The sequence below is a fragment of the Streptomyces sp. NPDC002446 genome, assembly GCF_053595675.1.
Genome location: NZ_JBSFYC010000068.1, coordinates 1 through 41,626, shown reverse-complemented (window position 1 = coordinate 41,626; position 41,626 = coordinate 1). Strand labels below are relative to the sequence as shown.

Annotated in this window: 37 protein-coding genes; 22 read left to right on the top strand and 15 right to left on the bottom strand. The window is 70.7% G+C overall.

Going from position 1 to position 41,626, the window contains the following annotated elements; genetic code table 11:
- The 3 genes from ACWD6P_RS29610 to ACWD6P_RS29600 all read left to right on the top strand — a co-directional run.
- The coding region (locus tag ACWD6P_RS29610) for a sensor histidine kinase (protein ID WP_451447239.1) at nt 1-339 on the top strand (339 nt) is incomplete at its 5' end.
- Nucleotides 340-863: 524 nt separating this feature from the next.
- Complete coding sequence (locus tag ACWD6P_RS29605; RefSeq protein ID WP_033267328.1) at nt 864-1,163, top strand: DUF4193 domain-containing protein; 300 nt, start codon at nt 864-866, stop codon at nt 1,161-1,163.
- 14 nt (nt 1,164-1,177) lie between these two features.
- Complete coding sequence (locus ACWD6P_RS29600) at nt 1,178-1,963, top strand: hypothetical protein (RefSeq protein ID WP_451447238.1); 786 nt, start codon at nt 1,178-1,180, stop codon at nt 1,961-1,963.
- Nucleotides 1,964-1,981: 18 nt separating this feature from the next.
- Here ACWD6P_RS29600 and ACWD6P_RS29595 read toward each other — a convergent pair whose 3' ends face one another.
- Nucleotides 1,982-2,425 (bottom strand): DUF3093 domain-containing protein, encoded by a 444-nt coding sequence (locus ACWD6P_RS29595; protein WP_451447237.1) that lies wholly within the window; start codon nt 2,423-2,425, stop codon nt 1,982-1,984.
- Nucleotides 2,426-2,483: 58 nt separating this feature from the next.
- Between ACWD6P_RS29595 and ACWD6P_RS29590 the strand changes: the two genes are divergently transcribed.
- The 8 genes from ACWD6P_RS29590 (at nt 2,484) to qcrB (ending at nt 11,277) form a co-directional block, all read left to right on the top strand.
- Complete coding sequence (locus tag ACWD6P_RS29590) at nt 2,484-3,077, top strand: PaaI family thioesterase (protein ID WP_451447236.1); 594 nt, start codon at nt 2,484-2,486, stop codon at nt 3,075-3,077.
- Nucleotides 3,074-3,595 carry a dUTP diphosphatase gene (dut, locus tag ACWD6P_RS29585; RefSeq protein ID WP_451447235.1) on the top strand — a complete coding sequence of 174 codons (522 nt, stop codon included), beginning with the start codon at nt 3,074-3,076 and terminating at the stop codon, nt 3,593-3,595. Before ACWD6P_RS29590 ends, dut begins: the two co-directional genes overlap by 4 nt.
- Before the next feature lies 1 nt (nt 3,596).
- Nucleotides 3,597-4,364: a DUF3710 domain-containing protein gene (locus tag ACWD6P_RS29580; RefSeq protein ID WP_451447234.1), complete on the top strand. Its 768-nt coding sequence runs from the start codon at nt 3,597-3,599 to the stop codon at nt 4,362-4,364.
- Between the two features lie 326 nt (nt 4,365-4,690).
- Complete coding sequence (kdpF, locus tag ACWD6P_RS29575; RefSeq protein WP_016575741.1) at nt 4,691-4,780, top strand: K(+)-transporting ATPase subunit F; 90 nt, start codon at nt 4,691-4,693, stop codon at nt 4,778-4,780.
- A gap of 31 nt (nt 4,781-4,811) precedes the next feature.
- The gene (gene kdpA / locus ACWD6P_RS29570; protein ID WP_451447242.1) at nt 4,812-6,488 is read left to right on the top strand and encodes a potassium-transporting ATPase subunit KdpA; all 1,677 of its coding nucleotides are present in this window, start codon (nt 4,812-4,814) and stop codon (nt 6,486-6,488) included.
- A 32-nt stretch (nt 6,489-6,520) separates the two neighbouring features.
- Nucleotides 6,521-8,632: a potassium-transporting ATPase subunit KdpB gene (gene kdpB / locus ACWD6P_RS29565; RefSeq protein ID WP_451447233.1), complete on the top strand. Its 2,112-nt coding sequence runs from the start codon at nt 6,521-6,523 to the stop codon at nt 8,630-8,632.
- A 128-nt stretch (nt 8,633-8,760) separates the two neighbouring features.
- Nucleotides 8,761-9,486 carry an MBL fold metallo-hydrolase gene (locus ACWD6P_RS29560; RefSeq protein ID WP_451447232.1) on the top strand — a complete coding sequence of 242 codons (726 nt, stop codon included), beginning with the start codon at nt 8,761-8,763 and terminating at the stop codon, nt 9,484-9,486.
- Between the two features lie 144 nt (nt 9,487-9,630).
- Nucleotides 9,631-11,277, top strand: coding sequence for a cytochrome bc1 complex cytochrome b subunit (qcrB, locus tag ACWD6P_RS29555; RefSeq protein WP_451447231.1), 1,647 nt, complete (start codon nt 9,631-9,633; stop codon nt 11,275-11,277).
- 2 nt (nt 11,278-11,279) lie between these two features.
- On the opposite strand, the gene ctaF is transcribed toward qcrB, so the two are convergent.
- The gene (gene ctaF / locus ACWD6P_RS29550; protein ID WP_451447230.1) at nt 11,280-11,672 is read right to left on the bottom strand and encodes an aa3-type cytochrome oxidase subunit IV; all 393 of its coding nucleotides are present in this window, start codon (nt 11,670-11,672) and stop codon (nt 11,280-11,282) included.
- A complete protein-coding gene (ctaD, locus tag ACWD6P_RS29545; RefSeq protein WP_451447241.1) occupies nt 11,669-13,279 on the bottom strand; it encodes an aa3-type cytochrome oxidase subunit I in 1,611 nt (536 codons plus the stop codon). The genes ctaF and ctaD overlap by 4 nt, the downstream gene beginning before the upstream one ends.
- Before the next feature lie 295 nt (nt 13,280-13,574).
- On the opposite strand from ctaD, the gene ACWD6P_RS29540 reads away from it, so the two are divergent.
- Complete coding sequence (locus tag ACWD6P_RS29540) at nt 13,575-13,730, top strand: DUF6131 family protein (RefSeq protein WP_451447229.1); 156 nt, start codon at nt 13,575-13,577, stop codon at nt 13,728-13,730.
- A gap of 279 nt (nt 13,731-14,009) precedes the next feature.
- Nucleotides 14,010-14,411 carry a hypothetical protein gene (locus ACWD6P_RS29535; RefSeq protein WP_451447228.1) on the top strand — a complete coding sequence of 134 codons (402 nt, stop codon included), beginning with the start codon at nt 14,010-14,012 and terminating at the stop codon, nt 14,409-14,411.
- Between the two features lie 147 nt (nt 14,412-14,558).
- Here ACWD6P_RS29535 and ACWD6P_RS29530 read toward each other — a convergent pair whose 3' ends face one another.
- On the bottom strand, nt 14,559-14,906 hold the full coding sequence (locus ACWD6P_RS29530) for an Ig domain-containing protein (RefSeq protein ID WP_451447227.1): 348 nt from the start codon (nt 14,904-14,906) through the stop codon (nt 14,559-14,561).
- A gap of 186 nt (nt 14,907-15,092) precedes the next feature.
- Here ACWD6P_RS29530 and ACWD6P_RS29525 point away from each other — a divergent pair, with 186 nt between their 5' ends.
- A complete protein-coding gene (locus ACWD6P_RS29525; RefSeq protein ID WP_451447226.1) occupies nt 15,093-15,938 on the top strand; it encodes an alpha/beta fold hydrolase in 846 nt (281 codons plus the stop codon).
- Between the two features lie 38 nt (nt 15,939-15,976).
- Here ACWD6P_RS29525 and ACWD6P_RS29520 read toward each other — a convergent pair whose 3' ends face one another.
- The 5 genes from ACWD6P_RS29520 to ACWD6P_RS29500 all read right to left on the bottom strand — a co-directional run bounded on the left by ACWD6P_RS29520 (nt 15,977) and on the right by ACWD6P_RS29500 (nt 21,139).
- Complete coding sequence (locus tag ACWD6P_RS29520; protein WP_451447225.1) at nt 15,977-16,369, bottom strand: hypothetical protein; 393 nt, start codon at nt 16,367-16,369, stop codon at nt 15,977-15,979.
- Between the two features lie 165 nt (nt 16,370-16,534).
- Nucleotides 16,535-17,815 carry a PP2C family protein-serine/threonine phosphatase gene (locus ACWD6P_RS29515; RefSeq protein WP_451447224.1) on the bottom strand — a complete coding sequence of 427 codons (1,281 nt, stop codon included), beginning with the start codon at nt 17,813-17,815 and terminating at the stop codon, nt 16,535-16,537.
- A gap of 195 nt (nt 17,816-18,010) precedes the next feature.
- Nucleotides 18,011-18,943, bottom strand: a complete 933-nt coding sequence (locus ACWD6P_RS29510) for an NADP-dependent oxidoreductase (protein ID WP_451447240.1) — start codon at nt 18,941-18,943, stop codon at nt 18,011-18,013.
- Nucleotides 18,944-19,092: 149 nt separating this feature from the next.
- Nucleotides 19,093-20,094 carry a GlxA family transcriptional regulator gene (locus ACWD6P_RS29505; RefSeq protein ID WP_451447223.1) on the bottom strand — a complete coding sequence of 334 codons (1,002 nt, stop codon included), beginning with the start codon at nt 20,092-20,094 and terminating at the stop codon, nt 19,093-19,095.
- A gap of 133 nt (nt 20,095-20,227) precedes the next feature.
- On the bottom strand, nt 20,228-21,139 hold the full coding sequence (locus ACWD6P_RS29500) for a glutathione S-transferase C-terminal domain-containing protein (protein WP_451447222.1): 912 nt from the start codon (nt 21,137-21,139) through the stop codon (nt 20,228-20,230).
- A 547-nt stretch (nt 21,140-21,686) separates the two neighbouring features.
- Here ACWD6P_RS29500 and ACWD6P_RS29495 point away from each other — a divergent pair.
- Both ACWD6P_RS29495 and ACWD6P_RS29490 read left to right on the top strand, forming a co-directional pair.
- Nucleotides 21,687-22,145, top strand: coding sequence for an RrF2 family transcriptional regulator (locus tag ACWD6P_RS29495; RefSeq protein ID WP_451447221.1), 459 nt, complete (start codon nt 21,687-21,689; stop codon nt 22,143-22,145).
- A 217-nt stretch (nt 22,146-22,362) separates the two neighbouring features.
- Nucleotides 22,363-23,577, top strand: a complete 1,215-nt coding sequence (locus ACWD6P_RS29490; protein WP_451447220.1) for an acyl-CoA dehydrogenase family protein — start codon at nt 22,363-22,365, stop codon at nt 23,575-23,577.
- 22 nt (nt 23,578-23,599) lie between these two features.
- On the opposite strand, the gene ACWD6P_RS29485 is transcribed toward ACWD6P_RS29490, so the two are convergent.
- A complete protein-coding gene (locus tag ACWD6P_RS29485; protein WP_451447219.1) occupies nt 23,600-24,712 on the bottom strand; it encodes a CapA family protein in 1,113 nt (370 codons plus the stop codon).
- A gap of 33 nt (nt 24,713-24,745) precedes the next feature.
- Complete coding sequence (locus ACWD6P_RS29480) at nt 24,746-26,158, bottom strand: short-chain fatty acyl-CoA regulator family protein (protein ID WP_451447218.1); 1,413 nt, start codon at nt 26,156-26,158, stop codon at nt 24,746-24,748.
- A 512-nt stretch (nt 26,159-26,670) separates the two neighbouring features.
- Here ACWD6P_RS29480 and ACWD6P_RS29475 point away from each other — a divergent pair.
- Nucleotides 26,671-28,335 carry an FAD-dependent oxidoreductase gene (locus tag ACWD6P_RS29475; RefSeq protein ID WP_451447217.1) on the top strand — a complete coding sequence of 555 codons (1,665 nt, stop codon included), beginning with the start codon at nt 26,671-26,673 and terminating at the stop codon, nt 28,333-28,335.
- A gap of 31 nt (nt 28,336-28,366) precedes the next feature.
- Here ACWD6P_RS29475 and ACWD6P_RS29470 read toward each other — a convergent pair whose 3' ends face one another.
- Complete coding sequence (locus tag ACWD6P_RS29470) at nt 28,367-30,337, bottom strand: amino acid transporter (RefSeq protein WP_451447216.1); 1,971 nt, start codon at nt 30,335-30,337, stop codon at nt 28,367-28,369.
- A 237-nt stretch (nt 30,338-30,574) separates the two neighbouring features.
- On the opposite strand from ACWD6P_RS29470, the gene ACWD6P_RS29465 reads away from it, so the two are divergent.
- Nucleotides 30,575-32,749 carry a SpoIIE family protein phosphatase gene (locus tag ACWD6P_RS29465; protein ID WP_451447215.1) on the top strand — a complete coding sequence of 725 codons (2,175 nt, stop codon included), beginning with the start codon at nt 30,575-30,577 and terminating at the stop codon, nt 32,747-32,749.
- Nucleotides 32,750-32,821: 72 nt separating this feature from the next.
- Here the strand turns inward: ACWD6P_RS29465 and ACWD6P_RS29460 are convergent, their stop codons facing one another.
- On the bottom strand, nt 32,822-33,703 hold the full coding sequence (locus tag ACWD6P_RS29460) for a leishmanolysin-related zinc metalloendopeptidase (RefSeq protein WP_451447214.1): 882 nt from the start codon (nt 33,701-33,703) through the stop codon (nt 32,822-32,824).
- Nucleotides 33,704-33,855: 152 nt separating this feature from the next.
- On the opposite strand from ACWD6P_RS29460, the gene ACWD6P_RS29455 reads away from it, so the two are divergent.
- The 3 genes from ACWD6P_RS29455 to ACWD6P_RS29445 all read left to right on the top strand — a co-directional run bounded on the left by ACWD6P_RS29455 (nt 33,856) and on the right by ACWD6P_RS29445 (nt 37,249).
- Entirely contained in the window at nt 33,856-35,043 is a 1,188-nt protein-coding gene (locus ACWD6P_RS29455) for a MalY/PatB family protein (RefSeq protein WP_451447213.1), read from the top strand.
- 101 nt (nt 35,044-35,144) lie between these two features.
- Nucleotides 35,145-36,419, top strand: coding sequence for a VWA domain-containing protein (locus ACWD6P_RS29450; protein WP_451447212.1), 1,275 nt, complete (start codon nt 35,145-35,147; stop codon nt 36,417-36,419).
- Nucleotides 36,419-37,249, top strand: coding sequence for a hypothetical protein (locus ACWD6P_RS29445; RefSeq protein ID WP_451447211.1), 831 nt, complete (start codon nt 36,419-36,421; stop codon nt 37,247-37,249). Before ACWD6P_RS29450 ends, ACWD6P_RS29445 begins: the two co-directional genes overlap by 1 nt.
- Here ACWD6P_RS29445 and ACWD6P_RS29440 read toward each other — a convergent pair.
- A complete protein-coding gene (locus ACWD6P_RS29440; protein WP_451447210.1) occupies nt 37,226-38,593 on the bottom strand; it encodes a PP2C family protein-serine/threonine phosphatase in 1,368 nt (455 codons plus the stop codon). The genes ACWD6P_RS29445 and ACWD6P_RS29440 overlap by 24 nt on opposite strands.
- 44 nt (nt 38,594-38,637) lie before the next feature.
- Nucleotides 38,638-39,471, bottom strand: a complete 834-nt coding sequence (locus ACWD6P_RS29435) for an undecaprenyl-diphosphate phosphatase (protein ID WP_451447209.1) — start codon at nt 39,469-39,471, stop codon at nt 38,638-38,640.
- Nucleotides 39,472-39,791: 320 nt separating this feature from the next.
- Here ACWD6P_RS29435 and ACWD6P_RS29430 point away from each other — a divergent pair, with 320 nt between their 5' ends.
- Nucleotides 39,792-41,429: a helix-turn-helix domain-containing protein gene (locus ACWD6P_RS29430; RefSeq protein WP_451447208.1), complete on the top strand. Its 1,638-nt coding sequence runs from the start codon at nt 39,792-39,794 to the stop codon at nt 41,427-41,429.
- Nucleotides 41,430-41,626: the final 197 nt, after the last annotated feature.

The window sequence follows — 41,626 nt, the reverse complement described above, 5'->3', positions numbered from 1 at the left end:
GGCAATGGTGTGCTGCTGGAGCGGATCGCGCTGAATCTGGTGCAGAACGCGGTGCGGTACAACGTGGCGGAGGAGGGCTGGGTGGAGGTGACCACTCAGGCGCTTCCGGGGTGTGCGGTGCTGGTGGTCGCCAATACGGGGCCGGTGGTTCCGGCGTATGAGGTGGAGAACCTCTTCGAGCCGTTTCGGCGGCTGCGTACCGAGCGCACCGGCAGCGACAAGGGCGTGGGGCTGGGCCTGTCCATCGTGCGCTCGGTGGTGCGCGCCCACGACGGCACGATCACCGCCGAGCCCCGCGAGGGGGGCGGCCTGACCATGCGCGTCGTACTGCCGCTCTGAGCAGGCCACAGGGTGGCTGTACGGCCGCTGGAGCGACCGGGACCCCCGCGTGCGGTCGTCGGACATCTGTGCGTACGATCGCCCGTCTCACGGCCGTACACCGTCCCGCCTCCCGGTTTGACGAAACGGGGGGTGGGCGGGGATCCTTCGCCACGTTCGCTTTGCGCAGAATTGCACCGGTCCGACCGCCGGTCTGCGCGTGTGTGATCGCTCACAGACGCGAATTTCCAGCCATCTACGCTCCGTGATCAAAAAGCCAGTCGGAATGCCGGGGAAGTCCGGGTTTTCGAGGGGCCGGATCACGGGAAGTACAGGTGATGGGCTGCGCGAGGTGCGACATTCGGACCGTGTACGGTCCTGATCGCCATCCAAACCGATCACCTCTTCAGGGGTGCGGTTGGGTGTCGATTGAGTAACAGACCTTGATGTGAGGCAAAATCTCCGCCTCAGGTCGGGCACAAGTCCGGCCTCTCACGCGTTACGAGCGCTGAGACACCGCAGACACCCAGAGGGGGAGAGCGAAAATGGCTACGGATTACGACACTCCACGCAAGACCGATGACGACCTCAACGAGGACAGCATCGAGGAACTGAAGTCGCGGCGGAACGACAAGTCCGCCTCTGCCGTCGACGTCGACGAGTTCGAGCAGGCCGAAGGCCTGGAGCTGCCCGGCGCCGACCTGTCCAACGAAGAGCTCGCGGTGCGCGTGCTGCCCAAGCAGCAGGACGAGTTCACCTGCATGAGCTGCTTCCTGGTCCACCACCGCAGCCAGCTCGCGGAGGAGAAGAACGGGCAGCCGATCTGCCGCGACTGCGCGGCCTGAGACCGGTCTGCGCCGTGGCAGGCGTGAACCCGTTCCGTAAGGGCCCCAAGGGCGTCAGCGGCTCGGCGGCCGGCGCACGATCACGCGACGAAACCGCGCCCGTGCCCGCCGACCCGACCGCCCTTCCCACGGAGCGGACGGCCGGTGCACCGCAGGAGCGAGGCCGCGGGGCCTCGCCCGCGGCCCCACGCGGGCGGATGCGGGCCTGGCCCGCCGCGATCGCCGACCGGATCATCGCCACCGCCCCGCGGATCCCGGTCCGCGACCTGGCCACGCTGCGCGCCCAGTTCCCCGGCCTGACCCCCGAGGAGCTGGCCGACAAGCTGGTCGCGGGCGCCTGCGCGGGCACCGCCACCGTCGGAGCGGGCGTCGGCGCGGCAGCGATGCTGCCCGTTCCGCCCGCCATGCCGGCCGAGCTGGCCGCCGAGATCACCGGCGTGGCCTCGGTCGAGATCAAGCTGATCGCCGAGCTGCACGAGGTCTACGGGCTGCGCCCCGCGGGCGGCCTCGGGCAACGCGCGATGGCCTATCTGTCGGCCTGGACGCACGAGCGGGGCGTCGACGTCGCCGATCCGGCGTCGCTGAACATCGCGCTCGGCGGGCAGATGAGGCGCGAACTGCGCCAGCAGATCATGAAGCGCACGCTGCGCAACCTGCCCAACCTCACGCCGTTCCTGGTCGGCGCCGCCGTCGGCGCGTTCATGAACCGCCGCGACACCGGAAAGCTCGCGGCGAAGGTCCGCAAGGACCTGCGCACACGGCAGGTCCCCTGGGACGCCCTTTCCCCGCCCGGCGGCTGACGGGCCGCGCCCCGCGGCTCAGTCGCGTACGGCCGCCAGTGCCGCCACCAGACGCTCCGGCTGCCGCGTCGAGAGGTACGCGTACGGCGTCGGGTCGTCCGGATCCGTGATCTCCACCCGCACCGCGGTGCGGACATAGCCGCGCAGCAGCATGAACGCGCGGGCGTCGGCCTTGTGCGTACGCCATGCCAGCGCCTCGTCCGCGTCCAGCGCCCGCGCCTCGCCCAGCGCCGCCGCCGGGATCCTGGCGTCGCCGGCGATCAGCGCACCGCCCACCACCCGGATCCGCACCGAGCCGTACGAGCTCACCGCCACCGCGGACAGCGCCGCCCCGCCGATCAGCCCGCCGAGCATCGGGAGCGTCCCCAGGGGGAGCAGCATCAGGGCACAGGCGACGCCGACCAGCGCGGCGATCGCCCACCAGGACCGGGGCGCGGTGAGACGTTCTTCGTACGACTGCATGAACCCAGCTTGGCACGGCGGCGCGGGCCCCTTACGCGCGCGGGTAGGGTCTGCACTCGTGAGTGGAACTGACGAACCCAGGGCGCGGCTGACGCCGCCGAAGGACGCCGCCGCTCCGGTCCGGCACCCCGAGGCGCCGGCTCCCGGAGAACTCCTCGGCGCGCACTACGACCGCTGCTTCGGCTGCGGTACGGGCCAGTCGCACGGTCTGCACCTGGAGGCGCGGGCCGGCGACGGCGTGAGCGTACAGGCCGAGTTCACCGTCAAGGAGGCCCACCAGGGCGCGCCCGGTCTGGCGCACGGCGGAGTGCTGGCCACCGCGCTGGACGAGACGCTCGGCTCGCTGAACTGGCTGCTGCGGGTGATCGCGGTGACCGGCCGGCTGGAGACCGACTTCCTGCGGCCGGTGCCGCTGGGCACGGTGCTGCACCTGGACGCGCGGGTCACCGCGGTGCACGGGCGGAAGATCTACTCGACGGCCGTGGGGCGGATAGGCGGCCCGGACGGCCCGGTCGCGGTGCGCGCCGAGGCCGTCTTCATCGAGGTGAAGGTCGACCACTTCATCGACAACGGAAGGACCGAGGAGATCCAGGCGGCGATGGCAGACCCGGACCAGGTCAGGCGAGCACGTGCGTTTGAGGTGAACCCGTGAGTCAGGTACGGAATCCGGTGGATGTACTGCTGCGGCGGCTGGACCCGGACGTGCCCGTTCCGTCGTACGGACATCCCGGCGACGCGGGCGTGGACCTGGTGACCACCGAGGCCGCCGAACTGGCGCCGGGGGAGCGCGCCGTGCTGCCCACAGGGGTGTCGATCGCGCTGCCCGACGGGTACGCGGCGTTCGTGCACCCCCGCTCCGGGCTCGCAGCGCGCTGCGGACTGGCGCTGGTCAATGCCCCCGGGACGGTCGATGCCGGGTACCGTGGAGAGATCAAGGTGATCGTGGTCAATCTGGACCCGCGCGAGAGCGTGCGGTTCGAGCGGTTCGACCGGATCGCCCAACTTGTCGTCCAGCAGGTCGAGAAGGTGCGCTTCCACGAGGTGGCGGAACTTCCCGGCTCGGCGCGGGCCGAGGGGGGATTCGGTTCCACCGGCGGTCATGCGGCGGTGGGCGGCTCCACGGGCGGGAATGAATACGCAGCGGTCGGTGCCGACCGGGAAGGACAGTGACGTGTTCGGACGTCGCAAGAAGAATGAGGCTCCTGAAGAGTCGGCCAAGGACGCCACGCTCGCCGACGAGCAAGCGGTGAGCGGCGCCGACGAGGGCGAGGCGACGCAGCAGCGGCTCAACCTTCCGCCCGCGCCGCGCCCCGACGGCCCCTGGGACGCGTCGGAGGTCAAGGACCCCGGTGAGGGCCGGGTGGACCTCGGCGGCCTGTACGTGCCCGGTGTCGAGGGCATGGAGCTGCGGGTGGAGGTCGCCGGTGACGCGATCGTCGCCGCGACGGTGGTGCTGCAGGACAGCGCCGTACAGCTGCAGGCCTTCGCCGCTCCCAGGAACGAGGGCATCTGGGGAGAGGTCCGCGAGGAGATCGCGGCCGGCATCACCCAGCAGGGCGGGGTCATCGACGAGGTCGAGGGCCCGCTGGGCTGGGAGCTGCGCGCCCAGGTACCCGTACAGCTGCCGGACGGCACCAACGGTGTGCAGGTCGTGCGCTTCGTCGGTGTCGACGGCCCCCGGTGGTTCCTGCGCGGGGTGATCTCCGGCCAGGGCGCGGTGCAGCCGCAGGCCGCGGGCGTGCTGGAGCACATCTTCCGGGACACCGTCATCGTGCGCGGTGAGGGACCGATGGCGCCGCGTGACCCGATCGTCCTGAAGCTGCCGGACGACGCCCAGATGGTGCCGGACGGCGTGCAGCAGGAGCCGGCCGGGCAGTCCCGGTTCGGCGGTGGCGTGGAGCGGCTGGAGCGCGGACCGGAGATCACCGAGATCCGCTGACACCGACCGCAAGCCGGCGGGCGCGAAAAGGCGCCCAGGTCGGCCGGATCGCGTTGCTCGCGAGGGCCCGTACCCCTGACAAGGGGGTCCGGGCCCTCGGCGTTTGTGCAGGTCAAAAACGGGCGCGTATGGGTTCCGTCAACGGGGCGCTAATGGCCGTAAGGGAGGCGTCAACAGAGTTCGAGCCGCGGGGGAAGAGCGCTTTGCTTTGGGGGTCCTCATCTCCCGTCTATCTAGGAGCACACGATGGCCGACGTGGCCTTCGTCGTCGTCACGCTCGCGGTCTTCGCGTTGGTGGCCCTCGTCGCCAAGGGGGTGACGAAGCTGTGACCATCGAGAACATCGTCGGCCTGATCGTTGCCGTCGCCCTGCTCGGATACCTGGTCCTTGCCCTCGTCTTCCCGGAGAGGTTCTGACGTGTCCATAGCTGCTGCCGCAGCGGGCAACATGAGCCCCGTCCTCGCAGGCGTGCTCCAGCTGATAGCGCTGATCGCGGCGCTGACCCTGGCGTACCGCCCCCTCGGCGACTACATGGCCGCCGTCTACAGCTCTCCCAAGCACCTCCGCGTCGAGAAGGTCATCTACCGCTGCATCGGCGCCAACGCGGACGCCGAGATGCGCTGGCCCGCCTATCTGCGCGGCGTCCTGGCGTTCTCCGTGGCGGGTGTGCTCTTCCTGTACCTGCTGCAGCGCCTCCAGGGCGGTCTGCCGCTGTCCTTCGGCTTCGCGTCGATCAGCCCGGACCAGGCGTTCAACACCGCGGCGTCCTTCGTCGCCAACACCAACTGGCAGTCCTACAGCGGCGAGCAGGCCATGGGCCACGTCGTGCAGACCGGCGGCCTCGCGGTGCAGAACTTCGTCTCCGCCGCCACCGGCATGGCCGTCGCCGTCGCCCTCGTCCGCGGCTTCGCCCGGTCCCGCACCGGTGACCTCGGCAACTTCTGGGCCGACCTGGTCCGCGGCACCGTCCGGGTGCTGATCCCGATCTCGGTCGTCGGCGCCCTCGTCCTGGTCGCCTGCGGCGCCATCCAGAACTTCTCCGGCATCCACGAGGTCGGCCAGTTCATGGGCGGCACCCAGCAGACCGGGGGCGGCGCGTACGCCTCGCAGGAGGTCATCAAGGAGCTGGGCACCAACGGCGGTGGTGTCGCCAACGCCAACTCGGCCCACCCCTTCGAGAACCCCAACGCCTTCACCAACCTCTTCGAGATCTTCCTGATCCTCGTCATCCCGTTGGCGCTGACCCGCACCTTCGGCAAGCTCGTCGGGAACGTGAAGCAGGGCTACGCGGTCCTGGCCACGATGGGCGTCATCTGGCTCGGCTTCACCGCGCTGATGATGTGGACCGAGTTCGCCCACGGCGGCCCGGCCCTGCAGGCCGCGGGCGCCGCCATGGAGGGCAAGGAGACCCGCTTCGGCGTCGGCTCCTCCGCGATCTTCTCGGTGGCCACCACCTTCACCTCCACCGGCGCGGTGGACTCCTTCCACTCCTCCTTCACCGCCTTCGGCGGCGGCATCCAGCTGCTCGGCATGATGCTCGGCGAGGTCGCACCCGGCGGTGTGGGCTCCGGCCTCTACGGCATGCTCGTGATGGCGATCATCGCGGTGTTCATCGCCGGCCTGATGGTGGGCCGTACGCCCGAGTACCTGGGCAAGAAGATCGGCACCCGCGAGATCAAGCTCGCCGCCTGCTACATCCTCATCACCCCGACGCTCGTCCTCGGCTTCACCGCCGCCTCGATGGTGCTGCCGGACGCGCTGGGCTCGATGCTCAACACCAAGGCGCTGGGCGCCGGTTCGCACGGCTTCTCCGAGGTGCTGTACGCGTTCACCTCCGGCGCCAACAACAACGGCTCCGCCTTCGGCGGCCTGAACGCCAACACGCCCTGGTACAACACCACGATCGGTCTGGCCATGCTGCTCGGCCGCTTCCTGCCGATGGTGTTCGTGCTCGCGCTGGCCGGTTCGCTCGCCGAGCAGAAGCCGGTCCCGGAGACCGCGGGCACCCTGCGTACCGAAAAGCCGCTCTTCGCCGGGCTGCTCGTCGGCACGATCCTGATCATCACCGGTCTGACCTACTTCCCGGCGCTGGCCCTCGGGCCGCTGGCGGAGGGCCTGTCATGACCGCCCCCGTGAAACCAGAGGAGCCCGGCTCCATGTCCACCGCCACTCCGACTCGCGCTCCGCACCAGGACGTCCCCAGCGGGCACAAGCCCGGCGACGGCCGCGTGGGCGGCGGTCTCTTCGACCCCAAGCAGCTGGTCAAGTCCTTCCCGGACGCGATACGCAAGCTCGACCCGCGGGTGATGGCCAAGTCCCCCGTGATGTTCGTGGTCGAGGTCGGCTCCGTGCTGACCACGTTCTTCGCCCTCAAGTCCCCCGGGGACTGGTTCGGCTGGGCGATCGCCGCCTGGCTGTGGCTGACCGTCATCTTCGCCAACCTGGCGGAGGCGGTCGCCGAGGGACGTGGCAAGGCACAGGCCGACACCCTGCGCAAGGCGAAGACCGACACCGTGGCGCGCCGCCTGAACGGCACGACCGAGGAACAGGTTCCCGGCACCGAACTGCGCATCGGCGACCTGGTCGTCTGCGAGGCCGGCGACATCATCCCCGGTGACGGCGATGTCGTCGAAGGCGTCGCCTCGGTGGACGAGTCGGCGATCACGGGTGAGTCGGCGCCGGTGATCCGCGAGTCCGGCGGTGACCGTTCTGCCGTCACCGGCGGTACGAAGGTGCTCTCCGACCGCATCGTCATCAAGATCACGACGAAGCCCGGCGAGACCTTCATCGACCGGATGATCAACCTCGTCGAGGGCGCCGCACGGCAGAAGACCCCCAACGAGATCGCGCTGAACATCCTGCTCGCGTCGCTCACCGTCGTCTTCCTGCTGGCGGTCGTCACCCTCCAGCCGTTCGCGATCTACGCGGGCGCCCAGCAGCCCATGATCGTGCTGCTGGCGCTGCTGGTCTGCCTGATCCCGACGACGATCGGCGCGCTGCTCTCGGCCATCGGCATCGCCGGCATGGACCGGCTGGTGCAGCGCAATGTGCTGGCCATGTCCGGGCGCGCCGTCGAAGCGGCTGGCGATGTATCGACATTGCTGCTCGACAAGACCGGCACCATCACCCTCGGCAACCGCCAGGCCGCCGAGTTCGTCCCCGTCCGCGGCACCACCGAGGCCGAGGTCGCCGACGCGGCCCAGCTGTCCTCGCTGGCCGACGAGACGCCGGAGGGCCGCTCCATCGTGGTCCTCGCCAAAGAGAAGTACGGGCTGCGCGAGCGCCACCAGGGCGAGCTGACCGGCGCCGAGTGGGTCCCGTTCACCGCCCAGACCCGGATGTCCGGTGTGGACGTCACCGAGGACGGCCACCACCGCAAGGTCCGTAAGGGCGCGTCGGGTTCGGTCATCGCCTGGGTCACGGAGCGCGGTGGCGAGGTCGCCGCCGACGCCCAGCAGCTCACCGACGCCATCTCGCAGGCCGGCGGCACCCCGCTGCTGGTCGCCCTGGAGGACGAGCGCGGCCCGCGCGTCCTGGGTGTCATCCACCTCAAGGACGTCGTCAAGGACGGCATGCGCGAACGCTTCGTCGAGCTGCGCAAGATGGGCATCAAGACCGTCATGATCACGGGTGACAACCCGCTGACGGCCAAGGCCATCGCCGACGAGGCGGGCGTGGACGACTTCCTCGCGGAGGCCACGCCCGAGGACAAGATGGCGCTCATCAAGCGGGAACAGGCCGGCGGCAAGCTGGTCGCCATGACCGGGGACGGCACCAACGACGCCCCCGCGCTGGCCCAGGCGGACGTCGGTGTGGCCATGAACACCGGTACCTCGGCCGCCAAGGAGGCCGGGAACATGGTGGACCTGGACTCCAACCCGACCAAGCTCATCGAGATCGTCGAGATCGGCAAGCAACTGCTCATCACCCGGGGCGCCTTGACCACCTTCTCGATCACCAACGACGTCGCCAAGTACTTCGCGATCATCCCGGCGATGTTCGCCGGCGCCTACCCGGGCCTGTCGGCCCTGAACATCATGGGCCTGCACAGCCCGACCTCGGCCATCACCTCCGCGATCATCTTCAACGCGCTCATCATCATCGCCCTGATCCCCCTCGCCCTGCGCGGTGTCCGCTACACCCCCGCCTCCGCCCACGACCTGCTGCGCCGCAACCTGACCCGCTACGGACTCGGCGGTCTCGTCGCCCCGTTCATCGGCATCAAGCTCATCGACCTGCTGGTCTCCCAGATCCCCGGGCTCGGCTGAGTCCCGCCGCCGGAGCCGGGCGCCCGCCGGCCCGGCTCCGGGCGCGCCGGTACCGCCCCGTACCGGCGGCCCTTCCGCTGTCGGCGGAAGCCCGGACGGCCCGGCAGCGGCCTGCGAGGGTGGCGTCCATGGCGAAGTACACGAGAGCGGCGGGCAAGAACACACCGGTACGCCGACTCGACCTCGGCTACTTCATCCGGCCGGCGTCGGAGACCGGCGGCCCGCACCCACGCGTGGAACCCGTACTCGGCTACCTCGTACGGCACGAGCAGGGGCTGATCCTCTTCGACACCGGCATCGGCAGCGGGTCCCCGGAGGCCGACGCGCACTACCGTCCGCGCCGCCGCGCACTGCCGGACGCCCTGGCAGCCGCCGGGGTCGCCCTCGCGGACATCTCCCTGGTCGTGAACTGCCATCTGCACTTCGACCACTGCGGAGGCAACCCGCAGCTGGCCGGCAAGCCCATTGTGGTGCAGGAGGCGGAGCTGGCGTCCGCCCGTCAGGGCGGCTACACCCTCGACGAGCTCGTGGACTTCCCCGGCGCCACCTATGAGGAACTCGCCGGCGAGGCCGAGCTCCTGCCCGGGGTCTGGATCATTCCCACCCCGGGCCACACCGAGGGGCACCAGTCGCTGGTGGTCCGTCAGAACGACGGCTCCGTGGTCCTCGCCGGCCAGGCCCATGACCTCGCGTCCGACTTCGCATCCGGCCACCTGGCCCGCCACGCCGCGCTCGCAGGCGACGCCCAGCCGCTTCCCCCTTACCGGCCCTGGCTGGACCGGCTCACCGAGTTCGACCCGCGCCGTGTCCTCTTCGCCCACGACTGCTCGGTGTGGGAACCGCCCCGCGGCTGACCCGCTCTCCGTGCCGAAACACCTGCCGACGACTGGCGGGCGCTCTTCCCGGGCTCTTTGCACCGTGCTCAGTACATTACGCAGTATCACCATCCGGTTGAAGCGGCCGGGTCGCGGTGGATCGAGCGTCGAGGAGCCCGGTGCATGTTTTTCCGTAAGCGCACGGAACGACTCGGACCCAAGCTGCACCACGCGGCGGAACAAGGTTTCTTCCGGCTCGACGAGCGACTGCCGGCCGCATCGGCGGGAAAACTCCTGCGCAAGGCCTTTCCCGACCACTGGGCCTTTCTGCTCGGCGAGCTGGCGCTCTACAGCCTCATGGTGCTGGTACTCACCGGAGTCTTCCTGGCCTTTTTCTTCGATCCGGACATGGCCGAGATCACCTACCACGGCTCCTATGCCCCGTTGCGCGGCACGCGAATGACCCACGCATACGCCTCCACCCTCGACATCAGCTTCGATGTACGCGGCGGACTGCTCATCCGGCAGGTGCACCACTGGGCGGCGCTGACTTTCCTGGCCAGTATCGGCGTGCACATGCTGCGCATCTTCTTCACCGGAGCCTTCCGCCGCCCCCGCGAAGGGAACTGGGTGATCGGCGTGACGCTCTTCCTGCTGGCGTTGCTGGAGGGATTCTGCGGATACTCCCTGCCGGACGATCTGCTCTCCGGTACGGGCCTGCGCACCGCGGACACCATCATCGGCTCCATCCCCGTGGTGGGGACCTACCTCTCCTTCTTCTCCTTCGGCGGCGAGTTCCCCGGGAACGACATCATCCCGCGGCTCTACGCACTCCACATTCTGCTGGTACCCGGAATCCTCATCGGGCTGGTCACCGTTCATCTCATGCTGGTGGTGTATCTCAAGCACACGCAGTGGCGCGGCCCGGGGAGAACCAACAAGAACGTGATCGGCCAGCCGATGTTCCCGCAATGGCTCACCAAATCCACCGGACTGCTCCTCATCCTGTCCGCGGTGTACGTGGTCCTCGGGGCGGTCGGCCAGATCAACCCGGTCTGGGATTACGGTCCTTTCCAGGCGGACCAGGTGTCCACCAACGCCCAGCCCGACTGGTACGTGGGGTTCCTCGAAGGTGCGCTGCGGTTGATGCCGCCCTGGGAGACCAACATCTGGGGCCACACCATCATGTGGAACGTCTTCATCCCCGCGGTGGCGCTGCCCGGGGTGCTCTTCGGGGTGCTGTACGCCTACCCCTTCTTCGAGCGATGGGTGACCGCCGACCGCGGCGAACTGCATGTCTGCGACCGGCCGCGCGAGCAGCACACCCGCACCGCCTTCGGAGTCGCGGCCATCTCCTTCTTCGCGGTGCTGCAACTGGCCGGCGGGAACGATGTCATCGCGTTTGTCTTCGGCCTGTCGATCAACGCCCTGACGTGGGTGCTGCGTGCGGCGGTGGTGGTCGTGCCACTGCTGGCCTTCGTGGTGACCAAGTGGCTGTGCCTGGCACTGCAGCACCGCGATCGGGACCGGCTGACCGAGGGCGAGGAGACCGGACAGGTGCACCAGTCCGTCTACGGCGATCTGTACGAGGAACACCGGCCGCTGCCCGCCGCGCAGCGTTACACCCTCCTTGTGGGGCAGGCACCGCGTGCGCTCGAAGCGCCCCCCGCAGAGCCCGCCGCACCGCTCTCCCGATCCCAGAGGCTGCGGCTCGCACTGAGCCGCTGGTACTACCGCGACCAGGTCCCCCTGCCGTCCGTACGGCAGCAGGAGCAGCAGGAGCAGCAGGCCGCGGCGGTGTCCGGCCGGCCGGGGGCCGATGGCCCGTAGCGTCAGTCCTCGCGGTCGCGGTATTCGAAGACGAAGCCGAAGACGCCACCGGCCAGCAGGCCCACACCGACCAGGAACAACCACACCCCGTACACCACCCCCAGCGCGGCCACGGCGTATCCGACGGCGGTCAGAAGCGGGTAGACGCTGCGCGGCGGGAAGAAGTCCACCGGCCCTGACCGCTGCTTGATCTCGGCATCCTTGTGGTCTTCCGGGCGGGAGCCGTGCTTGCGCCCCTGCACATAGAGGAAGAGGAAAACCAGCGCGCTCATGAGGAAGGACACGATGAGCGCGGCGGCGCCGGCCGGCTCGGCGTCCGACCACCATGTGTAGCCGACAGCGGTCACCGCGAAGAACAATGCGACGCCGCCGAAGAGAGCGGTCTCGATTTTCATCGGCGGTCACTCGGCCGGGGTTCGGGCATGCTCTCTCCGACTTCCGGATGGTGCAGATCGAACGCCGGCGAGTCGGAGCGGACTCGCGGCATCGTGTGGAAGTTGTGCCGCGGCGGCGGGCAGGACGTCGCCCACTCCAGCGATCTGCCGAAACCCCAGGGGTCGTCCGTCCGGACCTTCGGCGCGTACCGGGACGTGCGCCAGACGTTGTACAGGAACGGCAGCGTGGACGCGCCGAGCAGAAAGGAGCTGATCGAGGAGACCGAGTTCAGCACGGTGAATCCATCGGCGGCCAGGTAGTCCGCGTAGCGGCGGGGCATACCGATTTCGCCCAGCCAGTGCTGTACCAGGAACGTTCCCTGGAAGCCGAAGAACAGCGTCCAGAAATGGATCTTGCCGAGCCGCTCGTTCAGCAGCTTCCCGGTCCACTTGGGCCACCAGAAATAGAATCCGCCGAACATCGCGAAGACGACGGTGCCGAACAGTACGTAGTGCAGATGGGCCACGATGAAGTAGGTGTCCGTGACCTGGAAGTCCAGGGGCGGGGACGCGATGAGCACACCGCTGAGCCCGCCGAGCAGAAAGGAGACGAGGAATCCGATGCTCCACAGCATCGGGGTCTCGAACGAAAGGCTCCCGTGCCACATGGTGCCGATCCAGTTGAAGAACTTCACCCCGGTCGGCACCGCGATGAGGAAGGACAGTACGGAGAAGAACGGCAGCAGCACCGCTCCGGTCGCAAACATGTGGTGCGCCCACACACTGGCCGACAGCATGGTGATGGCGATCGTGGCGCCGACCATGCCGACATAACCGAACACGGGCTTGCGGCTGAATACCGGAATGATCTCGGAAATCACGCCGAAAAACGGCAGCGCGACGATGTAGACCTCCGGATGACCAAAGAACCAGAACAGGTGCTGCCACAGCAGCGCACCCCCGTTCGCGGCATCGAAGACATGCGCACCGAATTTCCTGTCCGCCTCCAGCGCAAGGAGTGCGGCGGCCAGCACCGGGAATGCCAGCAGCGCCAGAATGGATGTGAACAGCACATTCCAGGTGAAGATCGGCATCCGGAACATCGTCATACCGGGGGCGCGCAGGCACACGATCGTGGCAATGAAATTCACCGAACCCAGAATCGTGCTCAGACCGGCCACGACAAGCCCCATGGTCCACAGGTCACCGCCCTTCCCGGGCGAGAACACCGGACCGTTCAGAGGCGCGTAGGCGAACCAGCCGAACGACGCGGCCCCGCCGGGGACGACGAAGCCGGACACCACCATGAGGCCGCCGAGCAGAAAGAGCCAGTACGTAAAGGCGTTCAGCCGGGGGAAGGCGACGTCCGGCGAGCCGATCTGGAGCGGCATCACCGCGTTCGCGAAACCGGCGAACATGGGGGTCGCGAAGAGCAGCATCATGATCGTGCCGTGAATGGTGAACAGCTGGTTGTACTGCTCACTGGAGACCAGCTGAAGTCCGGGAACGGCCAGCTCGGCACGCATCAGCATCGCCAGCGTTCCCGCGAGGAGAAAGAATCCGAATGCGGTGACCATATACAGGTTGCCAATAACCTTATGATCAGTCGTCGTGATCCATCCCAGCAGGACCCGGCCCGGCCGCGACCTGTCCTTTTCCGACGCGAACCGCTCGGCTTCCTTGACCTCCGTCACCTACGCCCCTTCCACCCTCAAGAAATTCCCGCCACGGGAAAACACCGATCCTTCCGCCATAATGGCCGCCCGCGTCACTCCGGGACGCATGCGCCGGGGGGCCGTAGGGGTGAAATGCGAAGCGGTGGCCGACGGGCCCGAGGGGCCCGGCCTCGACAGCACCGGTTGCCCTTGCCGCAGGCCGGGGCCACAGTGAGAAGTGAACAAAGGTGCGAGATCGGAGAGCATCGTGATCGTTCTCGGAATCATCTTGCTTGTCATCGGGTTCCTGACCGGCCTGTCCATCTTGTGGATGATCGGGATCGTGCTCGCCGTGGTCGGGGCGATCCTCTGGCTTCTCGGCGGAACGGGACACGCGGTCTTCGGGCGTAAGCACTACTGGTAGCGCATTACTGGTAGCGCACTACTGGTAGCGCAGGTCACCGCGCACGGCGGCGGCACCGCGCGAAACCGGACGGCCACCGGGGCCTGCCGGCCTCGGTGGCCGAGCTGCGCATGGGCGGAGAACGGCTCCCGGGCGAAGCGGGAAAGCCGCGGGATTTCATTGGGCCACCCGGCTGATTGTGGCCGTCGAGCGTTTTGACTCCAGCGGGTTGACGCCGTCGCGAGCCGCCGACGGCAGGACGATACCTCTGCCATCACCAAGGAAACGGCAGGGAGCATCGTGAGAAGCGTTGTGCGGGCGGGAAGTATCGCCGGGGCGTGCGGCCTCGTTCTGCTGAGCGCCGGAATCGCTCGGGCCCAGACCATTCCGGATCTGCTCTCCGCCACAGTGGGCGCCGATCTCGTCTCCCTTACGGGTACGGCTCAGGGTGTGGTCTGCAACAACCGGCTCGGCAACGTCAACTACAAAGCGCCGCAGTCCAAGACGTCCCGGGCCTGTGTGAACGGGCCTGTGCACAGCGGAAACAGCCGGAACAGCGGAAACTTCATCAACCGCGGAAACCCGAACGACAGCGGCAACCTCGGCAGCACCAACGGCTCCACCAACAGCGGCAACTCCGTCTCGGGCGCGGCGCAGGGCAGCAGCAACAACATCCAGCGCGTCCTCAAGCACCCGCACTGAGGCCGATCCGACCGTCCGCGCACCGGTGCACACCCCTGAGGCGCGCCCTCTGGCCCGGATCTCCGGCCCCGGAACGCCCCGGGGGCCAGGGGTCCGGGCCAGGCCGTTGCCGTCCGTCCGGACCTACGGGTTCACAGACCTACAGGTTCACAGATCGACCATGGCCTCGAAGTCCACGGGCTCCGCACCGGCAGCGGTGACGGTGAAGACCGCGGTGCCGTCCGCGTCACCGGCCACGAGCGGCGGTGTGCGCGCATAGCCGTCACGGTCCGTCCGTACGCTGACGGTCCTTTCATCCCCCTCGAAGAGGACTTGCTGGCTGGTGGACACCCAGGAGAACGTCACCTCGGCATCGGAGACGGGCGTACCGGAGCCAGGGTCGACAAGCCGGGCCCTCAGCGGCTGAGCGAAGGTCTCGAGGCGGCCGGCGTGCTGCCCCGTTCCGCCGGCCGGCTCGATGACCAGTGTCCGAGCCGAGCCTGCTTCCGCCCTCATGCCGCCTCCTGATGGAATGTCATTTCATGTCCTGATTGCCCCCAAGGGGATGCCGGTGATGTTAAGCAGGGCACCGCGCCGGTCTCGCGCGCGACCTCCCCTTTTCCCCGGAGTTCCTGCGTTGGGGTGACGGGAGGGAGCGGTAAACCGCTTGTTGACGTCGTCCCCGGCAATGAGGATGGCGCCATGCCGACCTTCCTCGCTCCCGACGGAACCGAACTCGCCTATCACGTGGTGGGTGAGGGCGCGCCGTTGCTCTGCCTGCCCGGTGGCCCCATGCGCGCCTCGGCCTACCTGGGCGACCTCGGCGGACTGTCGAGGCGGCGCCGGCTGATCATGCTCGATCTGCGGGGCACCGGCGACTCCGGCATTCCGGCCGACCCGGCGACCTACCGCTGCGACCGGCAGGTCGCCGATGTCGAGGCCCTCCGCGAGCACCTGGGCCTGGACCGCGTCGACGTGCTCACGCACTCCGCGGGCGGCGATCTCGCCCTGCTCCACGCGGCCCGGCACCCGGAGCGCATCCGTAGCCTCACCCTGGTCACCGCCCGTGCTCGGGCGCTCGGTGTCGACTTCACCGTGGAGCACCGGCGCGAGGCAGCCGCCCTGCGCACTACAGAGCCGTGGTTCAAGGCCGCGTACGAGGCCTTTGAATCAGTCTGGGCCGGCTCCGCGACCGATGCGGACTGGGACGCCATCGCCCCGTTCTTCTACGGCCGTTGGGACGCCGCCGCGCAGGCGCACGCCGCGTCCGAGGTGGCGCAGTGCAATGACGAGGCCGGGGAGGTGTACGCGTCCACGGGCGCGTTCGCACCGGCCGCGGCCCGTGCCGGCATCGCCAAGTTGACGGCGCCGGTCCTGATCCTCGCGGGCGAGCGGGACAGCGGCCCGCTGCCCCGCGTCGCCGCCAGGATCGCGGAGCTGTTCCCCCGGGCGGAACTGACCGTCCAGCCGGGGGCCGGGCACTACCCGTGGCTGGACGACCCACGGCTCTTCACCCGGACGGTCTCGACGTTCCTGGACCAGGGGTAGCGCTGCGTTCGGCTGGCGGCGAAGCCGCGGCCGGCCGGTCAGCGTTCGGCGAGCAGAACGGAGTTGTACGGGGTGTAGTCGTAGTCGGCATAGGTGCCGGCGGCCTGGATGCCCTGGCAGCGGGTGCCGTTGGAGCCCAGGCAGTTACGGGCGATGGCGCCGCCGGTCTGGTTGTTGAAGAACCGCTTGACGCCGTACTGGTTCCTGATGTTGTGGGCACCGTAGGTGTACCACTTGTACGTCGGGTGGCCGCCGTTCCACCCCGCGTTCGGGTAGAGGCACACATACCCGGACGGACATCCCTGGTACTCCCCCGCCGTGCCTGCCGCGTGCGCGGCGTCGGCGCTCACGCCGAGCGTCAACAGCGCCCCGCCGGCGAGCGCGGCAGCCGCCGCCACCGTCTTCCTGACCGTGCTGCGGAACTGACGCATGGAGCATTCCCCCTGTCGATGACACGGCTCCGGACGGAGCGCGCGACCGCATTGCGCAGCTGAATCCTGCTACGTGCGCGGGGAACCTGACCAACCAGAATCCGGCCATTCCGGGCCAACCACACAACCCCCATCAACCACGCCAGCACTCTGTATTCCGCCCGGTCAGGCGCCGTGCGGGGCGCGCAGCGCGAGGATGGCCATGTCGTCGTGTCCGTCGCCGGGGTGGTCGTCGGCGAGGGTCTGCACGAGGTCGTCCAGCGGCAAATGGGCGTGGGCGGCGGCGAGTTCGGCGAGGGTGTGCAGGCCGGTGTCGATGGGGTGCCGGTGGTGTTCGACGAGCCCGTCGGTGAAGAGGACCACGGTGGCGCCCTCGGGCAGGGGCCGGGTGTGGTCGGGCCGGTGCTGGCCGGCGTCCACCCCCAGCGGCAGGCCGGGTTCGGCGAACGCGTACTCCGGCCGCCCGTCCGGGGTGAGCAGCAGCGGAGCGACATGGCCCGCGGAGCTCCAGTGCAGCCGCCAGCGGCCGTCCTCCGGTTCGATACGCGCCAGGCAGGCGGTGGTGACCGGCAGGTCGGTGATGGCGTGCAGGGTGTGGTCCAGCTGGGTGAGGACCTCGCTGGGCGGGGTGCGGCGGTCGTAGAGCAGGGCCCGCAGCATATTGCGGGTCTGGGCCATGGCCGCGGCGGCCTGCATGTCATGGCCCAGTACGTCACCGATCACCGCGGCGCAGGCGTCGTCGGGCAGCATGATGGCGTCGTACCAGTCACCGCCCAGGCGGCCCGGCTCGGACGCGGGCCGGTAGACGGCCGCGGCGGTGAAGGGCCGCAGATCCGGCAGGGTGGGCAGCAGCAGCCGCTGGAAGTGCTCGGCGGCGTCGCGGACGCTGCCGAAGAGGCGCGCGTTCTCGATCGCGATACCGGCGGCGCCTGCCAGGGCGAGGACGATGTCCTCGTCGTCGCGGTCGAACGGCTGCCCGTCGTGGCGTTCGGACAGATACAGATCGCCGTAGATGGTGCCGCGGACGCTGATCGCGACCCCGAGCAGGGTGCGCATGTACGGGTGGCCGGGCGGGAGCCCGACCGACGACGGGTGGGCGGCGATGTCGTCCACCCGCAGCGGCTCCGGGTGGTGGATCAGCTGCCCCAGCACGCCGCGGCCGCGCGGGAAGGGGACCCCGGCCAGGTCCTCCTGCTGGTCCGGGGACAGCCCGGCGGTGATGAACTGCTCCAGGTACTGCCCTGAGTGGTGCAGCACGCCCAGCGCGCCGTAACGGGCACCGACCAGATCCATGGCCGTGGTGACGATCCGGTGCAGCACCGCCGGCAGCTCCAGCTCACGGCTGATCGCGAGCACCGCGTCCAGCAGCCCCTGCAAGCGGTCCTTGGCCAGGGTCAGCGCCTGAAGCTGCTCGGCGATCTCGTCCCGCTCACGCGATCTGCACACCCACGGACTCCTGACACCACCAGGTCAACAGCCCACAGGGTGACCCGCCAGACAGCCCGACACCGGCATTGCGCCCACGGTGGCATGTCGAACCGACGCCGGTCTGGGCTCCCCCGGCCGGGCCGCCGGTCGCCGAGGCGCCCGGCGGCCATGACCGCGTCCTCCGCTCAGTCCGTCACTTCACGGTTGCGTCGGTCACTTCACGGTGAGGACGAGCTTGCCGCTCGTACGGTTCGTCTCGCCCAGCGCATGTGCCTTGGCGGCTTCCGAGAGCGGCAGCACCGCGTCGACGTGGACGCGCAGCTTGCCGGCCTCGGCGAGGTCGGCGATCGCCCGCATGCCCGCCTGGTCCGCCTCGACGAGCAGCCCCTCGATCCGGACGCCCGACTCGGCTGCCTTCTTTGCCTCTTCCTCCGTTCCGCCGCCCAGGATCGAGATGAGGAGGCCGCCCCGGCGCAGGACGTCCAGGGAGCGGGTGCGGGTCTCACCGGCGAGGGTGTCCAGCACGACGTCGACGTCGCTGACGGCCTCGGTGAAGTCGGTGGTGCGGTAGTCGATGAGCTCGTCCGCGCCCAGCTCCCGCAGGAAGTCGTGCTTGGCGGCGCTGGCCGTACCGATGACATGGGCGCCGCGGGCCTTGGCGATCTGTACGGCCAGGTGGCCGACGCCGCCGGCGGCCGCGTGGATCAGCACGCGCTGCCCCGGCTGGACGTCCGCGGTGTCGACCAGCGCCTGATAGGCCGTGAGGGCGGCGAGCGGGATGGCTCCGGCCTGGACGTGGTCGAGGGCGGACGGCTTGTGGACGAAGGCCCGTGCGGGGCCGGTGACGTACTCGGCGTGCGAGCCGACGCCGTGCGGGTAGGGCAGCATCCCGAAGACCTCGTCACCCGGCTTGAAGAGGGTGACACCGAAGCCGACGGCCTCGACGACGCCGGAGACGTCCCAGCCGAGGACGAAGGGCGGCGGTCCCACGAACGGACCGCCCGCGCGGTGCTTCCAGTCGGTCGGATTGACGCCGGCGGCGTGGACGGCGATGAGGACTTCGCTCGGGCCGGGTACCGGCCGCGGAAGCTCGATCTCTTTCAGAACATCGGGGCCACCGAAGGTGTCCTGGCTGATGGCACGCATGGTGGCAGGTGCGGCGTCGTGCGCCGTTGACTCGCTCATAGCCCCAGAATCACGGTCCGTGCACCGGCACGACAATGGCTAGATTGCCACCCTTCGATGAGATCGTGCCAGCCGTCTTCCGTCTGTCGTCCACCTGCGGTGCCGCTCCGTCACCGCGCCGCCTGGAACGCGCGCCGATAGGCCACCGGGGAGACGCCGATCACCGCGTTGAGGTGCTGGCGCAGGGAGATGGCCGTGCCGAAGCCGACCTCGTGGGCGATGCGCTCGATGGACAGATCGGTGGTCTCCAGCAGCCGACGGGCGTGATGGACGCGCTGCTGGATGATCCAGCGGCCCGGACTGATGCCGACCTCCTCGGTGAAGCGGCGCGCGAAGGTGCGGGAGCTCATCCCGGCGTGCGCGGCGAGGTCGGCGAGGGCGAGCGGCTCGTCGAGGTGCTCCAGGGCCCATGCGCGCGTGGCGGCGGTGCCGGTCGTGCCCGGCTCGGGGACGGGCGCTTCGATGTACTGGGCCTGGCCGCCGTCCCGCCAGGGCGGTATGACACAGCGGCGCGCGATGTGGTTGGCGACCTCGCTGCCGTGGTCCTTGCGGACGATGTGGAGGCAGAGGTCCACGCCCGAGACGGCCCCGGCCGAGGTGAGGATGTCGCCGTCGTCGATGAACAGCACATCGGGGTCGAGCGTGACCTGCGGGAACAGCCGGCGGAAGGTGTCCGCGAGGGCCCAGTGCGTGGTGGCGGCGCGCCCGTCGAGCAGACCGGCCGCCCCGAACAGGAACGCGCCCGTACAGATCGACACCAGCCGGGTGCCGGGGCGGATACGGGCGAGGGCGGCGGCCATGGGCGGCGTCAGGCGGTCGGTGAGCGGACTGTGGTCATAGGGCGGGATGACGACCGTGTCGGCGCTCTCCAGAGCCTCGGGGCCGTGGTCGAGGGTGATCGCGAAGTCCGCGCTGGTCCGCACCGGGAGTCCGTCGGCGCTGCATGTCACGACCTCGTACAGGTGCCGCGCCTCGCCGAAGACCCGTTTCGGTATGCCCAGCTCGAAGGGGTACACACCGTCGAGGGCCAGCACGACGACGCGGTGGACCGGCTTCGACTGCTTCGACTGCTCGGATGACTTCCGCGGCTTCGGCGGTTTCGGCGACGGCATGGCGTAATTCTATTGGACGGCGGAAATCTTGCCATTGCCGCAGGCGGAGCCCTGACTCATCGCCGGTGGTCCGGTGCGCACCGGAGAAACCCGATGCGCACCGGCTGCCGGATGGCGCGCCGACCGCCCCCGGTCAGTTCGGGCAGGAGGTGATCCGCCCGGGCGTGTGCGCCGACCAGTCCAGGATCTGCACCGCCGCACCGGCGGCCTCCCGGCCCTGGCAGCGCGCATGGTGCCGGCGCGCGATCCCGTCCAGGTCGAGGTGGGAGCCGAAGGCGGGCAGCGCCGCCAGCCGGCGCGCATACGACCACAGCCGCCGGTGACCGGCGATCCGGTGTACCGCCGCGGCGTCCAGATGCCAGCGGTGCACGGTGTCGAGCTGCACCAGCGTCACCCACAACTGGACGTCCGCGGCGGTGAGTTCACCGCCCAGCACATGGTCCCGGTCCGCCAGCAGCCGGTCCAGGGAGTCCAGCGCCCGCAGCAGGGTCTCCAGCGCGGCCCCGTAGGCCGGGCTGCCGATGCCGAACCGGCCGGCGCGCTGTGCGGCCTCGTTGATGCCCTGCTCGCAGAGCCGGCCGACCGCCTCGATGCCGTCGCGGGCATCGCGCGGAAACAGCACCGGCCCCCGGCCCCCGAACCGCTCGGCCAGGTCCCGCAGGATGTCGGGGGTGTGCGTGCTGACGATCCGCCCCGTCCAGCCGTCGCTGAGTACCGGCGCTGCGGCCGGTCCGGCGTACTGGTGCGCACTGGCCTCGTACAGCGGGCGCAGCGCGGCGTATCCGCCGTCCGGCGCGTCGGGGACGGCGGGCAGCAGCGTCACCGGGAGGGTCTCGCCGAGGTCCAGCAGGCTGTGGGTGATGGCGATGCCCAGACAGTGCGGACAGGACAGTGTCAGGTGCAGGCGATAGCGGTGCGGCACGGCGTAGTGGCCGCTGCGCGCGTCGCAGCCGATCCTGCCGCGGAGGGACGGCGCGGCGGTCTGGGAGGCGGCGGATGCGGCGGATGTGGCGGATGCGGCGGATGCGGCGGATGCGGCGGACATAGGACTCCCTGGGATCCGGGGGCGGTGCGCGGGCGTACGCCGGGTACGGGCGTGCGGACCGGCGGAGGGTCAAAGCGGAAGATCAGGAGGATGTTCGGCGGGAAGCTCGGGAGGAGGTGCGGCGGGCGACGCGGGGAGCGCCGTGGGCACGGCTGCGCGGGGATGCGGCGCGGGATGCGGCGCGGGCGGAGTACGGCGCGGCGGCGGCCGTCGCTCAGCGAAGGGGACTCGCCGCGCTGCAGACGCGCAGGAGGTCGATGTGCCGGCGCGAGGTCAGCAGGGGGCGCGGCCGGAACGCGCGGACCGCGCGGTCGTCGGCCGGTCCTGCACGCCTCATGATTCCCACCCGTTCGCTAGGGTTCCCGCCCTTGAGTGTCGAGCCGCCGCGCGAGCCGCGTCAAGGGGGCGGCAGCCACCATGACCGGGGCGCGTCGCCAGGGCGCGGGCGGCCGTCGGCCCTGGTACCGCGCCTGCTGGGGCGTAAGCCGGGGCGGGATCCGCGACCGCGCCGTCGGCGGGGGATCCGCCGCTGCGGAATAATGCCGGCATGCGGATTTCAGCCAGAGCGGACTATGCGGTGCGTGCCGCACTGCAACTCGCTGACGCCCGGGGCGCCGAGCCGCTCAAGGCGGAGGCGATCGCCGAAGCACAGGACATTCCGCACAAGTTCCTCGAAGGCATCCTGAACGACATGCGCCGGGGCGGGCTGGTGCTCAGTCAGCGCGGCGGCAACGGGGGCTACCGGCTGGCCAAGTCCGCGGAGTCCATCAGCATCGCGGACGTCATCCGCGTCGTGGACGGGCCACTGGTGTCCGTACGCGGCGTCCGGCCGCCGGAGTTGTCCTATACGGGCCCGGCCGAGTCGCTGCTGCCGCTGTGGGTCGCGCTGCGGGCCAACGTCCGGCAGATCCTGGACGGGGTGTCCCTGGCCGATGTCGCCTCCGCCGAACTGCCCGGCCGGGTCTCCGCGCTGGCGGAGGATCCCGCATCCTGGACGAATCCCTGAAGCAGGCCCACCCGCCCGTCCGGAGTTCAAGACCGGGCTGTCCACCCCTTGAACGGCCCTTGCTGGGAACGGAGTCCGGAAGCATCCTTATTCCCTACCAATCCAGTGGGAAAACTAGGGAAGCTGGATCCGAGAGGGGACGGTGAACGGCGTCGTGCCGAAGGAGTCCACAGCATGCCCCGTCGCCCCACCGGCCAACGCCCCGTCGGACGACGGGATGTGGCCACTGGTAGCCCGGGAGGTCGCGGATGACCTCGCCGTCGACGCGATGGTCCGCGACCGCGCGGGCAAGCCTCCCTTCGACGAGCTGGCCCGGCTGCGCGAAGCCGGCCTGACGGCCCTGCTGACACCGCCCGGCCTGCCGCACAGGGGCGCCGACTGGCGCACCGCCTGCGCGGTCATCCGTCAGATCGCCGCGGCGGACAGCTCCGTCGGCGAACTCCTCGGCCGGCACTACGTCCTGTCGTGGAGCGCCCGCTTCTTCGGCACCGCGGAGCAGGCGGCCGTCCTCGAACGCCGGGCGGCCGAGGAGCAGTGGCTCTGGGGCGGGGCCACCGACATTCCGGGGGCGGGGCCGGCGGCGGCGACGGAGACCGGCCCCGAGCTCACGCTCACGCCGACGCACGACGGATATCTCCTCAACGGCACCCGGGCGTTCGCCGCGGGGGTCACCGTCGCCGACCGGCTGGTGGTCGGCGCGGTGTGTACCGCGTCCGGCGAGTCGCTGATCGCCGTCGTGGATCCGGACCACCCCGGAGTGACCGCCGACCCGTCGCACGACCGCCTGGGGCAGCGGCTCACCGGAGCGGGCACCATCGGCTTCGACGGCGTCCCGGTGCCCGCGGACCAGGTGCTCGGCGCCGTTCCGCACGACGAGCACGACGTCTCCCCCTTCGCCACGCTCGCCCCGCTGGCGCTGCGCCTCGCCCTCGTGCACGTCGGCCTGGGGATCGCCGAAGGAGCGCTGGCCGAGGCGCGGGACGTCAGCCGCGCCGCCCTGCGGACCTGGCCGCCCTCCGGTCCGGACAGCGGCGCGTACGACGGGTGGCCCGATGGAGATCCGTACCTCCTGCTCGCCTACGGAGAGCTGGTGGCCGCCGCGCACACCGCCGCGGCGGTCGTGGAGCCGGCCACGGAAGCCCTGGCGAGGGGTCTTTTGGCGGGGCGCGAACTCGGCGTCGAGCAGCGCGCCGACATCGCCGTGCTCGTCGCCGCGGCCGAGGCCGTCACCAGCCGGTCCGCGATGCGCATCACCACCCGCATCCTGGAACTCACGGAAGGCGCCGACTCCTCGTCCCCCGGCGCCGGCTTCGACAGGTTCTGGCGCAATGCGCGCGTCCTGACGGCTCAGGGCTCCCCCACGCACCGGCTGCGCGACATCGGCGATCACTTTCTGAACGGGACGCATCCGCCGCTGACGCTGCGCATCTGATCTCCGCGGGTCTCCCGCGCCCTCACGACGGCCGGAGCGTGAGGGCGCCCGCCGGTTCGGCCGCGGCGCACGGCTGGAAGCCGGCCGCGATCCGGTCGAGGAGCCGTTGCAGCCAGCGGGAATCCTCGTACGAGATGTGCCGCAGCCGCATCTGGAAGGCCTGCAGCGGGGTGATCCGTACGTCGTGCAGCAGGCCGGTGTCCGGCGCCACCGAGACGAGGAACAGCAGCCGCAGGTCGTCCCGGTAGTGCTCGTAGCCGGTGATGCCCTCGTAGTCGTCGATGAAGTCGCCGCACCCGTGGATCATGAGCTTTCCCCGGTAGACCTCCAGGCCGCGGGGGTGGTGTGCGGAGTGCCCGTGGAGGATGTCCACGCCGCCGTCGAGGAGGGTGTGCGCGAAGGCGGTCTCGGCGCGGGAGACGCCATAGCTCCAGTTGGGGCCCCAGTGGATCGAGGCCACCACGATGTCCCCAGGGCGCTTCGCCTGCTGGACGCGGACGGCCCACTCGTGCGCGGCGGCCTCGGACGGCCCGGCGACGTAGGCGACCCCGCTGCGCTCCTCGTCCGCGGCCCAGCTCCGTGGGATGCCGCTGGAGGGCATGCCGAAGGAGAAGACCAGGACGCGCCCGCCGCCCTCGACGGGGACGACGGCCGGCCGCCGTGCCGCGTCGGCGTCCACACCCGCCCCTGCCGTCCGCAGCCCTGCCCCCGCCAGGGTGTCCAGCGTCTCCTGCAGTCCGCTGCGGTCGAAGTCCAGGACGTGGTTGTTGGCCAGGACGCAGACGTCGGGGCGGGCGGCGGTCAGACAGGGGAGGTTCGCGGGGTTCATCCGGTAGTGGACCGCCTTGCCGGGCGCGAACGCGTCGCTGCGCGTGACGCTGGTCTCCAGATTGACGATCCGCGCGGCGGGCGCCGCCTCGTCGAGCACCCGCAGCGCCTCGCCCCAGGGCCAGGAGAAGTCGACCGGGCGGGGAATGGGGCCGTTCGCCGCCTCGGCCAGCTCGACATAGGCACCGGCGTCGCGGACGTACCCCTCCCGCAGCGCGGGGTCGCCCGGGTAGGGAAGGATCTGGTCGACGCCGCGGCCGAGCATCACGTCCCCGCAGAGGAACACCGTGACCATGTCACTGCCCATTCCTCCAGGTTAGAGCCGTACGGCGGCGGCCGGTCAGGGCTCTGTGCCGTCGCGGACGGGGTAGGGCACGAACGTGCTGCTGTTCTCGTCGATGGCGAGTGGCTGCCCGAGGGGCGGTACCGCGCGCTGCGGACAGTCCAGGCGCTCGCAGATGCGGCAGCCCATGCCGATGGGGGTGGCGGCGGAGGCGTTGTCCAGGTCCAGCCCGTCGGAGTAGACCAGCCGGGAGGCGTGCCGGATCTCGCAGCCGAGGCCGATCGCGAAGGTCTTGGCCGGTTCGCCCCAGCCGCCCCGGTGCCGGGTGACGGTACGGGCCGTCCACAGGTAGCGCTGCCCGTCCGGCATCGCGGCGATCTGCACCTGGATGCGGCCGGGCGCGGCGAACGCCTCGTAGACGTTCCACAGGGGGCAGGTGCCGCCCGCGCGGGAGAAGTGGAAGCCGGTGGCGGACTGGCGCTTGGACATGTTGCCCGCGCGGTCGACGCGTACGAAGGAGAACGGCACTCCGCGCAGCCGCGGCCGCTGGAGGGTGCTCAGGCGGTGGCAGACCGTCTCGTGTCCGAGGCCGAAGCGGTCGGTGAGGCGCTCCAGGTCGTAGCGCTCCTCCTCGGCCGCGGTGTGGAAGGCGCGGTACGGGAGGATCAGCGCGGCGGCGACGTAGTTGGCGATGCCGATCCGGGCGAGCGCCCAGGTGGGGGAGCCTTCCGCATAGTCCTCCGAGGCGAGCGCGGACAGCTCCTCGGCGAACTCCAGCAGGGCGAGCTGCGTTGCCATCCGGAAGGCCTGCTGGCCCGGTCGCAGGCGCCGGGACAGGTGGAGTACCCGTGCGGTCGCGTCGTAGTGGTGCAGCCGGCGGCCGGTGTCGGCCGCGAGACGGACGCCGTGCCGTTCGGTGAGCCGGGCGGAGAGCGCCCCCAGCACCTCGCCGGGGCGGATGCCGATGTCGCCGGCCAGGGACTCGGCCGCGAGGTCCGGATCGTGCAGGTAGTTCCGGCGGCGGTAGAAGAACTCCCGGATCTCCTCGTGCGGCGAGCGCGGCTGCGCCGGGTTGCCGTGGTCACGGCCGTCGGTCGCCTCGGCCAGTCGTTCGGCCAGCGTCTGGTTGCGCCGCCCGAGGTCGAGCAGGACGCCGGCCACGGCCGGCAGCCGGGAGGCCAGTTCCGAGAGGTCGGCGGGTGACACCCGGGCCCCGGCGACCTCGTCCGCGAGCGCCTCGCGCAGATCGGCCACGAGCCGGCTGGTGTCCCGCTCCGAGAAGAAGCCCGGGTCCACCCCGAAGGCCTCGGTGAGGCGCAGCAGCACCGGCACGGTCAGCGGCCGTGAGTCGTGCTCCATCTGGTTGAGGTAGCTGGGCGAGATCGCGAGCATCCGCGCCAGTTCGGCCTGGCTGAGCCGTCGTTCCTCGCGCAGCCGGCGCAGCCGCGCTCCCGCGTATGTCTTGCTCACGGATCCGGACGCGTCCCTTCGCTATGGCTCGAATCGGCTCGATTCGGCGTGTACGACACGGTGCGGGGTGGCGCAGCGCAGTACGGCGCCAGCCTATGCGGCGGATCGCGCAGGGGACATAGGACTTCGCAGAGTTGGCAGACGAGCGCGGGAAGATGCGCTGAACTTGGCATCCTTCCCTCCTTGATGGCGCTCGGCTCCACTGCCAGAGTCGGGGGTGCGGCCTTGGCACCGTTCACACGCGCCAGGCACACGACCGAGGCTGAGGGGCCCGGTTCGGCCGCTGCGGTTGAGGGACCGCGGCTGTTGGCGAGCGGGGTGCGGGGCGGATGACTGAGGCCGTCCCGCACCCCCGCCGCATATGAGCGGAATCGTCAACCCAGTGCATTCGGAGGTACACCTTCCGGGCATTCCCAACCCCATGACGGTCACGGATAGTAGTCGTTGATTACGCAGCGCTGTCATGCGATGGCCGCCGAAACGGCGCCACCGCCCCGTCGTAGGGAGAGCCCATGTCCACGTACCAGACCAAGACCGGAACCGAATGCGGCACGGAGGTAGGCCCCGGAGATGCCCGCTACGAAGCCCTGCGCAGAGGCTTCAACCAGCGCTTCATCGCGACACCTGACTATGTGTCGGTGATCAGCTCGGCCGACGAGGCCGTCGCCGCGCTCAACAAGTATCTGGCGAGCCACCGTTCCGACGAGAGTCTCGACCGGCGCATCACGGTCCGCTCGGGCGGCCACTGTTACGAGAACTTCGTGTGCGGCGACGACGTCGGCGTGATCCTGGACCTCGGCCAGATGGACCGGGCCTATCTCGACCAGGACATGGGCGCGTACTGCGTCGAGGCCGGCGCGAACAACTGGCATGTCGCCACCCACCTCTACGCACCGTTCGGCGTGGCCCTCCCCGGCGGGTCGTGTTACTCCGTCGCCGCCGGCGGCCATGTGTCGGGCGGCGGATACGGACTCCTGTCCCGGCAGCACGGTCTGACGGTGGACTACCTCTACGCGGTGGAGGTAGTCGTCGTCCGCGACGGCCAGCACGCGGAGGTCGTGATCGCCCGCCGCGACTCCCCCGACGAGCAGCTGCGGAATCTGTGGTGGGCACACACCGGCGGGGGCGGCGGCAACTTCGGGGTGGTCACCCGCTACTGGTTCAAGGGGCTGCCCAAGCCGCCCGGCGAGGTCCTGCTGCACGCCATCGCCTGGCCGTGGGAGCAGCTCAAGGACAAGCCGGAGCGCTTCAAGTCGCTGGTGCGCAACTACGGCCTGTTCTTCGAGTACGAGAACACCCGGCAGCTGCCGGAGTCCCTCCGCGGCGACTTCACCGACATGTTCACGCTGCTGAAGCTGACCCATCACTCCAACGGCAAGATCGGTCTGATCACCCAGCTCGACGCCACCCGGCCGGACAGCGTCGCACGGCTGAACGCCTTCCTCGGCTGGGTCACCAAGGACCTGGGCATCGACCCCACCCCGCTGGACCGCCGGATGGGCGAGCACGCCCCCATGGGCGGGCTCCATGTACCGACCCGGCTGCCCTGGCTCACGGCCACCCAGACCCTCAACGGCTCCGGTGACAACCAGTGCGGCAAGTACAAGTCGGCGTATATGACACGGGGTTTCACCGAGGAGCAGCTCACCGCCATCTACACCGCACTGACGCGCAACGACTACAAGAATCCGCAGGCGCTGCTCCAGGTCGACTCCTACGGTGGCGCGATGAACCTCCCGGAGAGCGGGGACACCGCGGTCTACCAGCGCAGTTCCGTGCTGAAGCTGCAGTACCAGACGTACTGGAGCTGGCAGCGGGACGCCAATCTGGACGGTGTCGCCGACCATCAGGACGCGGAGATCGACCCCTCGATCGCCGCACCGCACCTGCGCTGGATCCGCGAGTTCTACCGCGATGTCTACAAGGAGACCGGCGGTGTGCCGGTCCTGGCGCCGGCCGAGCCCCCGGCCTGCGGAGAGCCTGCACCGGTGACGGACGGCTGCTACATCAACTACCCCGACACCGACCTCGACGACCCCGAATGGAACACCTCCGGCCAGCCCGCGCACCGTCTCTACTACGGCAGCAACTACCAGCGGCTGCAGGAGGTCAAGGAGTTCTGGGATCCGCGCAATGTCTTCCGGCACGCCCAGTCGGTCCAGCCGTTCACCCGGTGATCCGGTGACCGGGACCGCTGTCGGCGCGGGCTCAGCCGACGTGGACGCGTGGGCGGCGCTCCCGGTCGGGCTCGGCCTCGCGCAGGACTTCGCGGGTGACGGGCGCGACCTCGCCCTGGCCGAAGAGGAAGAACCGCAGAAGCTGGGTGAAGGGGTTGCCTTCGGTCCACTCGAAGTAGATGTGCGGCCGCTGCCCCGTTTCGTCACGGACGTGCAGGAGCAGCGCCGCCAGGGCGTTGGAGATGGTGGAGCTCTCCAGGCAGAGCACACGGTAGCGGCCGTGCAGCACTTCACCGCGTACCCGCAGTTCGCTCTCGAATTCGGAGGGGTCGCCGAGGGTGACCTCGACGAAGACGAAGTCGTCGTCGGCCGGCAGATCGTTGTCGGTGCGGATCTGCTGGAGCTTGTCGCGGTATTCGGCCAGGTCGCGCGCGTCGGGTTCGTTGGCGATGAGCCGGATCTTGCGGTGGGCGATATCGCGGATGAAGCGCTCGGCCATCTCGTCGAGGACGACGCTGGTCACACGGAGCTCGAAGGCCCTCGCGAAGCGGGAGAGGAAGGACAGCAGGATGATGCCGGCGATGAAACAGGCGCCGATCTTCACACCGTCGGGCCGCTCGATGATGTTGGCCACGGTGGTGTAGAGGAAGACCACGGAGATGACCGCGAAGCCGATCGTCCAGCCGCGCTCGCGGGCCCGGCGCGCGGCGATGGTCACCGCGATCGCGGCGGAGCAGATCAGCACCAGGACACCGGTGGCGTACGCGCCGCCCTGGGCATCCACATCCGCGTCGAAGATCCAGGTCACCAGGAAGGCGACGAGGGTGAAGACCAGCACCATCGGGCGGACGGCGCGCGCCCAGTGGGGCGCCATGCCGTAGCGCGGCAGGTACTGCGGCATCAGATTCAGCAGACCCGCCATGGCCGAGGCGCCGGCGAACCACAGGATGGCGATGGTGGAGACGTCGTAGACGGTGCCGAAGGCGGAGCCCAGGTACTCATGGGCCAGGTAGGCCAGCGCGCGCCCGTTGGCCGCGCCACCGGGCTCGAACGCGTCGGCGGGGATGAGCAGGGTCGTGATGAAGCTGGTGATGATGAGGAAGACGCTCATGATCACGGCGGCGGTGGTGAGCAGCTTCTTCGCGCCCCGGATCCGCCCCACGGGGCGCTCCTCGGTGTCGCCGGGGTCCCCCTCGATGTGCGGCATCACCGCCACACCGGTCTCGAAGCCGGACAGGCCCAGCGCCAGCTTCGGGAAGACCAGCAGAGCCACGCCGACCATCGCCAGGGCATTGCCGTGCTCGGCGGTCAGCGTCTGCGACCAGTCGGCGACGACATGCGTCTCGGTGGCCAGATGCCACAGACCGGCGACGACCACGACCGCGTTGAGCCCCAGATAGAGGCCCACGAGGACGACCGCCACCCCGATCGCCTCCAGGAACCCCTTGAGGAAGACCGCACCCAACAGGGCGACCAGCACAAGGGTGATGACCAGTTGCTGGTGCTCCAGAGCGCTGCTGGCGTGCGGGTTCTCCACGAGGTGGGTGGCGGCGTCGGCCGCCGACAGGGTGATCGTGATCAGGAAGTCGGTCGCGGCGAAGCCCAGCAGGGTCAGCACGAACAGCTTGCCCTTCCAGAAGGACAGCAGCCGCTCCAGCATCGCGATCGAGCCCTGGCCGTGCGGGCTCTCCTTCGCCACTCTGCGGTAGACCGGCAACGCCCCGGCGAGCGTCACGGCGACGAGCACGAGCGTGGCGACCGGAGACAGCGCCCCGGCGGCCAGAGCGGCGATGCCCGGCTGGTAGCCGAGGGTGGAGAAGTAGTCCACACCCGTCAGGCACATCACCCGCCACCACCGCTGCCCCTTGTGGGCGCTCTGCGGGCCGGCGTGCGGTCCCGGGTGGCGCTTGGCCATGTCGGTCAGGCCTTCCAGCATCCATGCGCGAAAGCGATGGCGTACTGCGGCCAGGGGAGAAGAGCCCGCGGGGGCGGAGGTGGCCATCGTGCACTCCTGTCGTACCGCGACATCCAGCCATCGACGAGACGGCCAGGTCAGGGTAGGAAATCCGGACACCGTGGCCGCGGCGTTCCCCCGCATGCCGTTCAGATGTCCCCGACACGCGGGCGCACCTGGCGGATCAGACGTCTGGCCTGCTCGTTCGCATCCGCAGCGCCGTGTGTCAGAGTGAAGAGAAGGCTCGGCGGCCGGGTCAGCGAGTGCGAGAGAAGGCGGCCTGCCATGTCCATACCGTCGGATCGCCTCGACGCGGTCACCACGCGGTCCACCACCGCGTACGCGCGCCACGAGGAGTACGAGGACCTGTTCGGTCAGGCCCCGGTGATCTTCGCTGCGCTGGGCGGTCCGCGGCATGTGCTGGAGGCGGCGAATCCGGCGTTCTTCGAGGTGTTCGGCGGTGCGCGCCGGGAGACCGGCACGCCGGTCGGTGAGCTGTTCCCGGAACTGGGGCCGCAGGGCGTCCTCGACCGCCTCGATGCCGTGTACCGCACCGGCACGGCGTACCGTGCGCGGGGCGGGCGGCTGGTGCTGGGCGTGCCGGGGGCGGAGCGCGAGGGGTTCTTCGACTTCACCTACGAGGCCCGGCGGGACGCGGTCGGCCAGGTCGACGGGGTGATCGTCATCGCGGTGGAGACCACCGCCCACCACCACGCCCAGCTGCTCGCCGCCGAGCAGCGCGTCCTGCTGGAGCAGATCGCCCGCGACGCCCCGCTCGGCGACATCCTGACCGGCATGGCCCGCGCGATCGAGGAGCTCTCCCCGGAACTGATCGTCTCGGTGCTGCTCGCCGACCCCGACGGCCGGCATCTGCGGCACGGCACCGGACCCAGCCTCCCCGACTTCTACAACGAGGCGATCGACGGGGTGGCCACCGGTCCGAACGTGGGCTCGTGCGGCACCTCCGCCTATCTGCGCGCCCCGGTGATCGTCACCGACATCGCCCATGATCCCCGGTGGGAGGGCTTTCAGGACCTGGCCCGCCGGGCCGGGGTCGCGGCGTGCTGGTCCACCCCGATCCTGGGCTCGGACGACGAGCTGCTGGGCACCTTCGCGATGTACCACCGCACGCCCAAGGCCCCCGAGGAGAAGGACGTGGCGCTCAGCGCCGCGTTCGCCCGGCTCACCGCGCTGGCCATCGAACGCCACCGCGCCATGGAGGCCGGACAGGCCGCCCAGGAGCGGGAGAAGGCCGCTCGGGAGGACCTCGCCTTCGTGCTCGACGCCAGCACCGCGATCACCCGCGAGCCGCACTACTTCGACTGCCTGCAGTGCATGGCCCGGCTGACCGTGCCCGCCCTGGCACCGCTGTGCACCGTCCACGTCCGCGAGGACGGCGGGACCCGGCAGATCGCCGTGGCAGCCGCCAGCCGGGCCGCCGAAGAGCTCCTCTCCTCCCCCGGTATGCGCGACGAGATGGACCACGCGGTCGCTCGTGTCCTCGCCTCGGGCACGACGGAGACCGGCCACCCCCACGCGGGCGCCGCCACCACGGAGTCCGACGTCACCCGGTACGTCTGCGTGCCGCTGACCACCCGCGGCCGTACCTTCGGCGTACTGACCCTCCTGGCCACCGAGCAGCCCCTGGACGGCCATGTCATCGCCCTCGCCGAGGAGCTCGCCCGCCGCGCGGCCTCCAGCGCCGACAACGCCCACCAGTTCACCGACCGCGTCCGCCTCGCCCGCGATCTGCAGGCCGGTCTGCTGCCGCCGGAGCTGCCCGACATACCCGGCGCCTGCCTGGCCGCGTCCTACCACCCAGCCGGCGAGGGGCTCGACGTGGGCGGCGACTTCTATGACGTCTTCCCGCTGCCCGACGACCGCTGGGCGCTGATGATCGGCGACGTCTGCGGGCGCGGCGCACCGGCGGCCACCACCACCGGCATGGTCCGCCACACCGCGCGCGCCGCCGCCCGGCTGCTCACCGACCCGGCGGCGGTGGTCGCCGCCATCAACGACGCGCTGGCCGAAAGCACCACCGAGGACACCTTCGTCTCGCTCGTCTACGGTGAACTACGCCACTCGGCCTCCCATCTGACGCTGGATCTGCTGCGCGCCGGCCATGTGCCCCCGCTGGTACGCCGCGCCGACGGCACGGTCGAGGAACTCACCGAGCCGGGTCTGCTCCTGGGCATCGCCCCCGACTTCGACGGGGCTCCCTGCCGGGTCGAGCTGTATCCGGGCGACAGCCTGGTGCTGGTCACCGACGGCATCACCGAGGCCCGGTCCGCCGACGGCGAACTCTTCGACGAACACCGCCTGTCGAACGCCCTCAGCGCGCTGCGCGACCCCTCCCCCAAGGCCGCGGCGCTCATCGAGACCATCAATACCGCGGTCGCCGCGTTCGCGGGCGATTCCCCACCCGACGACCAGGCCGCGCTGGTCCTCACGGCCACCTGATCCGCGTCGGCTACGGCCCTGCACGAACAGCGGCGTCCGCAAGGGCTCGTACCGACAGCACAGCGGCGTCCGCTACGGGCTCGTCCGGCGATGCGGCCTTCCGGGACGCACCCGGGTCGGCAGGGTCGGCATGACCATGCCCCGCTCCCGCCCGGTGCGCGGCGCGCCGTTGCCCGACCTCGCCGCCATGAGGAAGTCCGGGAGTTCATAGGGCTCCGCGGCGTCGATGTCGACCTGGTACCCCATGTCCCCGAGGCTCGCCACCGTCAACCGGCTTATGGGGTTGCCGGCGTCGCCGATCTGGGGCGACATCAGCTCCTTGCCGAACACCGCCTCGCGCCAATGGCTGCCCGCGCTTCCCTCACCGCCGATATTCGCGACCGGTACCGGTTCGGAATCCCCCGATCCGACCAGTGTGCCGAACTCCTGCATGGCACCGGGACCGACAAATGTGGGATTGCGTCCGGGGAAGCCCTTCAGAAGACCGAATTCGCTCCAGATGGAGCCTATCCCCAGTACATGGCCCATCTCGTGGGTGATGACGTCGCCGAGTGTGCCGTCCTCTTCCATACGGTCCAGGTCCGCGGTGTCGAACCGCATGATGCCCTTGGCGGGGAGTCCGGCCCCCGCGGCCGCGTCCTCCCCCCGGATATCGGTGGGGCCGGCCATCCCGAGGATGCCGAAGGCATCGTCGATCGGCACGCCCTCCGCCTCGATCAGCAGGTCGTCGATGACGTCGTTTCCGACCTCCGCGGTCTCCAGGTCACCCACGATGACGCCGGTCCAGCGTTCCGCCGCCGCGGCGAACGCGCCCTGCTGGCTGGTCGTGAGACCGCCGAGGAAGCGCACCTCGATGGTGAACGGTGACGTCGTATGGGCGAGGGATTCGGCCCGCTCCGTGTCGGCGACCGCCCGGTAGGTCCTGAATCTTTCGAGCGTGATCTGCTTTCCCATGGCTTCCGCTCCCATCTCAGCGAGCCATGCTCATATCTGTGCTCGTACCTCTTCTCTGCTTTCCACGCTACCCAAGGAAGCCGTTGTAGACAGGGCAACCAACTGCCGCACAAGGGCTGCAGCGCGGCGTGCGGCGCGCCTATTTTGGCTTCATGGAGCGCATACCGCCGAGACCGCCCGACGACGTTGACCACACCAATCCGCTGCGCCGGCTCTCACTGGACGAGCTGCGGCGGCGTACGAGCACGAAGTGGCGCGCCTACCCCGCCGATGTGTTGCCCCTGTGGGTGGCGGAGATGGATGTGCCGCTCGCCGAACCGGTCGCGCGGGCGATCACCGACGCGGTCGGCATCGGCGACACCGGCTACCCGGAGGGCACGGGGTACGCGGAGGCGCTGGCCGGCTTCGCACGCCGGCGGTGGGGCTGGGACGGGCTCGCCGTGGAGCGGACGGCGTTCGTGCCCGATGTGATGCTGGGCATCGTCGAGGTCCTCAAGGTGCTCACCCGCCCGGGAGACCCGGTGATCGTCAACTGCCCCGCCTATCCGCCGTTCTACCAGTTCGTGCCGCACATGGACCGGCGCATCGTGGAGGCACCGCTGGCCGCGGATCTACGGATCGACCTCGCCGTACTGGAGGACACGTTCCGGCATGCCGTCACGGGCGGGGCACGGGCCGCGTATCTGCTGTGCAGCCCGCACAACCCGACCGGCACCGTGCACAGCGCCGAGGAGCTGGCCGCCGTCGCCGCGCTGGCGGACAGGTACGGCGTACGGGTCGTGGCCGACGAGATCCATGCGCCCGTGGTGGCGCTGGACACCGCGTTCGTCCCGTACCTGAGCGTCCCCGGGGCGGAGAACGGGTTCTCGCTGATGTCGGCTTCCAAAGCCTGGAACCTGGCCGGTCTCAAGGCCGCGCTCGCCGTCGCCGGGCCCGCCGCTGCCGGCGATCTGGCGCGCGTCCCCGAAGAGGCCAGTCACGGCCCGAGCCACCTCGGCGTCATCGCCCACACCGCCGCGCTGCGGGACGGCGGCGACTGGCTCGACGCGCTGCGCGCCGGCCTCGACGACAACCGCCGGCTGCTCGCCGAGCTGTTGGCCGAGCAGCTGCCCGCGGTCCGCTACCGCCCCGCCGCCGGGACCTGTCTCGCCTGGCTCGACTGCCGCCGGCTCGGCCTCGGCGACGACCCCGCCGCGGTCTTCCTGGAGCGCGGCAGAGTGGCCCTGCTGCCCGGTCCGGCCTTCGGTACCGGCGGCGCCGGCCACGCCCGGCTCAATCTGGCGACCTCTCCGGAGCTGCTCACCGAGGCGGTACGGCGGATGGCCGCCGCCTCGCCCTGACGGCGCCGTGCCCGAACTCGCCCTGCGCCCCCGAGCGGTGGCCCGGGGGCGCGTCCCCGGCCCGTTTTGGAGCGAGCCGGATTTCTCCATACGATCCAGCGATGATCACAAGAAAACGGCTGGCGGCCGGGGTGTGCGGGCTGCTCGCCGCGATGGCCGTCGCCCTTCTGCCCACACCCGCCGGCGCCGGTGAACCGGACGCGAAACCGGCCCCCAAAGTCGAGTTGACGCTCGATGTCAGCGGCTCGATGCGGGCCCGCGACATCGACGGACAGAGCCGGATGGCCGCGGCGAAGCAGGCGTTCAACGAGGTGCTGGACGCGGTGCCGGAGGACGTACAGCTCGGCATACGGACGCTGGGTGCCAACTACCGCGGCGAGGACCGCAAGGTCGGCTGCAAGGACACCCGGCAGCTCTACCCGGTCGGCCCGCTGGACCGGACCGAGGCGAAGACCGCGGTGGCGACCCTCACCCCCACCGGCTGGACGCCCATCGGCCCGGCGCTGCTGGGCTCGGCCAAGGACCTCAAGGGCGGTGAGGGGACCCGCCGGATCGTGCTCATCACCGACGGCGAAGACACCTGCGCCCCGCTCGACCCCTGCCAGGTGGCCCGTGACATCGCCGCCGAGGGCATTCACCTCACCGTCGACACCCTCGGTCTGCTGCCGGACGCCAAGACCCGTCAGCAGCTGAGCTGCATCGCCGAGGCCACCGGCGGCACCTACACCTCCGTGCAGCACACCAAGGAACTCCGCGACCGGGTACGCCAGTTGGTGGACCGGGCCGCCGATCCCGTGGTCACTCCGGTGCCGGCCGAGGGCGCCCGGCAGTGCGCGACCGCGCCGAAGCTCAAGGCCGGTCTCTACAGCGACCGGGAGAAGTTCGCCGAGCACCGCTGGTACCGCGTCGACGTCCGGCCCGGCCAGGAGCTGCGCGCTTCTGTGAGCGTCGCCGCCGACCGCGCCGTCAACAACGACTACGGGGTCCTGCTGCGGGCCTCGACCGTGCACGGCCGGGAGATCGTCCGCGGTGCGGAGGCCGGTGACGGCCGTACGGATGTGATCTCCACCGGGCTGCGCTATCCCAAGGGGGCGGTCACCGACCACGACGGCGACGGAGAGCCGCCGGCGGAGACGGTCTGTCTGCAGGTCAGCAACTCCTTCTCGGCGCCCGCATCGGTGAAGACCGACCCCGGCATGCCGGTCGAGCTGACCATCGACCTGGTGGACGGACCCGACGACGGCTCCGACGCGGCCTCCTTCGGCCTGGGCCACGGCTGGTGGCTGCTGGTCGCACTGGCCCTCGCCGGTCTGGTGGCCGGGCTGCTGTGGGGCTGGATCTCCCGTTGGCGCGTGACCGTCTGGAGGACCAACTGATGCGCACCGTACGCCTACTGACGAGCGCGATGCTGGCGGGCGCCGGCCTCTTCGGCCTCGCGGGAACCGCGGCCGCCGACAGCGCCACCCCGAGTCCGAGCACGAGCGAGGGCACGGAGACGGCCGGTCCGACCGAGGCCGGCACCTCCTTCCGTACGGCGACCGCCGTCAAGCCGGACCAGCCGGCCACGGCGGACGCCTCCACCGGCGACTACCTCTACTGGGTGCTCCCCGTGGACGCTCAGCAGCGGGCCACGGTCAAGGCCAAGGTGACGCTGCCGGCGGCCGCCGCCCGGCACGGCGCGGCCACCTGGCGGCTCGATGTGTACGACGGGCTGCGCCGCCGGCAGGCGTGCGTGTACGGCGCCCAGACCAGGACGGCGGCCAAGGAGGCCGGGTCCGTCGAGCTGTCCTGCACGCTGCGCACGGTGCGCTCCTGGGCTGAGCCCTGGGCCAACGATCCGCTGCCGGGCAGCTATTACGTACGCCTGACCGTCGTCGATCTGCCGCAGGAGGACCTGGGGCTGCCGGTCCACGCCGAGGTCGAGGCGTCGGTGGCGGACCAGGGCGGCGCCCATGCGGTGGACGGAGCGCTCGCCGCTCCGCTGGTGCCGGGCGCCGGGGCCGCGACGCCGGAGGCGGAGGCGGGGACGCCGTCCCCGCGGCCCGCGGCGCTGCACGAGCCGGACGGCGGCTGGTCCTCCGGCCGGTGGTCCGACCGCTGGATCTGGACGGCGGCGGGCGGGGCGCTCGCCGCGCTGGCGGGCATCGCGGGTTACCGCGTCACCCGGGGGCGGGGCCGCCCGTCACACGTGCCGCCGGGCGCCTGAGTCAGAGGTGCCCCGGGCCGGGGACGGAGCCGGCCCCGGCCCGGGGTGGTGGCGCAGTCGCGCGGCGAGGACGGCGACATCGTCCTCGGCGTGCAGTCCGTCGAGGCGGAGCAGGACCTCGTCGAGTGCGTCCTCCATGCCGGCCCCGGCGGGCAGCCGCAGCCGGGCCAGCCGGGCCATGGAGTCGTCGATGTCCTCACCGCGGCGCTCGACGAGGCCGTCGGTGAACATCAGCAGGGTGTCGTGCGGGGTGATGGTGCGGGTGATCAGTTCGTAGCCGCCCACCCCCGTGCCCAGGGGCGGGCCCACGGGAACGCGCACCAGGTCGGCGCTGCCGTCGCCGCGGAAGACCACCGGGGGCAGATGGCCGGCGCTGGAGAAGCCGGCGATACCGCGCGCCGGATCGACCCGGGCCAGCAGACAGGTCGCCGGACGGCGGGACTCGTCCTCGGACACGGCGGTGTCGAGCTGGCGCAGCACGCGGTGCGGCGGCAGGTCGGTCGAGGCGACATAGCGCAGGTGGGAGCGGTAGGCGTTCATGTCGACGGCGGCATCGAGACCGTGCCCCATGACGTCGCCCATGACGAGCAGGGTGCGCCCGTAGTGGAGCCGTACCGTTTCGAACCAGTCGCCGCCGACCAGGGCGCTGGTGCCGGAGGGCAGGTAGCGGGTGGCCAGCTCCAGGTTGGGGTGCGGCCGGCCCGGTTCGGCCAGCAGTGCCCGCTGCAGGTCCATCGCGGTGCGCTGCACCGAGGCGTACCGGCGGGCGTGGGCGAGATGGACGGCCGCCAGGCGCGCCGCGTGGTGCACGGCGGCGGTCTCGTGATCGGTGAAGGTGCCTCCCGCGCGCAGGGCGAGCAGCACGCCCAAGCGGCGGCCGCCCGCGAGCAGCGGCACCGCCACGGCCTCGGCGGACATGCCTCCTTTGAGGACCGCGGCGGCGGTGACCGGGGCTCCCTCGTCCAGTGCCCGCAGCGTGGGCGCCCCCTCGCCGTCCGCGTCGTCCGGGAACCGGGCTTCGAGCACCTTCACCAGGCCCGCCGAGGCCACCCGGCGGAGCGCCGGCGGCCGTGCGGGCGGGCCTCCCTCGGCGGTGTCGGGGAAGAGCTCCACGGCGGCGGCGTCACACAGGTGCTGGCACAGGAAGCGGGACAGCTCGGCGCAGGTCGTCTGCTCGTCGAGGGTGGTGCCGATGCGCTCGGCCGCTTCCTCCGTCACCCGCAGCCGGGCCCGCACGCGTGCGTCATCGGCGTCCCGACCCGCATCCGAGCCGTCCCCGTTCGACAAGGCCACCTCCAGGGCGCTGTGCCCCGCCTCGGGCGGGTGCACTTCTGATGCACCCATACCACCAGCAGCGCCGCACCCCGGCGCGGCGGCCCCGGCGGCCGTCAGTTCAGTACGCCCATGCCCAGCAGGCCGAACAGCAGCACGCCGACGAGGATCCGGTAGAGCACGAAGGAGTTGAAGGAGTGCTTGGCCACGAACTTCAGCAGCCAGGCGATCGAGGCGTAGGCGACGAGGAAGGAGACGAGGGTGCCGAGGGCCAGCGGGACGACGGCCGCGCCGCTGCCGAGGGCGTCCTTGAGCTCGTAGATCCCCGCTCCGGTGAGGGCCGGGATGCCGAGGAAGAAGGAGAGGCGGGTGGCCGCGACGCGCTCCAGGTCGAGGATGAGGGCGGTGGACATGGTGGCGCCGGAGCGGGAGAAGCCGGGGAAGAGCAGGGCGAGGATCTGTGAGCAGCCGACCCACATCGCGTCCCTGAGGGAGGTGTCGTCCTCCCCCCGCTTGTGGCGGCCCATCTGGTCCGCCGCCCACATCACCCCGCTGCCGGCGATCAGCGAGCCGGCCACCACCCACAGCGAGGCGAGCGGGCCCTCGATCAGGGGCTTGGCGGCCAGCCCGACGACGACGATCGGGATGGTGGCGAAGATGACCCACCAGGCGAACTTGTAGTCGTGGTGGTAGCGCTCCTCGCGGTCGCGCAGGCCGCGGAACCACGCGCCCAGGATGCGCGCGATGTCCTTGCCGAAGTAGACGAGCGCCGCGGCGATGGCACCGACCTGGATGACGGCGGAGAAGCCGACCACGGCCTTGTCGTCGACGGGGATCCCCATCAGCCCTTCGGCGATCTTGAGATGGCCGGTGGAGGAGACCGGCAGGAACTCCGTCACCCCCTCGATCGCTCCGAGGACGACGGCTTGGCCGATGCTGATCGCGCTCATGGGATCCGTTTCTGGCGACGGGCGGACGTGGCCTGCGCGCGTCCGCGTACGCCGGACGTCCGCAGCACTGCAGACGGTCTACAACAACGTAGACGAATGGCCGGGGTGCGAGGACACGGGCGGCGCCGGTGGTCCTCCCCCAGCAAGGACGGCCGCGAGGGCCCCGGCGGATAGCATCAGTACTGTTGGCGTGGCTCATTCACGCGCTGGCGGGCCGGTCTTTGGCCGGTCGGCTGCTTGGCGTGACGCATCGGGCGTGCCTTTGACGGGCCGGCCGCACGAGGAGCCCACGCCATCCGAACCCAGCAGAGGCGCCGATCATGGATCCAGCCGCCGCGGCACCGCCACCCCGTACGGGCATCAGCCTGCGCCAGTTGCTGATGGCGCTCGGCGAGCCGCTGGTGGAGCTCCAGGCCGCGCCCGCCGGGCTGGACGTCGAGATCCGCAGTGTCGCCCTGCTCGACCCCGAGGATCCGCCGATGGCCCGCCCCGGTGAACTGGTGCTCGCCATCGGCGCCCGGGGCCGCGCGGCCTTCCCCGCACTGCGGGCGGGCGGACGCGACGGGGCCGCCGCCGTCGCCGTCAAACTGGACACCCCCGGGCAGGCCGCCGCGCTCAGCGAAACGGCCGTGGAGGCCGGCGTCGCGCTGATGTCCGTACGCAGCGAAGCGCGCTGGGAGCAGGTGGACGCGCTGGCGCGGGCGGCCCTGGAGAGCGCTCCTCCGGGGCGGCCCGGCGAGGGCATCGACGAGGGCGATCTCTTCTCGCTCGCGCAGACCACCGCGGTCCTCACCGGCGGCATCGTCAGCATCGAGGACATCGCCAACCGTGTGCTGGCCTACTCCCGTTCCACCGACTCCGACGAGGTCGACGACCTGCGGCGGCTGTCCATCCTGGGCTGGCAGGGTCCGGAGCCGTATCTGGCGCGGCTGCGCAAGTGGGGCGTGTTCCAGCGGCTGCGCGCCTCCGACGAGGTGATCAACATCGACAGCCACCCCGAACTGGGCATCCGCCGCCGGCTCGCGGTGGCTATCCGGTCCGGGGAGCGGCAGCTGGGCACCATCTGGGTCCAGGAGGGCGCGGCGCCGCTGACCGAGCACTCGGACCAGGCGCTGCTGGGCGCGGCCCGGGTCGCGGCCCTCCATCTCGTACGCCGCCGCCGGGAGCTCTCGGCGGACCTGACGCTGACCCGGACGCTGGCGGCCGGGCTGCTGGAGGGCACGACGGGGCCGCAGCCGCTCGCCTCCCACCTCGCCCTGGACGCGACCCGGCCGGCCGCCGTGCTGGGTTTCTCGTACGGGACCGCCGAGGCCACCCCGCCGGAGCTGACCCGTGCCGAGGTCAGCAACCTCATCTCGGTGCACACCGCGGCCCGGCACCGCAGCGCGCTGGTCACCCAGGCGGATTCGCGGATCTACGTACTGCTGCCGCAGCTGCCGCGCAGCATCGACCTCGGCACACTGCGCGCCTGGGGACAGGAGATCACCGACGCCACCCGCCGCCACCTGGGCCTGTCGCTGCGCGGCTCGGTCGGCTGCATCGTGCCGGGGCTCGGGGACGTCCCCGAATCGCGCCGGGAGGCGGACCGGATACTCGACGCGATGGTGAGCGTCGGCGTCGCCACCACCGTCGCCGCGCTGCCCGACATCCAGGCGGAGGTGCTGGTCAGCGAGGTGCTGTCGCTGCTCTCCGCGCACCCCGACATGCGCGACCCCCGGCTGACCGCCCTGGTCACCCACGACAGCCGCAACCAGGGGCAGTTGGCGGAGACGGTCCTGGCGTATCTGAACGCCTTCGGCGATGTGCGGGCCGCGGCCGCGGAGCTGCATGTGCACCCCAACACGCTGCGGTACCGGATCCGGCGGGCCGAGGAGCTGACCGGTCTCGATCTGAGCCGGCCGGATCAGCGGCTGCTCGCGATGCTTCAGCTGCGATTGCCGGGCGCTGCGCTTGGCTGAGGCCCACGTTTTTGTCTGCGGCGCCGCGGTGGTTGTTCGCCGTTGCGCCTGCGGCGGGCCCTTCCGCTGCGCTTTGCCTGTGCCGACGTTTTCGGGTTCCCCGCCGTAGCGCCTGCGGCGGGCGGTGCCGCTGCGCGGGGCTGTTCGGCTGCCGGTGACGGTCCTCCTAGGTGCGGTTCTCCGGGCGAGCTGAGCCC

Excerpts from the sequence above, each read along its gene's own strand:
- ACWD6P_RS29530 (WP_451447227.1), bottom strand. The coding sequence starts at position 14,906 with ATGAGGGCGGAAGCAGGCTCGGCTCGGACACTGGTCATCGAGCCGGCC.
- kdpA (WP_451447242.1), top strand. The coding sequence starts at position 4,812 with ATGAGCCCCGTCCTCGCAGGCGTGCTCCAGCTGATAGCGCTGATCGCG.
- ACWD6P_RS29605 (WP_033267328.1), top strand. The coding sequence starts at position 864 with ATGGCTACGGATTACGACACTCCACGCAAGACCGATGACGACCTCAAC.
- ACWD6P_RS29470 (WP_451447216.1), bottom strand. The coding sequence starts at position 30,337 with ATGGCCACCTCCGCCCCCGCGGGCTCTTCTCCCCTGGCCGCAGTACGC.
- ACWD6P_RS29440 (WP_451447210.1), bottom strand. The coding sequence starts at position 38,593 with ATGGGTGCATCAGAAGTGCACCCGCCCGAGGCGGGGCACAGCGCCCTG.
- ACWD6P_RS29560 (WP_451447232.1), top strand. The coding sequence starts at position 8,761 with ATGGCGAAGTACACGAGAGCGGCGGGCAAGAACACACCGGTACGCCGA.
- ctaF (WP_451447230.1), bottom strand. The coding sequence starts at position 11,672 with ATGAAAATCGAGACCGCTCTCTTCGGCGGCGTCGCATTGTTCTTCGCG.
- ACWD6P_RS29505 (WP_451447223.1), bottom strand. The coding sequence starts at position 20,094 with ATGCCGTCGCCGAAACCGCCGAAGCCGCGGAAGTCATCCGAGCAGTCG.
- ACWD6P_RS29500 (WP_451447222.1), bottom strand. The coding sequence starts at position 21,139 with ATGTCCGCCGCATCCGCCGCATCCGCCGCATCCGCCACATCCGCCGCA.
- ACWD6P_RS29465 (WP_451447215.1), top strand. The coding sequence starts at position 30,575 with ATGTCCATACCGTCGGATCGCCTCGACGCGGTCACCACGCGGTCCACC.
- ACWD6P_RS29475 (WP_451447217.1), top strand. The coding sequence starts at position 26,671 with ATGTCCACGTACCAGACCAAGACCGGAACCGAATGCGGCACGGAGGTA.
- ACWD6P_RS29595 (WP_451447237.1), bottom strand. The coding sequence starts at position 2,425 with ATGCAGTCGTACGAAGAACGTCTCACCGCGCCCCGGTCCTGGTGGGCG.
- ACWD6P_RS29490 (WP_451447220.1), top strand. The coding sequence starts at position 22,363 with ATGTGGCCACTGGTAGCCCGGGAGGTCGCGGATGACCTCGCCGTCGAC.
- qcrB (WP_451447231.1), top strand. The coding sequence starts at position 9,631 with ATGTTTTTCCGTAAGCGCACGGAACGACTCGGACCCAAGCTGCACCAC.
- ACWD6P_RS29525 (WP_451447226.1), top strand. The coding sequence starts at position 15,093 with ATGCCGACCTTCCTCGCTCCCGACGGAACCGAACTCGCCTATCACGTG.
- ACWD6P_RS29485 (WP_451447219.1), bottom strand. The coding sequence starts at position 24,712 with ATGGGCAGTGACATGGTCACGGTGTTCCTCTGCGGGGACGTGATGCTC.
- ACWD6P_RS29450 (WP_451447212.1), top strand. The coding sequence starts at position 35,145 with ATGATCACAAGAAAACGGCTGGCGGCCGGGGTGTGCGGGCTGCTCGCC.
- ACWD6P_RS29445 (WP_451447211.1), top strand. The coding sequence starts at position 36,419 with ATGCGCACCGTACGCCTACTGACGAGCGCGATGCTGGCGGGCGCCGGC.
- ACWD6P_RS29430 (WP_451447208.1), top strand. The coding sequence starts at position 39,792 with ATGGATCCAGCCGCCGCGGCACCGCCACCCCGTACGGGCATCAGCCTG.
- ACWD6P_RS29510 (WP_451447240.1), bottom strand. The coding sequence starts at position 18,943 with ATGCGTGCCATCAGCCAGGACACCTTCGGTGGCCCCGATGTTCTGAAA.
- ACWD6P_RS29460 (WP_451447214.1), bottom strand. The coding sequence starts at position 33,703 with ATGGGAAAGCAGATCACGCTCGAAAGATTCAGGACCTACCGGGCGGTC.
- ACWD6P_RS29435 (WP_451447209.1), bottom strand. The coding sequence starts at position 39,471 with ATGAGCGCGATCAGCATCGGCCAAGCCGTCGTCCTCGGAGCGATCGAG.
- ACWD6P_RS29520 (WP_451447225.1), bottom strand. The coding sequence starts at position 16,369 with ATGCGTCAGTTCCGCAGCACGGTCAGGAAGACGGTGGCGGCGGCTGCC.
- ACWD6P_RS29455 (WP_451447213.1), top strand. The coding sequence starts at position 33,856 with ATGGAGCGCATACCGCCGAGACCGCCCGACGACGTTGACCACACCAAT.
- kdpB (WP_451447233.1), top strand. The coding sequence starts at position 6,521 with ATGTCCACCGCCACTCCGACTCGCGCTCCGCACCAGGACGTCCCCAGC.
- ACWD6P_RS29495 (WP_451447221.1), top strand. The coding sequence starts at position 21,687 with ATGCGGATTTCAGCCAGAGCGGACTATGCGGTGCGTGCCGCACTGCAA.